This is a genomic window from Pseudomonas sp. B10(2017), assembly GCF_002113295.1.
Taxonomy (GTDB): domain Bacteria; phylum Pseudomonadota; class Gammaproteobacteria; order Pseudomonadales; family Pseudomonadaceae; genus Aquipseudomonas; species Aquipseudomonas pudica.
On the sequence record NZ_NEJU01000027.1, the window covers coordinates 1 to 57,671 of the forward strand.

At 60.2% G+C, this 57,671-nt stretch carries 38 protein-coding genes, 5 tRNA genes and 2 pseudogenes (1 of these 45 running past the window's edge); 30 read left to right on the top strand and 15 right to left on the bottom strand.

All coding sequences use genetic code 11. The annotated features are described in order from the left end of the window. The first annotated feature begins 440 nt into the window (after positions 1-440). Positions 441-2,154, top strand: a pseudogene (locus tag CAF92_RS24025) (DEAD/DEAH box helicase). A gap of 152 nt (positions 2,155-2,306) precedes the next feature. Here CAF92_RS24025 and CAF92_RS24035 read toward each other — a convergent pair. Beyond that, positions 2,307-3,074: a class III extradiol ring-cleavage dioxygenase gene (locus CAF92_RS24035; protein WP_085602126.1), complete on the bottom strand. Its 768-nt coding sequence runs from the start codon at positions 3,072-3,074 to the stop codon at positions 2,307-2,309. A gap of 101 nt (positions 3,075-3,175) precedes the next feature. On the opposite strand from CAF92_RS24035, the gene CAF92_RS24040 reads away from it, so the two are divergent. Then, positions 3,176-3,826 (top strand): thiopurine S-methyltransferase, encoded by a 651-nt coding sequence (locus tag CAF92_RS24040; protein ID WP_085602127.1) that lies wholly within the window; start codon positions 3,176-3,178, stop codon positions 3,824-3,826. A 169-nt stretch (positions 3,827-3,995) separates the two neighbouring features. Here CAF92_RS24040 and htpX read toward each other — a convergent pair whose 3' ends face one another. Together htpX and CAF92_RS24050 are read right to left on the bottom strand one after the other, a co-directional pair. After that, positions 3,996-4,883, bottom strand: a complete 888-nt coding sequence (gene htpX / locus CAF92_RS24045; RefSeq protein WP_003259721.1) for a protease HtpX — start codon at positions 4,881-4,883, stop codon at positions 3,996-3,998. Between the two features lie 277 nt (positions 4,884-5,160). Next, positions 5,161-6,372, bottom strand: coding sequence for a pyridoxal phosphate-dependent aminotransferase (locus CAF92_RS24050; protein ID WP_013971543.1), 1,212 nt, complete (start codon positions 6,370-6,372; stop codon positions 5,161-5,163). Between the two features lie 167 nt (positions 6,373-6,539). Here CAF92_RS24050 and msrB point away from each other — a divergent pair, with 167 nt between their 5' ends. Continuing rightward, positions 6,540-6,935, top strand: a complete 396-nt coding sequence (gene msrB / locus CAF92_RS24055) for a peptide-methionine (R)-S-oxide reductase MsrB (RefSeq protein ID WP_015269381.1) — start codon at positions 6,540-6,542, stop codon at positions 6,933-6,935. A 13-nt stretch (positions 6,936-6,948) separates the two neighbouring features. Then, a complete protein-coding gene (locus CAF92_RS24060; protein WP_015269382.1) occupies positions 6,949-7,437 on the top strand; it encodes a glutathione peroxidase in 489 nt (162 codons plus the stop codon). Here CAF92_RS24060 and CAF92_RS24065 read toward each other — a convergent pair. After that, a complete protein-coding gene (locus tag CAF92_RS24065) occupies positions 7,427-9,784 on the bottom strand; it encodes a response regulator (protein WP_046615475.1) in 2,358 nt (785 codons plus the stop codon). The genes CAF92_RS24060 and CAF92_RS24065 overlap by 11 nt on opposite strands. 195 nt (positions 9,785-9,979) lie before the next feature. Here CAF92_RS24065 and CAF92_RS24070 point away from each other — a divergent pair, with 195 nt between their 5' ends. Together CAF92_RS24070 and CAF92_RS24075 are read left to right on the top strand one after the other, a co-directional pair. Next, entirely contained in the window at positions 9,980-10,867 is an 888-nt protein-coding gene (locus CAF92_RS24070) for an ATP-binding protein (RefSeq protein ID WP_085602128.1), read from the top strand. Next, the gene (locus tag CAF92_RS24075) at positions 10,868-11,350 is read left to right on the top strand and encodes a GAF domain-containing protein (RefSeq protein ID WP_085602129.1); all 483 of its coding nucleotides are present in this window, start codon (positions 10,868-10,870) and stop codon (positions 11,348-11,350) included. Between the two features lie 127 nt (positions 11,351-11,477). On the opposite strand, the gene CAF92_RS24080 is transcribed toward CAF92_RS24075, so the two are convergent. Continuing rightward, complete coding sequence (locus CAF92_RS24080) at positions 11,478-12,245, bottom strand: hypothetical protein (RefSeq protein WP_085602130.1); 768 nt, start codon at positions 12,243-12,245, stop codon at positions 11,478-11,480. A gap of 377 nt (positions 12,246-12,622) precedes the next feature. Here CAF92_RS24080 and CAF92_RS24085 point away from each other — a divergent pair. The 5 genes from CAF92_RS24085 (at position 12,623) to CAF92_RS24105 (ending at position 13,184) form a co-directional block, all read left to right on the top strand. Continuing rightward, positions 12,623-12,698 (top strand) — tRNA-Glu (locus tag CAF92_RS24085). A gap of 4 nt (positions 12,699-12,702) precedes the next feature. Further along, positions 12,703-12,778, top strand: a tRNA-Gly gene (locus tag CAF92_RS24090). A 91-nt stretch (positions 12,779-12,869) separates the two neighbouring features. After that, a tRNA-Glu gene (locus CAF92_RS24095) sits at positions 12,870-12,945 on the top strand. Positions 12,946-12,948: 3 nt separating this feature from the next. After that, a tRNA-Gly gene (locus tag CAF92_RS24100) sits at positions 12,949-13,024 on the top strand. Between the two features lie 84 nt (positions 13,025-13,108). Further along, a tRNA-Gly gene (locus tag CAF92_RS24105) sits at positions 13,109-13,184 on the top strand. 101 nt (positions 13,185-13,285) lie between these two features. On the opposite strand, the gene CAF92_RS24110 is transcribed toward CAF92_RS24105, so the two are convergent. From CAF92_RS24110 to CAF92_RS24125, 4 genes are all read right to left on the bottom strand, one after another. Next, on the bottom strand, positions 13,286-14,347 hold the full coding sequence (locus CAF92_RS24110) for a fimbrial protein (protein WP_085602131.1): 1,062 nt from the start codon (positions 14,345-14,347) through the stop codon (positions 13,286-13,288). After that, on the bottom strand, positions 14,344-16,902 hold the full coding sequence (locus CAF92_RS24115) for a fimbria/pilus outer membrane usher protein (protein WP_085602132.1): 2,559 nt from the start codon (positions 16,900-16,902) through the stop codon (positions 14,344-14,346). Before CAF92_RS24115 ends, CAF92_RS24110 begins: the two co-directional genes overlap by 4 nt. Positions 16,903-17,152: 250 nt before the next feature. Continuing rightward, entirely contained in the window at positions 17,153-22,051 is a 4,899-nt protein-coding gene (locus CAF92_RS24120; protein ID WP_158090610.1) for an RHS repeat domain-containing protein, read from the bottom strand. Between the two features lie 125 nt (positions 22,052-22,176). After that, the gene (locus CAF92_RS24125) at positions 22,177-22,647 is read right to left on the bottom strand and encodes a hypothetical protein (RefSeq protein ID WP_085602134.1); all 471 of its coding nucleotides are present in this window, start codon (positions 22,645-22,647) and stop codon (positions 22,177-22,179) included. A 266-nt stretch (positions 22,648-22,913) separates the two neighbouring features. On the opposite strand from CAF92_RS24125, the gene CAF92_RS24130 reads away from it, so the two are divergent. From CAF92_RS24130 to CAF92_RS24155, 6 genes are all read left to right on the top strand, one after another. Beyond that, positions 22,914-24,695, top strand: a complete 1,782-nt coding sequence (locus tag CAF92_RS24130) for a hypothetical protein (protein WP_085602135.1) — start codon at positions 22,914-22,916, stop codon at positions 24,693-24,695. Between the two features lie 71 nt (positions 24,696-24,766). Further along, positions 24,767-27,190, top strand: a complete 2,424-nt coding sequence (locus tag CAF92_RS24135) for a hypothetical protein (protein WP_085602136.1) — start codon at positions 24,767-24,769, stop codon at positions 27,188-27,190. Positions 27,191-27,192: 2 nt separating this feature from the next. Then, positions 27,193-30,018 carry a hypothetical protein gene (locus CAF92_RS24140; RefSeq protein WP_085602137.1) on the top strand — a complete coding sequence of 942 codons (2,826 nt, stop codon included), beginning with the start codon at positions 27,193-27,195 and terminating at the stop codon, positions 30,016-30,018. Positions 30,019-30,304: 286 nt separating this feature from the next. Next, on the top strand, positions 30,305-32,326 hold the full coding sequence (locus CAF92_RS24145; RefSeq protein WP_085602138.1) for a hypothetical protein: 2,022 nt from the start codon (positions 30,305-30,307) through the stop codon (positions 32,324-32,326). Between the two features lie 171 nt (positions 32,327-32,497). Beyond that, complete coding sequence (locus tag CAF92_RS24150) at positions 32,498-34,687, top strand: autotransporter outer membrane beta-barrel domain-containing protein (protein ID WP_085602139.1); 2,190 nt, start codon at positions 32,498-32,500, stop codon at positions 34,685-34,687. A gap of 50 nt (positions 34,688-34,737) precedes the next feature. Next, the gene (locus CAF92_RS24155; protein WP_085602140.1) at positions 34,738-36,198 is read left to right on the top strand and encodes a hypothetical protein; all 1,461 of its coding nucleotides are present in this window, start codon (positions 34,738-34,740) and stop codon (positions 36,196-36,198) included. Positions 36,199-36,211: 13 nt separating this feature from the next. Here the strand turns inward: CAF92_RS24155 and CAF92_RS24160 are convergent, their stop codons facing one another. From CAF92_RS24160 to CAF92_RS24170, 3 genes are all read right to left on the bottom strand, one after another. Next, on the bottom strand, positions 36,212-36,940 hold the full coding sequence (locus tag CAF92_RS24160) for a molecular chaperone (RefSeq protein ID WP_085602141.1): 729 nt from the start codon (positions 36,938-36,940) through the stop codon (positions 36,212-36,214). A 63-nt stretch (positions 36,941-37,003) separates the two neighbouring features. Beyond that, positions 37,004-37,537, bottom strand: coding sequence for a fimbrial protein (locus CAF92_RS24165; RefSeq protein WP_085602142.1), 534 nt, complete (start codon positions 37,535-37,537; stop codon positions 37,004-37,006). A gap of 164 nt (positions 37,538-37,701) precedes the next feature. After that, positions 37,702-38,106 (bottom strand): PA2817 family protein, encoded by a 405-nt coding sequence (locus CAF92_RS24170; RefSeq protein WP_085602143.1) that lies wholly within the window; start codon positions 38,104-38,106, stop codon positions 37,702-37,704. A 168-nt stretch (positions 38,107-38,274) separates the two neighbouring features. Here CAF92_RS24170 and CAF92_RS24175 point away from each other — a divergent pair, with 168 nt between their 5' ends. After that, positions 38,275-39,783, top strand: coding sequence for a hypothetical protein (locus tag CAF92_RS24175; protein ID WP_085602144.1), 1,509 nt, complete (start codon positions 38,275-38,277; stop codon positions 39,781-39,783). A 77-nt stretch (positions 39,784-39,860) separates the two neighbouring features. On the opposite strand, the gene CAF92_RS24180 is transcribed toward CAF92_RS24175, so the two are convergent. Continuing rightward, positions 39,861-42,308 (bottom strand): acyl-CoA dehydrogenase, encoded by a 2,448-nt coding sequence (locus tag CAF92_RS24180; protein ID WP_085602145.1) that lies wholly within the window; start codon positions 42,306-42,308, stop codon positions 39,861-39,863. A 283-nt stretch (positions 42,309-42,591) separates the two neighbouring features. Between CAF92_RS24180 and CAF92_RS24185 the strand changes: the two genes are divergently transcribed. From CAF92_RS24185 to CAF92_RS24195, 3 genes are all read left to right on the top strand, one after another. Continuing rightward, a complete protein-coding gene (locus tag CAF92_RS24185) occupies positions 42,592-43,215 on the top strand; it encodes a glutathione S-transferase (protein ID WP_046617068.1) in 624 nt (207 codons plus the stop codon). A gap of 144 nt (positions 43,216-43,359) precedes the next feature. Beyond that, entirely contained in the window at positions 43,360-44,292 is a 933-nt protein-coding gene (locus CAF92_RS24190) for an ABC transporter ATP-binding protein (RefSeq protein WP_085602146.1), read from the top strand. Beyond that, positions 44,289-45,068 carry an ABC transporter permease gene (locus tag CAF92_RS24195; RefSeq protein ID WP_046617070.1) on the top strand — a complete coding sequence of 260 codons (780 nt, stop codon included), beginning with the start codon at positions 44,289-44,291 and terminating at the stop codon, positions 45,066-45,068. The genes CAF92_RS24190 and CAF92_RS24195 overlap by 4 nt, the downstream gene beginning before the upstream one ends. A gap of 9 nt (positions 45,069-45,077) precedes the next feature. Here CAF92_RS24195 and CAF92_RS24200 read toward each other — a convergent pair. Continuing rightward, positions 45,078-45,584 (bottom strand): annotated as a pseudogene (locus CAF92_RS24200) (DUF2062 domain-containing protein); the annotation flags it as partial. A gap of 143 nt (positions 45,585-45,727) precedes the next feature. Between CAF92_RS24200 and CAF92_RS24205 the strand changes: the two are divergent. The 8 genes from CAF92_RS24205 (at position 45,728) to murB (ending at position 52,700) form a co-directional block, all read left to right on the top strand. Then, complete coding sequence (locus tag CAF92_RS24205) at positions 45,728-47,944, top strand: DNA internalization-related competence protein ComEC/Rec2 (protein ID WP_085602147.1); 2,217 nt, start codon at positions 45,728-45,730, stop codon at positions 47,942-47,944. Positions 47,945-48,161: 217 nt separating this feature from the next. Continuing rightward, positions 48,162-48,797 (top strand): MotA/TolQ/ExbB proton channel family protein, encoded by a 636-nt coding sequence (locus tag CAF92_RS24210; RefSeq protein WP_003259970.1) that lies wholly within the window; start codon positions 48,162-48,164, stop codon positions 48,795-48,797. Next, the gene (locus CAF92_RS24215) at positions 48,794-49,228 is read left to right on the top strand and encodes a biopolymer transporter ExbD (protein WP_046617071.1); all 435 of its coding nucleotides are present in this window, start codon (positions 48,794-48,796) and stop codon (positions 49,226-49,228) included. The genes CAF92_RS24210 and CAF92_RS24215 overlap by 4 nt, the downstream gene beginning before the upstream one ends. Continuing rightward, positions 49,228-50,229 carry a tetraacyldisaccharide 4'-kinase gene (gene lpxK / locus CAF92_RS24220; RefSeq protein ID WP_085602148.1) on the top strand — a complete coding sequence of 334 codons (1,002 nt, stop codon included), beginning with the start codon at positions 49,228-49,230 and terminating at the stop codon, positions 50,227-50,229. Before CAF92_RS24215 ends, lpxK begins: the two co-directional genes overlap by 1 nt. 44 nt (positions 50,230-50,273) lie before the next feature. Continuing rightward, entirely contained in the window at positions 50,274-50,459 is a 186-nt protein-coding gene (locus CAF92_RS24225) for a Trm112 family protein (protein WP_003247142.1), read from the top strand. Continuing rightward, entirely contained in the window at positions 50,456-51,220 is a 765-nt protein-coding gene (kdsB, locus tag CAF92_RS24230; RefSeq protein ID WP_085602149.1) for a 3-deoxy-manno-octulosonate cytidylyltransferase, read from the top strand. Before CAF92_RS24225 ends, kdsB begins: the two co-directional genes overlap by 4 nt. After that, positions 51,220-51,684, top strand: a complete 465-nt coding sequence (locus CAF92_RS24235; RefSeq protein ID WP_085602150.1) for a low molecular weight protein-tyrosine-phosphatase — start codon at positions 51,220-51,222, stop codon at positions 51,682-51,684. Before kdsB ends, CAF92_RS24235 begins: the two co-directional genes overlap by 1 nt. Beyond that, positions 51,681-52,700, top strand: a complete 1,020-nt coding sequence (gene murB / locus CAF92_RS24240) for a UDP-N-acetylmuramate dehydrogenase (RefSeq protein WP_085602151.1) — start codon at positions 51,681-51,683, stop codon at positions 52,698-52,700. The genes CAF92_RS24235 and murB overlap by 4 nt, the downstream gene beginning before the upstream one ends. 186 nt (positions 52,701-52,886) lie before the next feature. On the opposite strand, the gene rne is transcribed toward murB, so the two are convergent. Then, positions 52,887-56,183, bottom strand: coding sequence for a ribonuclease E (gene rne / locus CAF92_RS24245; RefSeq protein WP_085602152.1), 3,297 nt, complete (start codon positions 56,181-56,183; stop codon positions 52,887-52,889). A gap of 799 nt (positions 56,184-56,982) precedes the next feature. Between rne and rluC the strand changes: the two genes are divergently transcribed. Then, positions 56,983-57,671 carry the 5' portion of a 23S rRNA pseudouridine(955/2504/2580) synthase RluC gene (gene rluC, locus CAF92_RS24255; protein WP_013971570.1) on the top strand. The gene runs 268 nt beyond the window's last position, so 689 of the gene's 957 nt are visible here — the first part of the coding sequence; the start codon lies at positions 56,983-56,985; its stop codon lies beyond the right edge, outside the window.

The window sequence follows — 57,671 nt, forward strand, 5'->3', positions numbered from 1 at the left end:
GCGATGGATGGCACGGGCTTCGCCCGTGTTCGCGGGCAAGCCCGCTCCCACAGGGATCACGCCAGCTTTTAGAAATTGAGCAAGACAGTTGCTCCCACACCGACCGCGTTGGCTGTCCCTGTGGGAGCTGGCTTGCCGGCGATGAGCCGATAAAGGCAATAAAGAATTATCGATTCAGCTCCTGGTGGTTGATGGCCCGACACTGGCCAGGCACCCTGAAAATATTCCTCACGTCTGCGCACGATTTCGGGTATAGTACGCGCCGGTCTTTTAGCGGACCGCAAAATCAGGTGGTGTAAACCCTCCGAGTCCAGCTTCGGCTGCACGTCCGCTAGGCGGACTTTCCCACGTTTATCTTTTTCAATCGTTTTCGCAAATCCCCGCCGCCAAAGCTGCCTGGGTGACCTGTCGGTCTTTCATGGCTTGTGCAGCTTTGGAGCATGGGTCTTTGCGGATGCACCTAGAGGCAGACCCATGACCCAGGAAACCGGCGGCTTCGCCGCTCTCGATCTCAATCCGAATATTGTTGCTGCCGTTCTGGCGACCGGCTACGAAGAGCCGTCCGCCATTCAGCAACAATCGATCCCGATCATCCTCGCCGGTCACGACATGATCGGCCAGGCGCAGACTGGCACCGGCAAGACCGCTGCCTTCGCCCTGCCGATCCTCAACAAGATCGATGTGAGCAAGCGCGAACCGCAAGCCCTGATCCTGGCGCCAACCCGCGAGTTGGCGCTGCAAGTTGCTACCGCTTTCGAAACCTACGCCAAGCAGATGCCGGGCGTGAACGTGGTCGCCGTCTACGGTGGTGCCCCGATGGGCCCACAGCTGCGTGCGATCCGCAACGGCGCGCAAATCGTCGTGGCCACCCCGGGCCGCCTGTGCGACCACCTGCGTCGTGACGAAAAAGTCCTGTCGACCGTGCAGTACCTGGTACTGGACGAAGCCGACGAGATGCTCAAGCTGGGCTTCATGGACGACCTCGAAGTGATCTTCGATGCCATCCCTGCCAGCCGCCAGACCGTGCTGTTCTCCGCCACTCTGCCATCGTCGATCCGCTCGATCGCCGAACGCCACCTGCGCGAGCCCAAGCACGTCAAGATCCAGAGCAAGACCCAGACCGTTACCGCGATCGAGCAGGCCCACCTGATGGTCCACGCTGACCAGAAGATCCCGGCTGTGCTGCGTCTGCTGGAAGTGGAAGAGTTCGATGCGCTGATCGCCTTCGTGCGTACCAAGCAAGCCACCCTGGACCTGGCCTCCGCGCTGGAAGCCAAGGGCTACAAGGCTGCCGCGCTGAATGGCGACATCGCCCAGAACCAGCGTGAGCGTGTGATCGACTCGCTCAAGGATGGCCGCCTGGACATCGTTGTCGCTACCGACGTCGCTGCCCGTGGTCTGGACGTACCGCGCATCACTCACGTGTTCAACGTCGACATGCCGTACGACCCGGAGTCCTACGTACACCGTATCGGCCGTACCGGCCGTGCCGGTCGCGATGGTCGTGCACTGCTGCTGGTCACCCCGCGAGAGCGCCGCATGCTGCAGGTGATCGAGCGCGTAACCGGGCAGAAAGTTGCCGAAGCCCGCCTGCCGAATGCCCAGGCCGTGCTGGACGCCCGCATCAAGAAGCTGACCTCGAGCCTGGCGCCGCTGGTTGCCGAAGCGGAAGCCACCCACGGCGAGCTGTTCGACCGCCTGACCGCCGACCTGGGTTGCAGCGCGCGTGCCCTGGCTGCTGCCCTGCTGCGCAAGGCCACCAATGGCCAGGCGCTGGACCTGGCTGCGGTAGAGCGTGAGCAGCCGCTGGTGCCGAGCTTCGCCCCGCGTGGCGAGCGTACCGAACGTGGTGAGCGTGGCGAGCGCCCGGAGCGTGGTGACCGCGAGCGCCGTGCACCGATGCCGCTGGCCGAAGGCCGTGTGCGTTGCCGCACTGCCCTGGGTGCCCGTGACGGCATCGCTGCCAAGAACCTGTTGGGCGCGATCCTCAACGAGGGTGGCCTGGCCCGTGACGCCATCGGCCGTATCCAGGTGCGCGACAGCTTCAGCCTGGTCGAGTTGCCGGAAGATGGCCTGGAGAAGCTGCTGTCCAAGCTCAAGGACACCCGCGTGGCTGGCAAGCAGCTGAAGCTGCGTCGCTACCGCGAGGATTGATCCTGGCGCAATGAAAAAATCCCCGGCTTTGGCTGGGGATTTTTTTTGCCTGTGCCGGCCCTTTCGCGGGTAAACCCGCTCCCACAGGTACAGCACAAGCCTTGAAATCTGTGGAGACCCTGTGGGAGCGGGTTCACCCGCGAAGAGGCCCTTCAGCCGAACCGATAAATGTCCATCCCCAACGCCCCCAGGGTAAACCCTTGGTGCACCACCCCGAACTTGCCCCCAGCCCCCAGGGCAAAGAACAGCGGCAGGAAATGCTCGTCACTGGGATGGTTGCGCACCGCAAACGGCGCCTGCTGCCGATAATTCAGCAACGCTTGCTGATCATCCGCCCGAAGCTTTTCCATCACCCAATCCCTGAACGCCAGTGCCCATGGCTCGATCACATCCGGCCCGGCATGCCAGTCCAGTTCGCCCAGGTTGTGGGTAATGCTGCCCGAGCCGATCAACAGCACGCCCTGACCGCGCAAACCCGCCAGCGCCTGGCCTACCTTGACCTGCAGCGCCGGCCCCATGTGGCTGGGCAGGGAAACTTGCACCACCGGAATATTCGCCTCCGGGTACATCAGCGACAGAGGTACCCAGGCGCCGTGGTCGAATGGCCGCTGCGCATCCAGCCGGGCTGGCAGCCCGGTAGCCTGCAGCAGTTCACTGACCTGCCCGGCAAGGGTGGGGTCACCCGGCGCCGGGTATTGCACCGCATATAGCGCTGGTGGGAAGCCGTAGAAGTCATGCCAGGTCTCGGGCTGTGCGCTGCCGGTAACCAGCAGTTCGCGGCTTTCCCAGTGCGCTGACACCACCACGATCGCTTTCGGACGGGGCAGGGCGTTGGCCAGCCCGGCCAGCGCCGGCCCGCTGGCGCCGGGTTGCAGGGCAAGCATGGGGGAGCCATGGGAAATGAACAGGCTGGGCAGCATGGCGGGTTCCTGACGGTTAAGATGCACACATCTTCGATCAACTACAGATCGAAATCCAAACCAACTTTTACCGACAAACCATCTAAAAATCGGGAGTGATCATGGAGCCAGCGTTCTGGCAGCAGCGGTGGGCCGACAACCAGATCGGCTTTCACCAGGCGCAGGTGAACCCCTATCTGCAGAAATATTGGCCAACTCTTGGCCTTGCGCCGGGCAGCCGCGTGCTGGTGCCGTTGTGCGGCAAGAGCCTGGACCTGGCCTGGTTGGCCGGGCAGGGGTATCGCGTGTTGGGCGTAGAGCTGTCGCGGCGGGCGGTGGAGGCATTCTTCCGCGAGCATGGGCTGCAGGCCGAGGTACAGCAGCGTGGGGCTTTCGAGGTTTGGCGCAGTGGTGACGTCGAGCTCTGGTGTGGGGATTTCTTTGCGTTGCAGGCAGAGGATGTCGGCGACTGCTCGGGGCTGTATGACCGGGCGGCGTTGATTGCCTTGCCCTCGCAGATGCGTGTGGCTTACATGCGGTTGTTGTCGCGCTTGCTGCCGACGGGTTGCCAAGGGTTGGTGGTTACTCTGGATTATGACCAATCCTTGCTGGGCGGGCCGCCGTTTTCGGTAGGAGATGAAGAGCTGCGACAAGGGTTTGCCGGGTGGCAGCTGGATGAGCTGGAGGCTGTGGAGGTGATTGAAGAAAGCCCGAAGTTTTTGCAGGCCGGGGTATCGAGCTTGTTGGAGCGGGTTTGCCGAGTCAGCCGCTGACAGGTGTGTAGCCTGTCTTGGCCCTTTCGTGGGTGAACCCGCTCCCACAGGTACTGCACAATCCTCAAGGTATGTGGTGAACCTGTGGGAGCGGGTTTATCCGCGAAGAGGCCGGCACAGGTGTACAAAAAAGGGCGACCGAAGTCGCCCTTTGTTTCTACCGGTTGGATCAACCGCGACGGCGCAGTGCCTCGATACGGTCTTCCAGCGGCGGGTGGCTCATCAGCAGCCCGGCCAGGCCGTGCTTCAGGCCACCATTGATGCCGAAGGCCTTCATGGTGTCGGGCATGTGCACCGGCAGGCCTTGCTCCACGCGCAGGCGCTGCAGGGCGCCGATCATCGCCGCGGTACCGGCCAGCTGAGCACCGGCTTCGTCGGCGCGGTATTCGCGGCGGCGCGAGAACCACATCACGATCATGCTGGCCAGAATGCCCAGGATCAGCTCGGCAACGATGGTCGCCACGTAGTAGGCAATGCCCTGGCCTTCTTCGTTCTTGAAGATCACCTTGTCGACGAAGTTGCCGATGATGCGCGCGAAGAACATCACGAAGGTGTTCACAACGCCTTGCACCAGCGCCAGGGTGACCATGTCGCCGTTGGCCACGTGGCCGATCTCGTGGGCCAGCACTGCGCGCACTTCATCGGGCGAGAAGCGCTCCAGCAGGCCCTGGGACACGGCGACCAGAGCGTCGTTGCGGTTCCAGCCGGTGGCGAAGGCGTTGGCCTCGTATGCCGGGAAGATACCCACCTCGGGCATCTTGATGCCCGCTTCACGAGACAGCTCTTCCACCGTTTGCAGCAGCCACTGCTCGTGGCGGGTGCGCGGCTGGCTGATGATCTGGGTGCCGGTGGTCATCTTCGCCATCCACTTGGAGATGAACAGCGAGACGAGGGAGCCAGCAAAGCCGAACACGGCGCAGAACACCAGCAGGCTGCTGAGATTCAGGTCGACCCCGTTGGCGGCCATGAACCCGTTGAAACCGAACAGGCTCAGGGTAATGCTTGCAACCAGCACCACCGCGAGGTTGGTGGCTACAAACAACAGAATGCGCATCATGGTTGTTACGTTCTCCTGACGGATGAGTTGTCGCTTACTGCGGGGTATATAAGGGGCCGGCCGTGCCGATTCAATCGGGCGACTATTTCAAACTGTGTACGGCGGAGTATGGCAGAGGATGGCGCGGGGGCTGTGGGATAGAGCGTTGCAGGATGTAAGAAACATCCTTAGGGGTTTTCGGGGGCTGCTTTGCAGCCCATTCGCAGCGCAAGGCTGCTCCTACAGGGGGCATGCGTTCTACTGTAGGAGCAGCCTTGCGCTGCGAAGATGCCATCACTTACTGCGAATAACCCTTCAGGAAATTGCCGATCCGGCCAATCGCCGCTTCCAGGTCATCCACTCGCGGCAGGGTGACCACGCGGAAGTGGTCCGGCCACGGCCAGTTGAACGCCGTACCCTGAACGATAAGCAGCTTCTCCGACAGCAGCAGGTCGAGCACGAACTTTTCGTCGTTGTGAATCGGGCAAACCTTCGGGTCAATCTTCGGGAATGCATACAGCGCACCCATCGGCTTCACGCAGCTCACCCCCGGGATGTCGTTCAGCAGCTCGTAGGTGCGGTTGCGCTGCTCCAGCAGGCGGCCCGGCGGCAACACCAGGTCATTGATGCTCTGGTAGCCGCCCAACGCGGTCTGGATGGCATGCTGGGCCGGCACGTTGGCGCACAGGCGCATGTTGGCCAGCATGTCGATGCCTTCGATGTAGCTTTGCGCGTGGTGCTTGGGCCCGGAGATGATCAGCCAGCCGGAACGGAAGCCCGCCACCCGGTACGACTTGGACAGGCCGTTGAAGGTCAGGCACAGCAGGTCGGGGGCCAGCGAGGCGGTGCTGATGTGCACGGCTTCGTCGTACAGGATCTTGTCGTAGATCTCGTCGGAGAACACCACCAGGTTGTGCTGGCGGGCCAGTTCCAGCATGCCCAGCAGCAGCTCTTTGGAGTACACCGCGCCGGTCGGGTTGTTCGGGTTGATGATCACCAGGGCCTTGGTGTTCGGGGTGATCTTGGCCTTGATGTCCTCAAGGTCGGGGAACCAGTCGGCCTGCTCGTCGCACAGGTAGTGCACCGGCTTGCCGCCGGCCAGGCTCACGGCGGCGGTCCACAGCGGGTAGTCGGGGGCCGGGATCAGCACTTCGTCGCCGTTGTTGAGCAGTGCCTGCATGGACATGACGATCAGCTCGGACACACCATTACCCAGGTAGATGTCTTCGATGCCAACGCCTTCGATCTGCTTCTGCTGGCAGTACTGCATCACCGCCTTGCGCGCGCTGAACAGGCCCTTGGAGTCGCTGTAGCCCTGCGCGGTGGGCAGGTTGCGGATCACATCCTGGAGAATTTCGTCAGGCGCCTCGAAGCCAAACGGCGCCGGGTTGCCGATGTTCAGCTTGAGGATGCGGTGGCCTTCCTCTTCCAGGCGCTTGGCGTGCTTGAGCACTGGGCCGCGAATGTCGTAGCAGACATTGGCGAGCTTGTTCGATTTGCTGAACTGCATGATGGGATCCCGATTGAGAAAACGCGCTACGCCCCGCCGAAAGGTTTGAAAGGGCAGGAAGCGGGTGCCAGACTGAACGCCTGGCACACGAAGCCAACTAATATACGTGCCACCCGCGCCCCGGAAAAGACGGTGCGCAGTGAAATTCAGCCTGCCGAGGTCCCTACATGCAAAAGATCGAGAAAACCCTGGAACAATGGCGGTCGATGCTCGACCCCGAGCAGTACCAGGTGTGCCGCCTGAAGGGCACCGAGCGGCCGTTCAGCGGCAAGTACAACAGCGAGCGCCGTGACGGCATCTACCACTGTATCTGCTGCGGCCTGCCACTGTTCGATGCGCAGACCAAGTTCGATTCCGGCTGCGGCTGGCCGAGCTTCTACGCTCCCATCGAAGAAAGCGCGATGATCGAGATCCGCGACACCTCCCACGGCATGATCCGCACCGAAGTCACCTGTGCCCGCTGCGATGCGCACCTGGGCCACGTGTTCCCCGACGGCCCGCCACCGACCGGCCTGCGCTACTGCATCAACTCGGTGTGCATCGACCTGCGCCCGCGCGACTGACCGGAGCCCGACCATGGCTGGATCGATACTGGACATCCCCTGCGTGACCCTGGGCGGCGAGCACAAGAAGCTCGGCGACTTCCCCGGCAAGGCGCTGCTGGTGGTCAATACCGCCAGCCAGTGCGGCTTTACCCCGCAGTACAAGGGCCTGGAGCAACTGTGGCAGGCCTATCGCGCGCGTGGTCTGGTGGTGCTGGGCTTTCCCTGCAACCAGTTCGGCAAGCAGGAGCCGGGCGATGCACGGGAAATCGCCCAGTTCTGCGAGCGCAATTTTGGTGTGAGCTTCCCGCTGTTCCGCAAGGTCGAGGTCAACGGGCCCGGCAGTCACCCGCTGTTCGTCGAACTCAAGCAGCGCGCCCCGGGCATTCTGGGTAGCCAGAAGATCAAGTGGAACTTCACCAAGTTCCTGGTCGACCCGGCCTCTGGCCAGGTAACGCGCTACGCCCCCACCACCAAGCCGCAGGCCCTGGAAGCGGATATCGAGCGACTGCTCAGCCGTTGACAGGCACCCAGTGGTCGACCAGCGCCAGCAGCTCTTCACGGCGGAACGGCTTGGCCAGGTAGTCGTTCATGCCCGCTGCGCGGCAGCGCTCGCGTTCTTCGGGCATGGCGTTGGCGGTGAGGGCAACGATCGGCAGATCGGGCCAGCGGCCGCTCTGGCGGATGCGCCGGCTGGCCTCGTAGCCGTCCATCACCGGCATGTTGCAGTCCATCAGCACCAGGTCGAACTCGTCCTGTTCCAGTAGCTCCAGGGCCTCGGCGCCCTGGGTGGCCAGCTGCACCTGGCAGCCGAGCTTGGCCAGCATGCCCTTGGCCACCAGCTGGTTCACCGGGTTGTCTTCCACCAGCAGGATGCGCGCACGGCCTTGTTCCAGGGTAATGGCCGGGGTGGCCAGTGGGTGTTCGGGCTCGTGGCCCTGCAAGGTGCGGCGCAAGGTCTGGTACAGGGCGTTGCGCGCCAGCGGCCGGGCCAGCTGGTGCAGGGGGGCGAGGGTGACCGACTGTTCGCTGGGCAGGAAGTTGCCGTAGGCGGTCACCAGCAAGATCGGTGTCTTCAGCGCCGGGCGCAGTTCGAACAGCTGGTCCAGGCTGTCGGTGATCAACAGGTCTATGGCCGTGGCGTCCAACTCCGCGCTGCTGTCATGGCGCTGATAATCAAGGCCCCAGGCGGGCAAAAGGTCCTGCAGCAGTTCATCGAGCCCGCTGCCGGCCGCGCTCAGCGCAGCCACGCGCCCGTGCAATGGGGATGGCGGGATGGCCTCGGTGTGCACGGCCAGCGGCAGCTCGGCGGTGAAGCGGCTGCCGAAGCCCGGGTCGGATTTGATATGCAGGTGGCCCTGCATGGCCTTGCACAGGTTGCGCGTCAGCGCCAGGCCCAGGCCGGTGCCGCCAAACTGGCGGGTGATGCCGGCGCCCGCCTGGGTGAACGGCTGGAAGATCCGCGCCTGGGCTTCTTCGGGGATGCCGATACCGGTGTCGCGCACTTCCAGGCGCACACCGCCGACAATGGTCGCCAGGCGCACATCCACGCGGCCGAAGCGGGTGAACTTGAGGGCGTTGGACAGCAGGTTGCTGACGATCTGCCTTACCCGCGTGGGGTCGCCAAGCACGCTGCTGGGGAAGTCCCGGGCGATCAGGCAGGTCAGCTCCACGCTTTGCGCGGTGTTCTGCGACAGCAGGTTGGCGGTGTCCTCGACCATCGAGCCCATGTCGAACGGAATGCGCTCCAGCTCCAGCTGGCCGGCATCGAACTTGGACAGGTCGAGAATATCGTTGAGCAATTCCACCAGCACCTTGCCGGAGTCATGGGCTATCGCCAGTTGCTGGCGTTGCTCGCTGGGTAGCGGGCTGTCCAGGGCAAGGGCGATCATGCCGAGCATGCCGTTGAGCGGGGTACGGATTTCGTGGCTCATGTTGGCGAGAAAGGCAGCGCGTGCCTGGGCCATGTCCAGCGCCCGGCGTCGGGCTTCTTCCAGCTCCTGGTTGGACAGGCTCAGGCTGTTGTTGCTGGCTTTCAGCTCGTTGGTGCGTGCCGAGACGATATCTTCCAGCTCGTTGAGGTACTGGGTAAGGCGGTTTTCCGCTGTGCGCCGCTGCTCGATCTCGGTGGCCATGCTGACGAACTGCTGGTTTGCGACTTTCACCAGTACGCCGATCTCGTCGTTTTCGTGGCCGTGCGGGCAGGCCAGGCGGGTTTGTCGGGGCTTGCGCGGGTCGCTGCCGCTGAGCGCGCCGATCACTGTCACCAGCGGTTTGGTCAGCATCATGTAGAACAGCGCCAGCAAGATGCCGGTCAACACCAGGCTGCGGGCGAAGCCGTTGAGCAGGGTTATGCCGGCGCGGTCGAGGAAGCGGCTGCCGAAGGCGTAGGTGTCCACCTCCAGGTACAGCGTGCCGAGGTCCTCGTCGGGCATATGGGTGAGGTACAGGCGCTCCTTGAACTGGCGCTGCTCGCCGAACAGGAAGTCGCTGAGCGGTCGGTAGCGGTCCTGCAGGCGCGGCCGCTCGACATCGGCCAGCACCGTTTCGTTGTTGTCGCTCAGCCGCGCGCGGATGATTGCCGGCGACTCCAGCAAGCCGCGAGTCAGCTCCAGCGCCAGTTCCGAATCGATGTTGTAGGCAATGCGCGAGGCCGGGTTGTGGCTGATTTGCAGCAAGGCGCGCACTTCGCGGTTGATGGACGCGTCTTCGCTGGCATAATCGATGCCTATCTGGATGAGACTGAGCAATGTTCCCAGGATGAAGCCGACCAGGACTGTCAACCGGGCTTGCTTGTATGACAGGCGATTGGTGAACTTGATATCCATGTGTCCCGAGCCGGTTTCACGTCCCTTGCGCTGCGCAAGCATAGCCGATCAACCCCGGCTGCTGGTGGGTCTGTCTGTTCATTTCAGTTGATCGCCAAGCGGGGGCCGCTTTGCGCCCCTTCGCGGGCGCGCCCGCTCCCACTGGTATACCACTGCCCTTGAGATTTGTGGTGTGCCTGTGGGAGCGGGCAAGCCCGCGAAGCGGCCCCAAAAAAACTGAAATTCGTAGGAGTCGTCATGGACGCTCGCTTGATTGCTTTCCTGGACCGCGCCGAATCGGTACTGGCCCGCCTCGAACCCCTGTTGCCGGCAACACGTCCGAACATCGACTGGGCCACCACCCTGGCCGCGCGCTGGCAGCGCGATGGCCGCAGCGGCTACCTGCTGCCGCTGGAAGTAAGCCTGGACATTCGCCTCAGCGACCTGATTGGCGTCGACCATCAGCGTGACCAGCTGGGCCGCAACACCCATCAGTTCATCAACGGCATGCCAGCCAACCATGCATTGCTGTGGGGCTCGCGCGGCACCGGCAAGTCGTCGCTGGTACGTGCCCTGCTGGCCGAGCACGCCGGTGCCGGCCTGCGCCTGATCGAAATCGAACGCGACCACCTGGCCGACCTGCCACGGGTGGTCGAGCAACTGCAGAAACTGCCGCAGCGCTTCATCCTGTTCTGCGACGACCTGTCGTTCGAAGCCGGGGAGGGCGACTACCGGGTGCTCAAGAGCGTGCTCGACGGCTCACTCGAGCAGGCTCCGGACAACGTGCTGCTGTACGCCACTTCCAATCGCCGCCACCTGGTGCCGGAGAAGGAAAGCGACAACGAGAACTGGAAGCGCGTGGACGGCGAGCTTCACCCCAGCGAAGCGGTGGAGGACAAGATTGCCCTGTCCGACCGTTTTGGCCTGTGGCTGTCGTTCTACCCCTTCACCCAGGAACACTTCCTGAACGTGGTCGAGCACTGGATCGGCCAGCTCGCACAAACTGCCGGCCTGGCCTGGCAGCGCAGCGAAGAACTCGACATCCTCGCCGTGCGCTGGGCCACCGGCCGCGGTAACCGTAATGGCCGTTGTGCCTATCAGTTCGCCCGCTACTGGGTCGGGCTGCAATTGCTGGAGCAAAAGTAAATGATCGACCTCAATGCCAGTGGCGCCGGCCTCGACGGCTACAACCTGCTGGCGGCGCAAGTGCAGGCGCTGTTTGCCGACGAGCGTGACTTCATCGCCAATGCCGCGCAGTTTTCGGCATTCCTCTATAACCAGGTGGACGACCTCAACTGGGCGGGCTTCTACCTCAACCGCAACGAAGAACTGGTGCTGGGCCCGTTCCAGGGCCAGGTGGCGTGCGTGCGCATCCCGTTCAGCAAGGGTGTGTGCGGAGCGGCAGCGGCCACTCGGCAGACCCAGCGGGTGGAGGACGTGCATGCGTTCCCGGGGCACATTGCCTGTGACAGCGCGTCCAACAGCGAGCTGGTGATCCCGCTGGTGAAGGAGGGCAGGTTGATTGGTGTGCTGGACCTGGACAGCCCGAAGCTTGGGCGCTTCAGTGAGGTGGATCAGGTGGGGCTGGAGCGGTTGGCGGCGATCTTCCTGGAGCTGACCGACTGCTGATGGTCGTTGCCTTTACCGGCCTCTTCGCGGCTAAAGCCGCTCCCACAAGGATGGCATCAAGCCTGAGGGCGAGGCGGTCCCCGTGGGAGCGGCTTTAGCCGCGAAGAGGCCGGTAAAGGTTAAAGCATCAGTCGTACATCACCTTCTTCTTCCAGGTCTCTTCCTCATCGGTCTTGAGCCCCTGGGTCAGTTCATTCTGCTCGTCCTCCGCCGGAGCCATGCGGTCCAGCACCTGGGCGTTGGCCCGGGCCAGCAGCTTCTCCAGGTACGTAAGCTGCTCCTCATAAACCTTTGGTTCCGGCTGCTTGCGCAGGTACTGCACGCCGCGCTCGAACGCAAGTCGCGCCTGGCCTGGCTGGTTCTGCTGGAGGGCCTGCTGGCCTAGGTTGTTGAAGAACTCGATATGCAACAGCACCAGGATATGGCGGATTTCCTTGACCCATTGCTTTGCCTCGGGCGTGGGCAGGAAGCCCTCCTGGGCGGCGCGGGTCACCTGGTTGTGCAACGCCTCCAGCAGGAAGCGCACATCCTTGGCCTTGATCTCGGTCTGGATCGGGTTGGGCGGGTTGTTCACCGGTATCTGCCCGCCCTGGGCAATCAGCCTCTCCAGTTCGGCGATGCGCGCCTTGATTTCGGCATTGTGCTTGTCCATCGCCAGTTGACGCTGGTTGAGGTTGAGCTCCAGGCGGGTCAGCAGCAACTTCAGCGCCGGTGTCATGAACTGGCCTGGGAAGGTCTCGGTGATTTCGCCACAGCGGCGCAGGCGGTCGGCCAGCTCGACCTTCAGCCTGGCGCGCTCTAGCTTGCCGTTCTCGACCACATTGTTTAGGTAGCCGATCACGATCAGCAACGCGATACCCGCCACGATGAGCAGGGTGATCAGAAGTGGTGTCACCGTTAATGCCTCATTGAAGAAGAATTACACCCTTGAGTGTAGTGAGTTCGTCTGGGGACGAACAGCGGCTATATACCTGTATCGGCCTCTTCGCGGCTAAAGCCGCTCCCACAGGGATCGCACCGCCCTCAGGCTTCGTGCGGTCCTTGTGGGAGCGGCTTTAGCCGCGAAGAGGGCGGTGCAGGTACCCCTCTCTCTATATCGACAACCCGGCCCGCAACTGCACCCCTACCTACCCGGAAGTCATTGATTTAAATAAATTTCTACAAAGGGGTTGACGCCTGTCCGAACCATCCATAGAATGCGCGCCACTTGCAGCGTAAAGCACACAGCGAAACGCGGCAGGGAGTGAAAGCAGGCAGTAATGCCAGCAGCGTGTCCCCTTCGTCTAGTGGCCTAGGACACCGCCCTTTCACGGCGGTAACAGGGGTTCGAGTCCCCTAGGGGACGCCAAATTGCGGGAATAGCTCAGTTGGTAGAGCACGACCTTGCCAAGGTCGGGGTCGCGAGTTCGAGTCTCGTTTCCCGCTCCAGTTTCTCCGGCAGCGCCTAATGGCGGGGCAGGAAAAGAAAATCCAGGCTGAATCGTGAGGTTCAAACCTGGTGCACTGAAAAGTGTCGTGTGTCCCCTTCGTCTAGTGGCCTAGGACACCGCCCTTTCACGGCGGTAACAGGGGTTCGAGTCCCCTAGGGGACGCCATTTGCGGGAATAGCTCAGTTGGTAGAGCACGACCTTGCCAAGGTCGGGGTCGCGAGTTCGAGTCTCGTTTCCCGCTCCAGTTCAATACTGTGGCGTCTATGCGGTGCAGTGGTGGTGAAGGTCTTCAAGGCGCTTCACGCCGATAGTGGTACAGCTTCACAATGCGGGAATAGCTCAGTTGGTAGAGCACGACCTTGCCAAGGTCGGGGTCGCGAGTTCGAGTCTCGTTTCCCGCTCCAAATCGAAGAACGAAGAAAGGGACGCAAGTCCCTTTCTTCGTTTTTGTCTGTCTGAAATTGGCATAATCAAGGCGCCTTGTTGCATGGCGCCTCTGGTCAGTTCAGCGGTAGCTGATGGTGAATTTCAATGCGGCCTTGGCCAGGCCATCCTTCACCTTGGGGTCGAGTTGATAGTAGCGTGCCTTGAAGTCCAGCTGGGTCTCGGGAAAATTCAGGCGCTTGACGGATACGGCTTCCTGCAGCGGCAGTTCCCGCCCGTCGTCATGCAGGATCTGGATACCGAAGCCTGCGGCCGTTGAGCCTGTGCCCAAGCTGAATATGCCTCGCTTTGCATCCACGACCGATGAGCCACTGGCGCCGTCCAGTTCGATATGGGCGAATGCCGTGGGCGCCGAACGGTCGTCGTCGCAGTTGCTGAGCTTAATGTTGAAACTGACTTCCGAACCTACCGGTCCCGGGCCAGTAAAGTCGGCTAACGTGTGGTCTGAAAACTTCACCGGGTCGGCGCTGACAGGGTTGCCCAAGAGTGTGCATTGCGCTTGTTTGACCCGGGCCTTCAAGGTGAAATTCATTACTGGACCCAGGTCGTCGGTGATCCCCTGGAACATTTCCTTGTCGATAATATAGTCGCCTGGGGCAAGCGGGCCGGTCTTGACCAGTTTTACCTTGCCGTACAAATGGCTCATTGGTATACCAAAACCAGTATTCGTTCGCGCGGTGCCGCTGTAAGGGATGGTCTGGGTGCCGTTGTCGGAAGTAAAGGTGTTTGGGGCGCTGCCATCGTAGGGAAACCCGACGGAGACGATGGCACCGATGCCGTCGATGTTGGTGCGCATTACGCTGTCGGCGTGACGGCTGCTACCACCCGATACACCCACGGCAATGGCTGTGGAGGCGGGTAAATGGATATTGGCCGGATAGAAGCAATTCAGCACGGCTCCGTCTCGGTTCCTGATGGAAACGTCGAGGTTGGCGATTTCGCGTCCTATTTCTGCATCACGAGGCACCCATACGGTACCTGCGTCGAACTCAAAGATCAGTTGCCTGCTGCTCCCGGATCCCCAATTGCATGTTGCTTCAGCCTCGCTGCAGAGCAGCCCTAATGCGAGGGCGCAGGCAACAGAAACGATAGGGCGCTGTGCTGTGCATCCGTTAATGCTCATGAGGAATGTTCCTGGTAGTTCATGTTCATTTCGAGTGAAGGCGGTTCTTGGTGGGGTTGGCACACCAAGGTTTGCACGCGGTAGCCGTTGACATTGGGTATTTCACCTGGGGTAAGCGTTACCTGGCATTCGCGGGTGGCTTGGTCTACCCATTGCGCGCGCAGTTGCTGGGTGCCCGGGATATCGCTGGCTATCAGTGTCTGGCCGGCTTGGCCGACCACGGTCACGGCATTGCCTTGGGCATCGGTTATCTGGGTGCCGAATGGCAGCGGGCGGCCATCTGCCAGCTGCAGGGTAAGGACCATGCGCATGACTTGCCGGCTGGGGAAGCTGGCTTTGACGATCGCGCCCCGGCGCGGCACTACCTGCTGCGTGGCATTGTCGATGATGATTTCTGGCGAGAGATCGTCAGTGTCCAACACCAACGAATTCAGCCGGTAGGGGCGCAGGCCCGATGCCAGCAGGTAGCCCTGCGAGTTGGCCTGGCTCGATGGCGCATGCTGCAGCGTGATGCCGGCAACATCAGGTACGTGCACCAAGGCGCTGGTCTCGCTCACGTAAGGGCCAAGTACAATGCCCGAACCATGGGCCAGCAGGGCGCCGCTGGCATTGAGCGAAACACTGCGGTAGTCCGCACCCTGGGTGTAACCGGCCCCGTAGTTGGCGTTGGTCCCGTGATAGGCCATGGACAGTGCGCCGCTGGTGTTGTTTTGCTGATCGTTGCTCACCGACACCTGGTAACCGACCCGGTTGTCCATCAGCCCGCCATTGACGCTGGCGCGTTCGCTGTAGCGACCGTTGTAGCGTTGCACATCGAAGGTAGTGTTGTGGCGGTGACCGAAATCCAGTGGCAGTGACAGGCTCAGGCCGAACAGGCGGTTTTCGCCGACGCTGTCGGCCAGCGCCTGGGAAGCGAACAGATTGACGCTCAGGTCACCCCAACGCGTGTTGTACTGCACTTGATACTGGCGGCGTTGGGCGGCGCTGCCCCAATAGTCCTCCTGCGAAAGCGTCAGGCTCACCGAGCTTTTGCCGAAATTCTGGTAGACCGAAGCTTCCAGGCGACTGCGTCGGTTGCCCAGGTAATGTGCCGACTGGTTGCGTTCCCTCACGGCTTCGTCGAAGTCCCGGTAACCCTCGGTGGAATAGCGGTAGCCGGCAAAACGCAGATTGGTGCCGGTCTGGAAGCTCTTGCCGTAGCGTGCGGCGAAGCTGTGCCCTTGTACCTGGCCCGTGAGGCTGCCAAGGTCGGTGCGTGCCTGGGTGATATCGAACGACAGCGCGCCCAGGCCAGCGAAGTCGCGAGCAATACCCAGCGCACCGGCGCGATAGTAATCGCTGGCCAGAACACCGCCATACAGCGTGCTGTCCCAGGCCCCGCCGCGGGCCAGCGTGCCCTCCCAGAACAGAGGGCGTTCCAGGTCCTCGGCGCCGTTGTAGCGGCCCACCGTTGCGCTGTAGCGCCATACCCCCTCGCGCAGCAGGTTGCTCAGTGATGAGTAAGGCTGGGTAAAGCGGCGCACCTGGCCATCGGCCTCGGTGAGGATCACCTCCAGCTCGCCGTGGCTGGCGCCGACACTGAGGTCGTCGATGGCGTAGGGCCCGGGTGCCACGTAGGTGGAGTAGATTGGGTAACCGTTGTGCAGCACCTCCAGCTTGGCGCGTGTCTGGGCCACACCACGGAGCACTGGGGCGTATTGCTGTTCGGTATCGGAGCGCATGTCTAGGTCCGAAGCCAGCTGCGCACCGACAAAAGGCACGCTGCGGAACACATCGCCGCCGGTAAAGGTTTCGCCCAGCGTGAAGTTGGCACGCAGCCCCGGCACGTCGCGTTGCGCGTAGGTGTTACTGTGGCTCCAGTCGAGCTTGTGCTCTGCGCTATCACGCAGTGCCTGTGTGCTGCGCAAGCGCCAGCCGGCGAAATTGATGCCGCTGTTCAGGTACAGGTCCTGGCTGTTGCGGTTGTCGCCGTTGTCGTTGTTGTAGTGCTGTGCAGACACCTGGTAGTTGACGAAAGCGGCATCGATACCGGAATCCCAACGCGATTCCGGCACCGAACCTGCAGCTTGCCGGCGCAGGGCGATCTGCGGGATCGACAGCGCCAGTTGCAAGCGTTGCGGGTTGAAGTCGGCACGGGCCTGGGGGACCAGTGTGGCCAGGTCCAGGCAGCTGTCATCATTGGGTAATGGCGCTTCGAGGGCTTCTTCGCGCAGGTCGAAGTCACGCAGCAGCTCGCCTGTCAGGCAGGCTTGCAGGCCTTGGCCGTTGTCGTTGTGTATGTCGATTTCGCGCGTGTAGGGCGTGGTGTTGTTGACCACGACCTGTACGCGATAGCGTCCGGCTGCCAAGGGGGCCTGCTCGGCCAGCGCTTGCAGGGCCAGGGCGCCTGCCTCGCTGGCCTGGCCAGCGGCCTGGTGCATGAACTCGGCCTGAAAGCGCGGCGTGGCGGCGAATGTCGGCGTGACCAGTAAAACCATTAGCGAGCTGCTCAGCAGCGCTGAGCGGGCGGGGTATGGGCGTGACGAGGCAGGCCTGCGGCAGTGAAGCTTGGGCATGGGAGGTCCTGAGGCACCGCGGCTCCAGGCCTGAGGCTGGAACTGGGGCTGGGTTGTATGCAGAGGGCGGCATGCGTCAGGAATGGTGGCTGACAGTGCCGGTGTTCGGGATGGGTAGGGTAGGGAGGGAGGGCGGAGCGGGATGTAGGAAGAGTCTTGCGCGTAGGTGAGAGATATAGACGGGAATTGGAGTAGTAGAGTCTCCCGACAGATGGGCTGCCGGGAGTACCGTTTGATTTAGGTATGGATATCAGGAATTTATTTGAGGTGTCGGGGCACCAACGTTTGTGTTGGTGACGGTCCCGGGTTGCATGGGCTCAGCCCCGCTCTGCATGGGCCTAGCCCCGCGCTGCATGGGCCCAGCCCCGCGCGGGTCAGGAGAAGCTAAATTTTTTAACTTGGAATTATCGTTAAAGCTTGTAGCTGATCGTGAATTGACGGGGGTATATTCAAGCAAATTATTTTGGTGATTTCTGGGGCGACTGGTCTTGGGAATCAATTTACCCAAGCCTTCTGGTTGTGCTGGCAGGATTCGGTGCTCATTTTTAAAATTGGCTACTAGCTTGTCATGCGCTTTTTGGTTATTGCTGGAAAAACCCGTCCTAGATTGAGAGCTTGTAAAGTTCTTACTTTGTTTAAATGTTTTAGTAATATAGGTGGCAGTCATTGCTGCGCCAATAAAGCTAACCACGGCACCACTAATGCTTAATGCCTTGGAAAGCTCAGGGTCTTTCTGTTCTAGACTCTTGCCTGCGACCTGCAAGCCCAAGCCAACAGTTTGGACACCGATACCCCCCCAGGCGAGGCCAGTCGAAGCCGTTAGAGGAGCGCCCCATGGCGCGGCGATGAGTGATATCAAGAGAATTGCGCTGAAGACACCTATTCCTATCCACCTCAATTTGCCTCCCAGATCGTCTTCTGAATCCTGGCGATCAGGCGCCCCATCGCCATTGACCGGGCTGGCTTTATGCCCGGTAGGGTCGCGCCACCTGACCGGGTTACCCAGGGCATACCGGTAGGGGTTCACCCCTGCTTCTTCTGGTGCCATCGAGTCGGGGCTTTGGAAGCACATCAATTCGTCGTTCTTGACGCGGTAGCTACCGAGCATGTAGCCACCCAGGGCCTGCTCGCGGACCTCGCCATTGAATGCCAGCAGGCAGTGCATGCCGTTGGTGTCGGGGCGTACGCCATAGGCGCTGTAACTGGCATTGCGGGTCTTTTCATGGTCGACCTCGGTGACGATGCTGCCGGCGTTGTCGGTCAGCAGCAGCAGCGGGTCGTCCGGCGCGTCCGAGCGTTGCACTGCCAGGGTGTGCGTGTCACCCAGCAGGTATTGAGTCAACAGGTCGCCTTCTTTTGTGGCGTCCAGGCGATGGCCCTCGTAACGGCGCTGCACCACGCGGGTGCCGCCGTGCACACTGGCCAGCAACTGGTCATGGCCGTCGTACAGGTACTTGAGCTGTTCGCTGCCCTTGTCGTCCAGCACGCGTTCCAGGCGCCCCCGCACGTCGTATTCCAGTGTGTGCCCCTGCTCGTTGTTGAGCATGTTGCCGCGCGTGTCGTAGGTGAAGGCTTGTTTGGTCGGGTAGTCCTTGTGGGTGTGGGTCACCTCGGTCAGCTGGAAGCTGTCGTCGGTGGCATAGCTGAAGCGTGCAATGTCTTTCGTGCCATCGGCAAACTCTGTCACGCAGTGATCGAGGTTGTCCAGGGCGTCGAAGGCAAAGGACTGCGAGCAGATCGAGCGGCCCTTGCGGTTGCGCGGCAGTTCTTTCCTGCGTTCGCCGTTCGGGTCTTCTTTGTCCCAGTCACCCTCGTATCGGTGAATCTCTAGCCGGTCGAGCTTGTCATACTCGAACAGTTCCCGGCTCAGGAACGCAGCCTCATCCTTGTCATCACCGTTGTAGAGGGTGCGTGATTGCAGGGTCGTGCCGTCCAGCCACTTCAGCACCAGCATCCGCTGCTGGTCAGGGGTCTGCAGCGTGCGCCGGTGTTCGCGGCCCAGGTCGTCGTAGGTCTGGGTGATGCGCACAAAGCGCGTTTCAGGCGCGCGGGTGTCGCAGGTGGTGGTGGTTTCCAGCTGGCCCAGGCTGTTGTAGGTGAGCACGGCCTGCAGGTGGCCCTGGGTGACGGTGGCAAGCCGCCCAAGCGCGTCATACCCATACCGGCAGGCGACGCCGTCGCTGTGCTTGCGGTAGCACAGGCGCCCTTGCAGGGAGTGCTGGTTGTGAATGTCATACTGCTGCGCATCGGTGCCGTGCCAGTACTCCCGGGCCAGGTACCCTTGGTCGGTGTAGGTGTAGGCGCGGCCACCGTTGGGGTTGTCGGCGCGGACCACTTCAGCACTGGTGGGGCGGAATGCGAATTCGGCTTCGTTGGCGGCGAGCGGCTTTGGCGCATCCTCGACTGTGACGGTGACCTTGGTGGGCTGCACGGTCAGGGCCGGCTTGTACTCGCAGCGTTCGACGTACTTGCTCTTGTCGTTGCGCGCCGGGTCGGTGTTGCTGATGGTGCGTGACTCCATCAGGTCGGTCGGGCCTTTGTACTGGTAGGTCTCCAGGCGCGGGCCGACCTTCAGGGTGGACAGGCGTTCGAGGCCGTCGAAAGTGCGAATGCACGCCGGCCGTGCCGGTGCGCCGCTGAGGTCGCGCACTTCCAGCCGGGTGGTCAGTTCGGCCGTGCTGCGTTCGTCGAAGATGCGCGTCAGCACGCTGCCATCGGGGCGTACGGTTTCGAACAGGCGCGCCCAGTGGTCGTATTTGAACTCGGTGATGCGCGGATCGAGGTTGAACTCGGGCGCGAAGCGGCGTGTTTCCTTCACGGCCTGGCCCAGGCCATCGTAGAGGTACTCGGTGCGGTCGACCTCGACCGGCCTGGCCCCTTCCTCGGCGTCGGCGGGCAGGTGCAGGTAGTATTCGTGGACCGGTTTGTCGAAGCGGTTGTATTCCACCACTTTGTGGTCCTGCTTGATGCCCGGCTGGTCAGGGCGCTCCTGCCACTGCTCGATGATGTTGCCGTCGGCACCGAAAGGCGAGAAGCGGGTGACGAGTTTGACCTTGTCCGGTAGCAGCACCTGGCAGCGTTGCCCCCAGGCATCGTAGCTGAAGTGGCTGGGCAGCTCGATGACCTGCTCGTCGTCGCTGTCGCTGTCGGGGGCTGCGGGCACGTACTCGAACTCGGTCTCGCTGGCGACACGGCCGAGGGTGTCGTAGGTTTTTTCCTTGACCTTGCGGGTGATCCAGGTCTCCGACTCAGGGTCGTCCAGCTTGCGCAGGGTGCGCTCTTCACGCACAGGGCGGTTGAGCCCGTCATGGTAGGTGCGGGTGATGACATCGTTGACGTCCACGGCCTCGGCGTACCACAGGGTGCGCTGGTTTTCCGTGACCCTGCCATAGCGATAGCTGCGTTCGGCGGGGTACTCGGGGTCCACCACGCTTTCGCCGAGTGGCCGGTTGACGGGGTCATAGGCATACCGGGTCTTCACACCATTGTTGTCTTGCACTTCGATGAACTGACCGCGCAAGGTGTCAAAAAGCGTGGTGGTGGTTCTCTCGAGCGTGCCGCCATGGGGCTTGAAGGTGGCCTTGGTGCGCAGGCAGGTCAGTCGGCCGCTGTCATCCTCCCTCTTCTTATAATGGAATTCGGTTCGCGACTGGGTCTTGCCCAGCTTGGTTATCTTGTAATCGAGACGCCCATGCAGGAACACATCATCGGGCCTGTTCAGGTAGGCGAACTCTTCGCGACGCAGCAGCATTTCGTGCTCATCGATGACCTCGAATTCTTCTACGCTGTCGGCCACCAGCCATACCTTCTCCTGCTGGCGTGCCCGTGACGTGTTCAGCACGGGCAAGGCGCGGTAGGTGTAGCGCGTACGCAGGATCTTGCCCGGCTCGGCGGCGCCCTCGGCGGGGTAGACGGTGACGCTCTTGAGGTTGCGCTTGAAGCCATTCGGGTCGGGCGGGCAGCCCTCGGCGCCAGCGGCAGGGTAAAACTCGCGTTCCATGCGCATGCCGTTGACGAGGCGTTCGGATACGAGGTTGCCGTCGGTGTCATATACGGTGTCAACAGAGATGTCACGGTAATTCGGGGTGCCCGTTTGCGTCCAGGTCGTGGTCATCTTGCTGGGCAATTGCACGCGCACATCCTGGTCGGCGAAGCTGCCCGGCCGGTCGTGGTACTTCATGGTGGTGGTCTGGATGCAACCGTCTTGGTCACGGACCTGCTCGGTCATCAGGTGGAAGCGGTTGAAGGTGTGTTTGACGGTGTACGATACCTCGCCGTCCAGGTAGTGGCTGACCGTGGTGTAGTAGTTGTATTGGTCGCCGGTGAACTTGTAGAGCTGGTCCTGGTTGTAGTTTTCGTCCCAGACCACGCCAGGGGCGTCGAAACCCAGGAAGTTTGTGTCGCTGTAGGCGTAAGTGGTCTTGATTGCGCTGGTTTCATCCCGTGGATCGGAAAGTTTCCGGTGCTCGATCACATAAGGCAGATAGTAATTCACGCCGGGGTAGCGATGGCCGGTGTCCTTGTACTTGATGTATTCCACCCCCCCGCAGGGTTGGCTGAGCCGCTCGAGAAAGCGCATGTCACCCACTGCCTTGTACTGGAATGACCAGTCGAACAGGTCGTTGACGGGCATGGACAGTGTGCGCAATTCATCGCCGTCGAGTCTCAGGGTGAATTGTTTGTGTTTTTCGGTGCCTTTATGGACATGCAGATGCACCTCGTGGTTGCCTTGGAAGTCAACGGTGAGCAGTTGCTGCTTTTGGTCATCCGTGATGGAGAGCAGCCGGCCTTGCTTGTCGTCATAGGCCAAGGTCATGCCAATGCCGCTAAGGGTTTCGAACCGCGTGGGCAGAAATATATTGCCATCGGCCTTGAGGGGTTCGAGGATTTCGACCAGGCCATTGGTGTGATCGATGCGAAACTGCGGCTTGTCGCGGGTACCCGTGTTCTTGAAGGTGAAGCCTGCGAACATCTGTTCATGCAGGATGGCCATTTCCCCCGGGCCTTGGTCGGCTACTTCGAAACTCTCGCCGGTGTGCACACTCAGCACGTGGTTGTTCAGGTCATAACGGCTCAGCTTGAAATCCCAGCTGATACCGAAGCCGATATTGGCTGTGCGCAGTCCGCTGGACCCAAGGTCCACCGGCACTTCGGGGCCTTGGCCGAGGTTGGGGTTGAGTTTTGGCAGTTGGAGGGTGAAACCGTAGAGGCCGGTGCGTGGGTCGACATCTCCATGGGTTGCACTTGCATAGTTGAATGCATTGGATTGCAGGGTCATGATGGTTCTCCATGAGCGGGCACCGAGGCTGTCGAGTGCGCAATTGACGTTTTCGAAGGCGCAGAAATTTTGACAACTACTTCACCTAGCGAATCAGGGTTTGCGGTCGTTTCAGACTTGTCGAGAACCAGAATGCCAAGGCCGGTGCGTATGAACGTATCCTTGGCATTGCGATTGACATATTGATCGATGTCGGCTTTGTCCAATTCTGCGGGTGCATGCGTGGTCTTCAAGGTTATCCACCACTTTGGTTTGCCATCCACATACTCTTTTGAGTTCCAGGTAATGGTGGCTGCGGATGGAATGTCGATCATATGTATCTTGCGTGCTTTTAAACCATCTGCCGCCAACCTGACCGTTACATCACTGCCTGCGGGCGGTACGCTCAGGGATCGGTAATCATCATCTTTGTCATAGATTGTGATAATACCGCCGGTCTTGTCCGTACTGGCCTGTATCGATTTCATAAGCACTCCTTCAGGGCGCTGAGGTGAATAAGCTTGCGGCTGCTGCCTTCGCAGACTAGAGAAACTGATCGAGTTCGGCACCTGGCAAAATTGATAGGTGGCATGAGCTCGCGGCGGTAGGCCGTCAAGCGCTACCGGCGCCTCAGGGACCTGGTATTTCTGCTAGTTGTTAGGCGTCTGGATTGAACTTATAACTGGCTTTCATCAATTCAGTTACGCGCTGGCAGCGATGTGATCCACGCGAGCGCTATGGCGAGGAAGCGGTTATGAATCAAAGCCTTGACGATCTCGAAGAGCCTTCTATTCCGTTACGTAATGACAGGAAAGAGATCGACCTTGAGTTGTTGGGTGAGGACCCCTTGGAAACCTATATCAAGTACACTGGTATGGCGAGTGGCGATAGAGTCGATACCACTTGGTGGGGCATCAATGATGAAGGCAGGGCTTTCGATGATGGGGGTAGTTTTATAGTTGCGGATACCGACCTCACGAACGGGTTAATGGTGCAGATTGGCAACGCTGCCGTTAAAGCGGCCGACGGTGGTGTGGCGTTTTATTCTTATCGAGTGAATGGCGGCCAGGAATCACTTCGTGCTTTTTCGTACATTGGATTAAGGGCTGCGGAGGGTGCGGAAGGGCTGCCAGTAGTTCTCGCCGTTGAATCGCACGGTTTGATTATAAAGCCTCGAGATCTGGCTGCTGCAGGCGTGGCCTTTATTGTTGCTCCTTACCAGGCCCTGAAAATAGGTGACACCATTACGTTCACCTTTAAGGGTTTTGATGGATCTGGCGTACCAGAAAAGCCTATTTACCAGAAGCTAACGGTGACCAAGGAACACCTGGCCAGCAAACCTTTGAAGTTTATGGTCGGCCGGGGCGGGTTTAATATTATCGACCCTGGCTATGCCGAAGTGGCTTATGAAGTCGATTTTGGTGATGGGAAGAAGGTCGAGTCCCCCGTGCAGACGCTTACTATCGACTCTAATGCAGCCTTGCCTGGATATTTGCCTGAACCCGTTATCGTCGGGCATGTGCCGGGTGAAAAGTTGAACCCTGGCAACTTTAGAAGTGGCTTGACGGTTACCGTAGAGGGTTATCCTGGCATGGCGATTTCGGATCGCGTCACTTTGCTTTGGCGGAGCTCTGTACGAGATTTCTTGCAGACCGTACGCGTGGATGCCAGCACTCAAATTGTAGGCGATGTTGAGTTTCATATCCCCTTTGATTACCTGCTCGAGAATCAGGGGTTGAACGTCAAACTCTCCTGCCTTTTTGGTCGCAAGGGTGCCGGGCAGCGCTCGAAGGAGTTGAACATAAGCGTAGATGCGCTACGCAAATTGTCTGCGCCGATGGTCAAGGATACTACCGCTGACGGACAGAGTAGCGGCACGTTGTCAGCCGAAGACGCAACAGGCGGAGCGTGGGTGGAGCTTCCGGATGTGTTATTGCCAGGTGAACGGGCGGAGGTCGAATGGCGCGGTTGGCCTGGATACGGCAGGTATATGGCCGAGAAGCCTGAAGGTAGTAATCCGCAGCGTTTCTACATTCCGGCTCAATATGTGCCAGCGAACATGGGGCGCGGCGCGGTGGATGAAAGCCGCCGTTTCGAGGTGGTGTACTGGATATTTGGCGAAGGTGAACCGGTTGAGTCCGAACCCTATCACTTGCGCATCAAACCTATTCCTCTCGGTCTGTATTCGCAAATTGACTGTGATCAAGTGGAGAAAGGGGAGTTGTCATTGAGGGCAGTACCCGCTGATGGCGCCGATCTTGTACTGCCTAAATGGCCTTATGCTCGCGAAGGCAATTTAATTGATCTGTCCATCACGGGTGTGACCTCAACCGGTCCCCTGAAAGAAGTTATTCGCGATGCATCAGAGCCTGTTACTGAGGTTGAAGCGAGAGACGGCGTCCAGGCGAAACTGGACAGGAAGATACTTGAGCGGTTGCAGTTGGCTGAAAAGTTTACGCTGCATGCCTATCTGAGCTTTGATGGTGGAGAACATTATATATACATTTCTTCCCTGGATCCTGCGCTAATGCCGTAATGGAGTGGTTGATGAGGCATGAACTGATGCCGAGTCGTGAATGCGAATATCCATGAACCGAGGAATATATCATGCCTAGACCGAGCATGGAGCAATTTAAAGCTTATCTGAAAGCCAAGCCGCGTACTTATGATTGGGGGGCTTTGTTGGTATATGACCGCTTTAAGGCCAATAGGCTGTTGGCTCATGAGCATATAGAGAATCTGGATCTCGGGAAATGGATTCCGCTGATCAACTTTGAAAAAGATATCGACGGGGTGATTACAAGGGTCAGCAATCTGCAATTGGACAGGCCGATACTGTCTTTTGTGAATTCCAATTTGGGTGTTTCTCGAGCCCGATTGAGCATGAAAGTAATTGATGGTCTTATTACACAAGTGCGCCGACAAGCGGGGAGTGCTGAGGATACGCTGGTCAGCTATGCGCGGGTTGACCTTCTGAGTGCGCCTTCGGTTTACATGGATATATACCTGCAGGAAACTGGTGGTGGTAACGTGAACGAAGAGGGACGCGTGACGTTTGATCTATCGTTGGGCAACAGCTACAAGTTTAATGTTACATCATGGGAAGACTTGAATGAAAAGCTGGGCGAGGCTATTCGCGACGAGTTTAAAAGTTGGGATGATAAAGACAAGGTGTGGGAGCTTAATGTTCTTAAGCCAGTGCAGGGTCAATTGAACCCAACCTCCTTCGAGGTGCGTACGCACTCGTTGGCCAGAGCGGAACAGATTACCAATGCAACGCTGGAAGAAAAAGAGGAAGGTGCCGTTATTGTAGGGGTGGCTTTTGATGGTGCGCAAGGAGGGGCGCTACCAATGAAGGATGAGGCGATGCCTTATTTGTTACCAAGCCCCGAAAATGAAGCCGATCCAGATTACTCAATGAATTTGATATATTCTCATGAGGTCTGGTTGAAAGATATTTTGTCCGAAATGGTTGAGGGGTTTACATCGCTGCAAAACCTTGAGGTCGTGCGTAACCCTGACGGTTTCTATGGGACTTTAACTGCAGATCTAAAGGTCGTGCTCCCTGCAGGTGTAGATGACAAACGTAGAGACTATGGAGATTCGTTCTCCGTTGATGAATTTAAGTGGCCGGAGTTGACTTTTTTTTCAACGTTTACAATTCAGCATAGAGATGAAATGCTAAGTGTCGGTTGGGAAGGCGGCGCTGGTCCGGGAAAATTCACCGTGACGTTCGTGGAGCACAACGGGATGAAGGTGATGCGCCCCAGTGGGCAGGTGACAGCAAGATTTAAAGGCGGTGTGCAGTTCAGGTTGGCTTCAGAACCCTCCAGGATTGGGGAAGTTGATATCAGCGCTTTGCCGACAACGATTTCTTCTGAAGCAAGTTTTTCAGGTTCTGAGTGGAGTTATTTTGATAAGTATTGTGACATTGCGGCTAAAGATTACCTCCTGCCGCGTGTCGAGGCAGAGGTTGAAAAATTTACTAAACAATTCCAGTCGTTTTCTGGTATGAGCATTCCATTCAACTTGCTGCGCCTCAATGGCTTGCTTTTCCGTGGCTCGGATGTCGCCACCCCACGTACCCTACTGCTCCCAAGTGAACTTTCACTGTTGGGTGATCTTGCACCGAGAGTGACGACTTTCTCCATCGAGCCGCTGGAAGCTGTTATTGTTGCAGGCGTCGGTAGTACTCAGACATTTAAGCTCGAACCCGCAATGGAAGGTACAGTAGTATGGGATGTTAAACCATTGAGTGGTGAATCAGGCGAGGTTGGAGGCATCGATAACGGTATCTATTCTCCTCCTCCTGTCGAATCGATCGACGGTGCCTACAAGCGTGTCATCGTTACAGCTACTGTCTCCGGCAGCACAAGTAGCGCACTGGTTACCGTTGTACCGAATAGTGTCTCAGTGCACCCCTATATCAAAATTGCAAATTATGCCACGGGGGAACCCGGTAGACCCGTACCACGCTATGTTTTCACGGGCGGTGATATTGACCACGCACTGACCTGGAGTATGGTCAATGGCAGTAAGGGCACGATACGCCTACCCGAGGAATCTGATAATGACTTGGCTCTTCCCGAGGGTCAGGATTTTCGAATTTATGTTTCGCCCTCCTATTTGCCAGGTAAGGAGGGCGAGATAGAGGAACTTATTCAACTGGATAGGGTGCAAGTCTCGGCTGGCGGAGTGAAGCAGTGGATCGATGTCATCATACCTTGGGCGATTGCCCCTGCGAATGTGAAGTCTACACCCGTTGAAGATGGTTTGAAGTTGGTGATCGCCGCTGGGTCGAAGGAACTTCCGACAAAAGATACCAAATGGGGAGTCCTTTTGGGTACAGGCGAAATAGATCCCGAAACCGGTATTTATAGCCCCGGTCCCTCCGAGGGCCCCTACATCATTGTTGCCGGGCGCGACAAGCTTGGGCACTTCTTCCCGACCTGGGGTTACGCAATCTTGCTTCTGCCCACTGCCGCAAAGCGTGCGGTTGATTCCGGCACTCAGGGCATAGAGGAGATGTGATCATGAGCGTCAATACCAAGCAAACGTTGCTCAAAGAACTCGCCCAAGGCTCAGTCGCTTATGAATGGGGTGCGATCCTGGCGCTCGGGCGGGATACGGTCAATGCCATGCTTCAGGAAAAATTCCTCGAACGTCTAGCCGGGTTGGAGTTCATACCTCCGATCAGCGGAGAGTATTACGTTGATGGAGATTGGACCGAGCAGGTGGCCTTTGATGGCTTGATGTTTGGTCCTCCGTCCCTGTCCTTTGAATACGCTTCAGGTAAGTCCAACACTGTTCGTGTGCAAATGGAATTGATTGCCGGGCGTTGCACGAGCAGGTCGATGTTCCCCGGTGAGCAAAAGTACTTGCGTAATAGCCATCAGCTTTCTCAAGGCCTCGGCTATTGGCTGGAGTTTACGACTGGTTTGGTAAGTGTCCCTATCGACGGGGCAGGGGGCAGGCAGGCGCAACTGGCACTTGATTTAAGCAAGGCAAAAGATCCAACCTGTAATCTTGCCCCGGGTGCGGCAGAGCGTATGGGACGGTTCATGCTGGAGCAGTTGCTGAAAACTGAGGCATTCAAACAACCCTTTGTGTTCTTGACTATTTCGCCAACTAGCAACGATGCTTTCACGGTTGTTGATATGATGCCTATTAGCCAAAAGGCCCCGGACGGCGCCGGCACTGGCAGTTTACCCCATACCGATGGTGCTGTAGTTCTGTACATGCAACTGAAAGGTACTGAGCGACCTGGTTTGATTCCGACGGCGATGCCCTACCTATTGCCACGCAAGGTTGACCATATCGCTGAAAATTCAGGCGCAGCCCTTTTGATCGGCAGGCTGAGAAGCCAGATAGGGACCAAGCCCATTAGCCGGCTACTGTCGCAGATTATTCTCCCTGGCGGCTCTGTTATTGATATTACCGAAGAGCATTATCCTCACGATATGATCGGCTTTGGTGAAAGCCGGCCAAGCACCAGCATGGCTTTGCTTTCCCCGGGCCTGAGTACCATCGCAGCGGGCCAACGCGTTGCGTTTACGAGCAACAATGTGCAGGTGTATGACTGGCAGGCGCGCGAGCTCAGATCACCCAGACTGGCAGGGGCGATTTCCGAGAGTGGAGTCTATGAAGCAAGGCCGATCGAGGAAGCAGGTAGCCCTCAGCGTGTGACTATCGTGACAGCGAAGGTGTCCCAGGCGGCTGATGCCGCAACGCGGGCAGCTTTGGTAATCGAATCTGCAGAACCGCTGACGATTTCGCCGCGCGTGATTACGTGGTATTCAAATTATGAGCCTGTCGTATTGCGCGCATCAGCAAGCAGCGGGCTCACGTGGACGCTGCTACCTACAAACGGTGAAACGTTCGGTGACATGCAGTATGACCCTGAACATCCGCAAGAAATGACGTTCACGCCCAGGAAGCAGGATACTCCGTTCGTGCGTTTACAGCGTATAGAAGTCAGCGACGGTACTAACACGGGCCATGCCACGGTGGTGCTGTTTGGGGAAGGGCACAGGTTGGATGTTGAGCCGTTCCCTGTTCCGCGTATATCACCAGGGGCTTCCCTTGCGTTCAAGCAAAAATATCCCACAGAGAAATGGGAGCTATTCGGCCCCGGCGAAATTGACAGTGAAAAGGGGATATACACGGCACCCGCAGCAACCAACCAAGAAGTGAGTGTCGTTGTGGGTTATGTTGGGGAGTTGGCCGGAGCGGCAGTGATCGAGCATCTGACACCTGCTCCGGCACAGGCCTTGTCGCTTGCAGATCGCTGGAAATCGCTTCTTGAATTCAAGCTGAGTCGCAATAATTTGTCTCGAAACCAGGTCTTTGCCAATGGTATCGGCCAAGTTGGCATAGACATTGTCATCACCACCCACAGCTTCACCAACGGGGATAGCGAGGTGGTCTACGACCCGATCAGTGATGAAGAATTGGCAACCCTGGTTCTCACGGACGGTATAGGCAGCAGGGTCCCCTATTTGACAGGGGACCAATTAGGTATCCCAGAAGATAGCCCCTATGCCTGGATGGCCTCCAAGCGGCGCCACAAGCAATTCGACTATTACCCGGTTGGCCAGGTCGATGAGATGGAGCGAGCGCCCGGTGATGATGCGGGCAGGCGCAAGGTTACGGTGTATGTGCATTCACGCGAAGTGGAAACGGCCAGGTTCAGGGCTACGTTCCAGGACTATCGAGGTTTCTGGCATAAATCGATAGATGAAGGGGAGGAGACGGGCGAAATTCAGTTAGAGGGCATGAAGCTGCCGGAGAGAAGCCTGGAGTATTTCCGTTGGCCAGAAATGGGTAAGCGCGTAGCCGAGCAGGGAGGCTCGGATTATGAAGGCGATCGCTTCAACTACTGGCACTCAACGACCGATTATTGGGAGTTGTCCGGTAACTCTATCAGTTTCGTGGATGTGGCGTTCGACTCCTGCTCGATGCTCAAGTGGGAGTCGGAGCAGCTTGATGAGACCTTCGCCAGCTATACCGGGGTAGCATTCAAGCCGCGCCGTCCGGAAGAGGCCACTGATTTACTACCAGGCGTGAATTACCAAGCTGAATTGCAATTGCTGACTCGGGAGCCTGAGGTTAATTTTACAAGTCTCGACTATGGTTTCAAAGGCCAGGAGGAGGTTACTTCGGGGGCAATACTGGTGACATTGGACCGCACCTCAAGCTTAACGTTTTGGGGCGACTGGAGAGAAACGAATTACCGTCAGGTACTGAAAGACGCGATAAAGTTCACCATAACAGATAACTACGGAAACAAGCACAAGCTAAGGTTGCTGTTTTCCGGTGAACAGGATGCGCGCAATTATCTTGAGCTTAAATTGCAATAATATAACCATGGTCACCGTCATGGAGCACGCCGAGAAGTGTAAAGGACTCGCCATTGTGCAATGCATCCGCTAGGTCAGCTGCGCTGCGGATGAGGCTGCGAAGCAGCGGTGCTGGGTTCAACGGGCCGCGGAGGAGGGGCTGCATTGCAGCCCCTTTTTATTGCGTAGACGAAAAGCGCAAATGCTTCGATACCTGGTAAAAATGCTAGTTGTCAGGGGTTGGTATTGCCGTTTAATTTTTGCCTGGACAGTTTTTGTTCCAGCCTTCCACAGAAGAGAGACCATCATGATTGGCTTCGATAAAGGTTACGCGTTATCTGAAATGGTGCGCCGTGAGTATCGACGTTTGATCGCGGCATGGCAAACCCGTCGTTCTCCAGAATTTCATTCAAGTTTGCAGGATCTGATCATCGACGATGACATGCTGGCTGATAAAGACCGCGGCCTGGTGTACAGCAAGTACTTGAAAGACGAGGATTTTGTCTTGAAGGTGCCAGGCTGGATTTTTTCCGATAGGGATACGCTGCGCATCGAGCATTCGCGTGACAATAAGGTCTGGACAGTGCTTCATGAAGAAGTTGTCGAATATTTCAGTAAACCCATTGATCTTCCTTATCCCGTCTCGCTCGATAAAAGCAAGGATCAGATGGGGTTGGAGGGGACTCATTATTTCAGGACCTGGATCAAAAACGATGCCGAGGATTTTTCATATTCTGATTCTCTGGAACTGATTTTTGATCGTATCCCGCCATACGATCATGCCCCTCCAGCCAAGTTTCCAGGTATTCCAGTGGTGACCGATGCGTCCTTGGCCACCGCGGGTGGCAAAGTCACACTTGCGTTGCCCAACTATACGGATTTTGAGCCGGGTGATTGCGTCATTGTGTACTGGATGAACCATATACCAGAAGATTTCGAAGACGTTGACCTACCAGTCGCGAAAGTGCCGATTGCTGGCGCCAATCAGTTGGTGGACATTCCAGAGGCTGCCGTTCGCGCCGTGGGTGATGGCGGCGTGTTCGTGCTATACGTATTGGTCGACCGGGCAGGTAACGTCAGTGAAATGTCCATCTACACCAGCGTGGCGGTGGCACTTGGCACGCTCCCCGCTGTTTTTGATGATCCCATTGTACCGCTTGCCACGGATCTGGATGATTACCTGATCGACCAGGCAGACGCCGCTTTGGGCATTGAGGTCTGGGTGCCGCTGTACGAAGGCCAGAAGGCTACCGACTTTGTCGTCATCACATGGGGAAAAACGGAATTGCCGCCTGAAACGGTTGGATCTGCACCTGGTGACTATATCCGGGTTCTTGTGCCCGCTGATGTGTTGTTGAAAGAGTATGGCTCGGGGCCAGGCGAAGTGCCTACCAAGGTCAGCTATACACTGCTGCGGGGTACCCACCCGTTGGGCGGTGCTGAAACGGATATCAAGGTCAATTTTGAAACCCTGGATCCGGGCGGTCCAGATCCGAGTTGGCCACTGCCTATTCATCCGGGCTTGAAAAAACCAGTTATCACCGGACAGGGCAGTGAAAAAGTCAATGAACTGGATACTGATGACACCGATCTGGACGCATATCTGAATTTTGAGCTCTACAGTTTTGCTATTGAAAATGATGAGCTGACATTCTATTGGGGAGGCGATCCCGCCGTAACTTACACGGTAAAAGATACCGATAAGCCTGGTGCTGATATCAGGGTAGAGGTACCTTGGGACAATATTCTCAAAGTCGGTAACGCCCCCGCTGTGCCTGTGGACTATGAGGCCAGGCGAGCCGGCGTGCATAACCCGGTACGTTCTGGGATCACCACGGTCAAGGTCGAGGCTATTATCATTGAGCCGGAAGCCGCAACGTTTGATCACCTGAACGGTGGACTGGTCAACTGCGCCAGTATTAAAGCAACGGCATCACATACTGAGGGGCCTGCGGTAGAAGTACTGATTCCCGATCTTAGCGAGTATTTGAAATATGGTGCTTTTTCGGAAGTGAGGGTCAGATGGTGGGTGTACCGTGGGCGCAGTGACGAGCAAGGCTTCGAAATTATCGATGAAGTAACGCTTGAAGAAGATATTTCGTTAGATGATTATCCCATCACTGGCTTTACCTACCGTATTCCCTTTGATACACATGTGCTTCCTACTTACGATGGTTCCAGTGACGTTAATTTCATCCGTTCAAGGGCAAATTTCACATATACGATTCTAAGGGATGACGGTGACTTCCTTTCCGCCGAGGCCAAGGTAACGCTTGCTTTCGTTACGCCTGCGGGCACCTGCGATCCTTACGGGCGTGTTGACCCGTAATCGGGCAGGTAGCGCGTTGTGCAACATCAGTTTTTTCTCAGATATTTGTAGGAATTTTCCTATGCCTTGGTGTCTTTCTTCCCTGTAGCTTGACTGCCATTGGTGCTGACCTTGGCGTTCCCTGTGTTCGCCAAGGTTGTACCTGAACTTGAGTCGCATGAGAGCTTTAATATGAAGAGCACAATTTTCCAGCTGAGGTTTTACCGAAGCGTGGCCTGTTGCGTAGCTGCGCTGCCCCTCGGTTTATCTAGTGGAAGTCTTCTGGCAGCCCAGCAGATCATCGAGCGCGATACGATCATTGATGGTTCCAATCCGCTGGTTGGCTATCAGGTGTTGGGTGGTGTGAAGTTGACCGGTAATGGCGCGACCACTCAGCAGATCTTCTTGCGTGAGGGTGGTGCGCTGGAACTCAACGGCAGTTCAATCGTGGCTGCGGACGATGGCGTGCTGATGGAGGGAGGGGCGCAGGCCATCATCAATGGCAGCACCATTGCCAGCGAAGATCGTGGCGTCGTCGTGGGCCGCAGCAGCGCGGGCGGCTCGGCGGCCTGGCTGAGTGGCAGTTCCGTAACCGGCAAGAATGGCGGAGCAGCCATCGCCAGCACATCAGCGTTGCATCTCAATGGCAGCACCCTGCAGGGCACAGGCCCAGGCAGTGCCGGTGTACGTATGTTCAATGGTTGGCTCGAAGCACAGGGTAGCCAGGTCATTGGTGCGCAGGAAGGCATTCTGGTCAACGCCGATGGCACCACGGGGCAGGCACGGATTGACCTGGACGGATCGCAGGTCGTCGGGCAGGACGGGGCCGCCATCGTGGTGGCGGGCGGCAGACAAGGAGCGGCAGCGGCGAAGATCACGGTCAGCAACGGGTCGCAACTAAGTGGCAGCAATGGAAAGCTGCTTGAGGTGCGTAACCAGTCAGAGGCCGAACTGATCGTCGAAAACAGCCACTTGCAGGGCAACGTCTGGGCTGAGGAAGGTTCCAGCGCCGCCGTTATGCTCGACAAGCAGGCCACGCTCACCGGGCAGCTGGAAAATGTCGGCAAATTGACCATTGGCAATCAATCGCGCTGGAACATGGTCGGTGATGCCTCTGTGGGTGATCTGACGCTTGATGGCGGTACGGTGCAGTTTGGCCAGCCTGCTGCCTATTACCGCCTGACACTGAACAGCTTGCAGGGTAGCGGTTTCTTCGAAATGGATGCCGACTTCTCTAGCGGGCAAACGGATTTTCTGGACATCACAGGCAATGCCAGTGGCAACCATGGTTTGCTGATTGGCAGCAGCGGGGCAGAACCACAGCAGGCAGGCGAGCTTCAGGTGGTGCATACGGGCGGTGGGGACGCCTCGTTTTCGCTGGTCAACGGGCCGGTAGACCTGGGGGCGTTTTCCTACGAGCTGATCCAGCGTGGCAACGACTGGTACCTGGATGGCTCGCGCAAAATCATCAGCCCCGGCACCCGCTCCGTACTGGCGTTGTTCAACACTGCGCCCACTGTCTGGTATGGCGAGCTGACATCTCTGCGCAGCCGGATGGGGGAGTTGCGCCTGGATGACGGCAAGGCCGGTGGCTGGATGCGTACCTACGGCAACAAGTACGACGTGGCCGCCAGTTCGGGCGTCGCCTACAAGCAAACCCAGCAGGGGTTTTCCCTGGGGGTGGACGCCCCGTTGCCGGTGGGGGACGGCCAGTGGCTGCTCGGTGTGCTCGCCGGCCATAGTCGCTCGGACCTGGACCTCAGTGGTGGCACCAGTGGGGAGATCGACAGCTATTACCTGGGGCTCTACAGCACATGGCTTGACCGCAGTAGCGGCTACTACTTCGACGGCGTCGCGAAACTCAACCGTTTCGACAACGATTCGAAAATCGCGCTGAGCGATGGTACCCGGGCCAAGGGGCACTACAGCAATAATGGCGTTGGCTTGTCGGCTGAATTTGGCCGGCATGTCGAATTGGCCCAAGGCTATTTCATCGAGCCATTCACCCAGTGGTCTGCGGCGTACATACAAGGCAAAGACTATCACCTGGATAATGGCCTGCAGGCCCAGGGCGATGATGTGCGCTCGGTGCTGGGCAAGGCCGGGGCAACATTCGGCCGTAACTTCCAGGTGCAGGACGGGCGTGTCATCCAGCCCTATCTGCGCGCAGCCTACGTGCACGAGTTCATCAACAACAACGATGTGAAGGTGAACCAGAATCGTTTTTCCAACGACCTTTCGGGGTCGCGCCTGGAGCTTGGTGCTGGCCTGTCGGTAGCGGTGGCCGAGCGGCTGCAAATGCACGTTGACCTCGATCACAGTCGTGGCGAGCACGTCGACCAACCGTGGGGCGTGAACCTGGGAGTGCGTTACAGCTGGTAAACATCAACCGAGGGGGCCGACAAGGCCCCCGCTCCAGGAGAGTGAAGCCAATGCGGTCCCTGCCAATCGACCATCGGGCGTTGTTGAAGCCGGTAGAAGTCCCCGCGCTACTTGAGGATATCGACGGCGGCGAGAAAAACCTGCTGCCGGTCACTGCAACGCAGCAGCCCTTGTGCGTGCTTGTCCCCATGTGGCCTGTTAGCGATCCCCGCCCTGGTGAGCCGGAACGCCTCAAGCTGTTCTGGGATGATGACGAGGTTGAATGCAAGCAATGGGAAACTGAAGTGCCGCCCGAGGATCGACTGCTGAGCGTTCCGGTAGAAAGACTCATCGCTGGGCCACATGTGCTGCGCTACGAAGTGACCAACTCCGCCCAGGATACTAGTCCCTCGGAAAAGTTGACCGTGTTGATCGACCTTAGCCCGCCTGCTCTGGGGGGCAACCAGGGCATGCTGACGGTGGTGGAAGACCCGGAAGAAATCGAGCGTGACGGCCTCACGGAGCGCTACCTGAGAAACCATGGCCAGCGCTTGCGTACCCAGGTGCCTGGCTACACGACGCCTGTTGCCGGAGACTGCATCATCTACTACTGGGATGCCGAGCCCTTCGCCGAGTGGTGGGCAGGTGAGCATGTGGTGGCAGCAAAAGACATTGGTGGCCCGTTTTACATCGATTTCAAAAGCGAATTGATTCTCCAGCGCGGTGATGGCTATCGCTATGTGTACTATGCGATCAAGGACCGGGCCGGTAATCTCACAGCGCAATCCAGACAGTTGAAGTTGTCTGTATCGGCAGGTGCGCGGAGCTTTCCGCTGCCGAGCATTCCCCAGACCACGGGGGCCGGAGATCAGTTGCGCCTTGCGCTCAATGATCTCATCCCTCCGTTGCTCATCAGGGTACCCATGGACGCTGTGGTCTATCCGGACGAAGACTTGCGTGTGGAGTGGGGGAAGCCCGGGGATCCGGGTTATTTCTCCGCGACGACCGAGTACCCGGGGGGGAACCGTGAATTCGAGATCCCGGTGCAGAAAATCGCGGCTCAGGGCGCCACCACCATCGAGGTCAGATTCGTGGTGTCTGGTGACAAGCGTCATGATTACCCGTCGCCACCGGTCAAACTGACCATCTTGCCCTTAAGCAGGAATTTGCCCACGGTTCAGTTGGAAGGGGTCACCAGCGCAACCTTCAGACTTTCCCTGGCGCCAGACCGTATTCCTGTAACCCTGGGAACCTGGGCTTTGATGGCTGAAGGGCAGTTGGTTGACATATGGGTAACCGGGAAGTTGCAGAATGGCCAGCAGGCAGAGCCATTTCAGGTGCTGAAAGACTACGTGGTCCAGCCTGCTGATCTATCGAAAGGCATAGGTGCGGGTAATGATGTCGTTGTGCTGAAGTCCTTCCTGCAGACGCTTCTGCTCCTCAATCCGTTCACCTTGCACGTGCAGGTCAGATTTGCCGCACAAGGTGTTCCTGTGGAGTTCCCGAGCTTGAGCCCGAAATTGGAGCCTTGAGCCGAAACGCTCATCAAAGGCCGGAAACAGGCGCCGTCATCTCTTTTGTCGTGCCGCCGTAGTCACTGATGGTTGTAAAGAATACCTGCATACCTGGGGCTATAGCCCGTGTGGGCAAGGCATAGGCCACTGTGCTTTCAGGGGCGATCATCTCTCGGGCTTCGATGTTTTTTCGTTCGGTGGGGTGGCCCACCTCGACGCGCCTGAATGTGTAATGGTAGGGCGAGGGGTTGTGCACGATCAGCTGTGCTTCGCCGTCGGTGTGTTGCACGGACCATTGCAGGGTTTTCAAGCCTTCTGCTGGGGAGCCTGGCAACTCGGCAGGGCGGTAGAACAGCTTGATCCGGGTTCGCATTGCAATGGTCAAGGTGTTCGCTTGCTCGTCCTGGGCTTGAGGAATTTCCTGCACATTGAAGTAGAACAATGATTCCCTGTCCTTCGGCAGGTCATTGGGGATGCGATTGATTTGTACGGTTTGTTCACTGCCAGGGTCCAGTCGGAACAAGGCAGGTGCAGCAATCAGCGGGACAGCGGTAGTGCCGTCGTCCGCTTCGGTGTTGACCCAGCTTTGGACAGCAAACGCTTGAGTGCTGGGGTTGGCAACGATGACCGAACTGCTTTGCTTGTCGCTACCATGGATGATGCGGGTAGCGCTGATGGTGAGTGCAGCCTGGGCCGCCGACATTTGGGCGATTGTGATGGCGAGAACCATAAACAGGTTACGCAGTAGTGAGGTTGGCATGATTCGGAGTTCTGTAAATGGCCGAAAACAAGCGCAGCGAACTGCGCTTGCAGAGTGTCGGTTTTATGGAATGGCGACCAGGAAACCTACGCTGGTTGCGATATGCCCTTCAGTTACGGCGGCTGTAGTGTGCAGTTGTGTGCTGAAGTTCATGTCGGTGGGGACGGAGTCGCTCAGTTCGTATTCAACAGATTCTGCATCCGGGGCGAGCTGAGTGTTGCTCTTGTCGAAGATGGCCAGCCCGAAGCCCGTGCTGTATCCGCCGCCACTCCTCATGCCAAAAAGTTTGGCGGCTGCGTCACCGCCAAAGTGGGCCTGGAACTTGACAGTTGCCTTGTCGCCGGGATCGATGGAGCAGGTGGCAGGGTCAACCCGCAGTGCGAACCTCTCCAGCTGCGTTTTCAGGCCTGCATTTGCGTAGTCTTCGACTTTGAAGTCGCCGAGGTAGATTTTTGGCAGAGCAGGGCCGCCAGGTGTAACGACGCTGATCGGGCAGGTGCCGCCAGCAGTTACCGTGCCTTCAAAGTTGATGGTGTCAGAGGCCATGGCCGAACTGCAGCCGAGGCTCAAGGCGAACAGTGCAAGGATACGTTTCATTGTGCGATCCAGATAGAAAGTTGACTTGTCGATGTATTGTCGAGCCGGCGTCCAGAAGGGCGCCGGGCCGGCAGTGCGAAAGCCTATCGGTGATCGCTGGAGGTTATCTGTAAGGGAAGTCGTCTTACTGCTGGGAGAAGGCGATGCTGGTGAGGGGATGGGCGTCAGTGGGCCTGTCCTGAGGCAGTCAGTAACTGCTTCTGTCTGTTCCAGTCGAAGGGTTCGCCTTTTTGCTCGGCCTCGTAGCGGCACTCTTCCAGCTGTTGGTAGAGGTTCAGTTCCTCATCGGGCATGAAATGCAGGCAATCACCGCCGAAGAACCAGAGTAGGTCGCGTGGCACCAGGTGGGCAATTTGTGGATAGCGCTGGATCACTTGGCAAATCAGGTCCTGCCCCAGGTACTGGCTGTGCAGTGGATCCTGCGGCAGCAGGTTCAGCAGTTCGTCGAAGCGCTCAAGGAATAATGCGTGGCTTTCCTCAGGTACCTGCTCGGCCTCGGCAAGCGCCAGCAGAATGGTCCGCAGATGCTGCAGCAGTTGCAGGTGATAGTCCAGGTGGGGCGTGGCCATGATGCGGTCCTCGGCTAACTCAAAAACGCGAGTATACCGCACTGCGCTTCACCCACCTGCCGATTGGGCGAGCTGCCCCGACAGGCACCTGTCATTTTTGACAATTGTATAAAAAGCCCAAGGGGTTTTACAGGGTGCCAGGCATTTACCAACGCCATGGAGAACGTCATGACTCACACGAAGAATCCTGCCCCGAACACTAACTTTGGCATTGTTTATAGTCTGGTGTGGTACGGCCTGTTGAATGATTGCTGGAAGGCTTATCATGCAAAAAATGAATTTGTTCCGGGTGAAGCACTATTACTCGACAGGCAGACTGATGCAGAGACGTGGAAAGTCGCATCTGCCGTATTCGGGCAGCCGTTGGTGAAGTGGTCTGATGGGGGGCTGGAACTGCATAAACGACTGTTGAGTGAGCGGGAGGTAGTCCTTAAGTTGGAGCCGGGTAGCAGAGAAGCCTGGTTAAGAGAAATCAGGGATGTCGGCTATGACGGAAGTCAGGTTCTTACAATCAAAGCCTCTATTGTCAGCTCTCTCGCTTACCGAGGTGAGGGTGTTGTTCGCCTGGAGTGGTCAGCTGAACCAGAGTTTTCATTTACAGGGCAAGATACACTGCTGCTGAAACTGACACGTGGTTATCAGGCCAAGAAAGGCATTGATCTTTATTCCGTCGGCACTCCCACAAACAGCCAGTTGCGTGAGTTGATAGTTTCCTTTCAGCCATTCAATCAAGGAACGGCGATGGGTATTAACTATAATGGTACGAATCTGGCGGTTGTTGAGGTTCAGTCGCCGGCTTTTGGCAGCCTGCCTGATCGCGCAGGTACAGCAGCTATGGACCAGATCATTTTCCTGTTTGCGCAACGGGCATTCCCTGAGGTAAGTCTGGGCAAGGCCCCTTATGATGAAGCATGGGTCCCTTCGCTGGTGTTCCCACCGCCTCATCTCAAGCGCAAATCTGGCTCCTATGATGAAAGCCTGGAGGTCTATGGAACGGAATACAACTCACCCAAAGAAGCGTTTCTAGCGGCAGAAGGCGCTCAGTTGCAGAAAACCCCATTGTCGCTAGACCCCTTGGTCCGTCTGATTGCGAACGGCACTGGCAAACAGGAAGTTATACTGCAGCCTGGCCCTGATTCAGCGACCTGGGTGCTCGAAGGCGAACGCCTGGGGCGTGTGGAGCAAGAACACGATACCAGGTATTACTATCCTCCAGGCAGACTTCAACCCGATGTGGTTTTGGAGTCGGATAACAAGACCGATCGCCCGGCAGCCGTTATTTCGAGCGTTCCTGAAAAGTTCACGGTTGATGTGGTCAAAGCCACCCAAGGTGGCGAAAGTGCATACAGTACATTTGCGATGTACTACGCACCGATGACTCATTATTTCAAGATGTCCCTAGAGGGGGGTAAGCTCAAACTTACACTGTGGTACTACTCGTCGAAAATTAGGCAGGAAGTTCAAATCGAGGGCGCTGATATCAAATGGGCCATTGCTGCGGGTAACGGTAAGGTGTCCAGCACCGGTGTTTTCAGCCCGGCTGACAGCGATCCTTCGCCCTTCACAGTCGTGTGGGCGCAAGATACAACCAACGATTTTCTGCTGTACTGGGCGTTTACCATCATTCCGATACCTCTCTACTCGCCTGCGGAGGCAGTAGCGCTATTTCAGAACTGAGTATTTGCTTCAGCGCTCGCCAGGCCGACAGAGCCTGAAATGGACTCTGTCGGCATCCTGCCTCGGTCACCCTATGTTCAGCGAATGCGCCCAGGCATGGGGGCCAGCTGGTCCTTGTCGAACGCGTCCACGTCGATGACGTTCCGGCTTGCCTGCTCGGCTTCTTGCAGCAGTTGGCCCTCTGATGGCTGTAACAAGCCTGCTTCAATGGCTGCTTCCACGGGCGACTTTCCGTGGGTTGGTTTTACCTTGCCAGCCTTTATGGCCTGGTGCAGCGCATTTTGCAGAGGCTTGGTCTCATTCAGCAAATCACTGGCTCGTTGTAGCGCTGCAACCGGGTCGCCTTCGGCCTGTGGCCTGAAGCATCCCGCTAACAGCTCCTCCAGTGCCGGGTCGCCTTTGCTGCGGCCGATCAGTGCGGCGACTTCGGCATCCAGTTCATCGCTCGGCCCGGTATGGCGGCGGCCGAAGGGGAATACCAGCACGCGCAGGGCACAGCCGACGAAACGGTTGGGGAAGTTGTCCAGCAGGCGGTCCAGGGCGTTTTCCGCCTGACCCAGGCTTTCTTCCATGGCCCAGCGCAACAGTGGCTGCATGTGCTCCGGTGAACCCAGGTCGTGATAGCGCTTGAGGGCGGCGCTGGACAGGTACAAGTAGCTGAGCACGTCACCCAGCCGTGCGCTCAGGCGTTCGCGGCGCTTGAGCGCACCGCCCAGCAGCATCATCGACAGGTCGGCCAGCAGAGCGAAGGCCGCGGCCTGGCGGTTGAGCGCCCGGAAGTAACCTTGGCTCAAGGCGTCACCCGGTACGCTCTCCAGGCGGCCCAGGCCGAGGTTCAACACCAGCGTGCTGGCCGCGTTGCTCGCGGCGAACATGATGTGTTTTATCAACAGGTCATCGAATTCCCTCAATGCCTGATCGCGGTCCTCGCGCCCGGCCAGGGCCATTTCCTTGAGCACGAACGGGTGACAGCGGATGGCACCCTGGCCGAAGATCATCAGGTTGCGCGAAAGAATGTTGGCGCCTTCGACGGTGATGAAGATCGGCGCCCCTTGCCAGTTGCGCCCCAGATAGTTGTTTGGCCCCATGATGATGGCCTTGCCGCCGTGCACGTCCATGGCGTGCTTGATGCACTCGCGGCCACGCTCGGTGAGGTGGTACTTGAGGATCGCCGACAGCACCGAAGGCTTCTCGCCCAGGTCCACGGCCTTGGCGGTCAGCAGCCGTGCGCTGTCCATCAGCCAGGCGTTGCCGCCGATGCGTGCCAGCGACTCCTGGATACCTTCGAAGGCAGCCAGGGGAACATTGAACTGTTCGCGTATGTTGGCGTACTGGCCAGTGACCAGGCTGGTGTACTTGGCAGCGCCGGTACCCACTGCGGGCAGGGAGATGGAGCGGCCGACCGACAGGCAGTTCATCAGCATCATCCAGCCCTTGCCGAGCATGGCCTGGCCACCGATGAGGAAATCCAGCGGCACGAATACGTCCTTGCCGCTGTTGGGGCCGTTCATGAACGCGGCGCCCAGTGGCAGGTGGCGTTTGCCGATTTCGACGCCAGGCGTGTCGGTAGGGATCAGCGCCAGGCTGATACCCAGTTCTTCCTGCTCGCCCAACAGGTGGTCCGGGTCGTAGGCCTTGAACGCCAGGCCCAGCAGGGTGGCGACGGGCCCGAGGGTGATATAGCGCTTTTCCCAGTTCAGGCGCAGGCCGATGACCTCTTCGCCGTTCCATTGCCCCTTGCAGACCACCCCGGTGTCAGGCATGGCGCCAGCATCGGAGCCGGCCAGCGGGCCAGTGAGGGCGAAGCAGGGGATTTCATCTCCACGCGCCAGGCGTGGCAGGTAGTGGTTGCGTTGTTCGTCAGTGCCGTAATGCAACAGCAGTTCGGCCGGGCCGAGCGAGTTCGGCACCATCACGGTGGAGGCCAGGTCGCCGCTGCGGGTGGCCAGTTTCATCGCCACCTGGGAGTGTGCGTAGGCTGAAAAGCCCTTGCCGCCGTATTCCTTGGGGATGATCAGGGCGAAGAAGCCATGCTGCTTGATATGTGCCCAGGCTTCGGCCGGCAGGTCCATGTCCTGGCCGATCTGCCAGTCGCTGACCATGGCGCACAGCTGTTCGGTCGGGCCATCGATGAAGGCCTGTTCTTCTTCGGTCAGCTTCGGCGCCGGGTATTCGAGCAAGGTGCGCCAATCGGGGCGGCCGCTGAACAGTTCGCCGTCCCACCATACGGTGCCGGCGTCGATCGCCTCGCGCTCGGTTTGCGACATCGGCGGCAGGGTGCGCTGGAACCACTTGAACACGGGGCCGGTGAATACCTTGCGGCGCCATTCCGGCAGCGCCACCAGGGCGACCTTCAGTGCCAGCACTATCCAGAGCAGGGTCAGCAGCCAGCCAGGAGCGCTGCTGAAAATGCCCATCAGCAGTATATAGCCCGTCATGATGCCGAGAATCTGCAAGGGCGCCAGGCGCCGGTGCGTGAGGTACGCCGCGCCGATCACCAGCACTACCAACCACAACAGCAACATAATCGGTCCTCCTTGGAACCAGGGGGGTAAGCCGTCCCAGACAGCTTAGACGCAACGCTGCGAACGGCCGGGTCAGAACAGTGACAGGGTGTAGCGGTGGGAGTTTCAGTCCGATGTTTGCCTGTACCGGCCTCTTCGCGGGTAAACCCGCTCCCACAGGTACTGCACCGCTCTGAGATCGGGTGCGATCCTTGTGGGAGCGGGTTTACCCGCGAAGAGGCCGGTACAGGCGATAAAGCTCTGGAGTAGACTGTGCCTCCTCCGCATTCATAAGGACGTTGCCATGCTGAAGATCTGGGGCCGCAAGAATTCGAGCAATGTACGCAAGGCGCTGTGGATCGCCCACGAACTGGGCCTGGACTTCGAATCCATCGACGCCGGCGGCGCCTTCGGCGTGGTCAACGAGCCACACTACCGTGCCCGCAACCCCAACGGCCTGGTGCCGATGCTCGAAGACGGCGACCTGACCCTGTGGGAGTCCAATACCATCGTCCGCTACCTGTGCGCCGAGTACGGTGCGGAGCAGGGCTGGTACCTGGACGACCCGCGTCAGCGCGCCCTGGCGGACAAGTGGATGGACTGGACAACGTCGTCCTTCGCCACGCCGTTCCGCCCTCTGTTCTGGGGCCTGTTGCGCACCCCGGAAGACCAGCGCGACTGGGTGGCGATCAACGCTGCGCACAAGCAATGCGCCCAGCTGCTGGCCATTGCCGACGAAGCCTTGGCCAAACAACCGTACCTTTCCGGTGACCAGATCGGCATGGGCGACATCCCACTGGGCAGCTTCATCTATGCCTGGTTCGAAATGCCCATCGAGCGCCCGGCGATGCATAACCTGGAGGCCTGGTACGAGCGCCTGAAAGCCCGCCCTGCATACCAGGCAGCGGTAATGACTGCGCTGACCTGATCGAACACCACGGCTACTTCGATAGTCATTATCAATACACATGACTGTACTTGTGCGGCCAGGCCAAGCACCATTGGCCGCACTCACTGCGCCAGTGCCTTTACCTGGCGTGTCCTGCACCTTTTTCTCGGTAAGTGACCCGCTATGAGTTCCGCCCTGTCCATTCGACAGCTGACCAAGACCTACGGCAACGGTTTCCAGGCCCTCAAGGGCATCGATCTGGATGTTGCCGAAGGCGACTTCTTCGCCTTGCTCGGCCCCAACGGCGCGGGCAAGTCCACCACCATCGGCATCCTCTCCACCCTGGTCAACAAGACCAGCGGCACGGTCAACGTGTTCGGCCACGACCTGGACCGCGAGCCGTCGGCGCTAAAACGCTGCCTGGGCGTGGTGCCGCAGGAGTTCAACTTCAACCAGTTCGAGAAAACCTTCGACATCGTCGTGACCCAGGCCGGTTACTACGGCATCCCGCCCAAGGTGGCCAAGGAGCGTGCCGAGCAGTACCTGACCCAGCTCGGCCTTTGGGACAAGCGTGACGTGCAGTCGCGTTCGCTGTCCGGGGGCATGAAGCGCCGCCTGATGATTGCCCGCGCGCTGATCCACGAACCGCGCCTGCTGATTCTCGACGAGCCCACTGCCGGTGTGGACATCGAACTGCGCCGTTCGATGTGGAGCTTCCTCACCGAGCTGAACCAGAAGGGCATCACCATCATCCTCACCACCCACTACCTGGAAGAGGCAGAGCAGCTGTGCCGTAACATCGGCATCATCGACCACGGCACCATCGTCGAGAACACCAGCATGCGCCAGCTGCTGGGCAAGCTGCATGTCGAAACCTTCGTCCTTGACCTCAAGCAGGACCTGGCCACTGCACCGACCTTGCAGGGCTACCCGTGCCGGCTGCTTACCCCGCACACCCTGGAAGTGCAGGTGGACAAGGACATCGGCATCACTGCGCTGTTCGGCCAGCTGGCACTGCAGAACATCGAGGTGCAGAGCCTGCGTAACAAGACCAACCGACTCGAGGAGCTGTTCGTGTCCCTGGTGGAAAAAAACCTGTCGAAGGTGGCCGTATGAGTGTGGAACTGCGCACCAACTGGGTCGCCCTGAACACCATCGTCTACCGCGAAGTGCGGCGCTTCCTGCGTATCTGGCCGCAGACCCTGCTGCCGCCGGCGATCACCATGGTTCTGTACTTCGTCATCTTCGGTAACCTGATCGGCCGGCAGATCGGCGACATGGGTGGCTTCACCTACATGGAGTACATCGTGCCGGGGCTGATCATGATGTCGGTGATCACCAACTCCTACGGCAACGTGGTGTCGAGCTTCTTCGGCAGCAAGTTCCAGCGCTCCATCGAAGAGCTGATGGTGTCGCCGGTTTCGCCACACACCATCCTCGTCGGTTACGTGCTGGGTGGCGTGCTGCGTGGCCTGGCGGTGGGCGTGATCGTGACCTTCCTGTCGCTGTTCTTTACCCACCTACAGGTGCACCACCTGGGCGTGACCGTGGTCGTGGTGCTGCTGACCGCCACCATCTTCTCGCTGCTGGGCTTCGTCAATGCGGTGTTCGCGCGCAACTTCGACGACATTTCGATCATCCCTACCTTCGTGCTGACGCCGCTGACCTATCTGGGCGGGGTGTTCTACTCGATCAACCTGCTGCCGCCGTTCTGGCAGACCGTGTCGCTGGCCAACCCTGTGCTGCACATGGTCAACTCGTTCCGCTACGGCATCCTAGGGGTGTCGGATATCAGCATTGGCACGGCGATTACCTTCATGCTGGTCGCTACCGCTGTGCTCTACGTGGTGTGCGTTCGCCTGCTGGTCAGCGGCCGCGGCATGCGTGCCTGAAGCCTTGCACCGGCATTGGCGCAGACGCCACTGCCGGCCCACCCACCAGCGCCAGTAGAGCATGGTGGTGAAGTAGCCAAGGATACCCAGCACCACGCCGCACACCACCGAGCCGAGCAGGAAGGGTTGCCACAGCGTCGACAGCTGGTCGGTGATCCACTGGAAAGTCAGTTCGTCGGGCAGGGTGCGCGGCGGCACCTGCATCAGCCAGGCGCCGGTCATGTAGGTGACGAAGAACACCGGCGGCATGGTCAGCGGGTTGGTCAGCCAAACCAGGCTGACCGCGATCGGCAGGTTGCCGCGCAGCGGAATGGCCAGTGCGGCGGCCAGCAGCATCTGCGCTGGCATCGGGATCAGCGCCGCGAACAGGCCAACGCCCATGGCCCTCGCCACCGAATGGCGGTTCAGGTGCCAGAGGTTCGGGTCATGCAGCAACTTGCCGAAAAAGCGTAAGGACTTGTGTTCCCGAATACTGGTCGGGTCCGGCATGTAGCGTTTGAAAAGTCGGCGCGGCATGTAGGCTCCCGGAGCGTTGACCTGGGCAGTATGCCCTGATTCCCGTTCAGCCTCGTTTAGAGTTTGTGACAATTGTTGAGCAAGCGCTGCCGGCAATTGGGCTATGCCTCAGAAGGTGATTTCGCTTCTGGAGCTCTACTTCTATGCGCACAGGGATGCTTGCGCTCGCGCTCGGGCTGTTGTGCCTGGGCTTTCTCCCCGCATTGCCATCGGTCGGATGGCTGGTGCTGCTGGCTATAGCCGGTGGCGTCGGCCTGTTCACCCGGCTGTGGCCGTTGGGCTGTTTTCTGTTGGGTTTGTGTTGGGCCTGCTGGTCCGCGCAGCAGGCGCTGGATGACCGCCTGGCCGCCGGGCTGGATGGCCGCACCCTGTGGCTTGAAGGCCAGGTGGTCGGCCTGCCGACCCGGACTGCGCAAGGTGTGCGCTTCGAGCTGGATGCGCCCCGCTCGCGGCGGGCAGAACTGCCGCAGCGCCTGCAACTGAGCTGGTTCGACGGGCCGTCGCTGCGGGCGGGCGAGCAGTGGCGGCTGGCGGTGACCTTGCAGCGCCCGGACGGGCTGCTCAATCCGTATGGGCCAGACCGGGAGGCGCAACTGCTGGCGCGCCGGGTTGGGGCCACCGGCACGGTCAAAGCCGGGCAGTTGCTGGCGCCTGCAACCGGCGGTTGGCGCGATGCGCTGCGCCAGCGCCTGCTGGCAGTCGAGGCCCATGGCCAGCAGGCAGCGTTGGTAGCGCTGGTTATTGGCGACGGGGCGGGTCTGGCCCGGGAGGACTGGCAAACGTTGCAGGCCACCGGCACGGTGCACCTGCTAGTGATTTCGGGCCAGCACATCGGCCTGGTTGCCGGCTTGCTGTATGGCCTGGTTGCCGGGCTGGCGCGTTGGGGGCTGTGGCCCGCTCGGCTGCCCTGGCTGCCCTGGGCGTGCGGCCTGGCCATGGCTGCGGCACTGGCCTACGGTTGGTTGGCTGGTGGCGGTGTACCGGTGCAGCGTGCCTGCCTGATGCTGGCCGTGGTGTTGCTCTGGCGCCTGCGTTTTCGCCACCTTGGTGCGGCCTTGCCGTTGCTGCTGGCGCTGGTTGCCGTGCTACTGGTGGAGCCGTTGGCCGCGCTGCTGCCCGGGTTCTGGCTGTCGTTCGCGGCCGTGGCCACGCTTGGTTATTGCTTCAGTGCACGCCTGGGCGGCTGGCGGCCCTGGCAGGCCTGGACGCGGGCGCAATGGGGGATTGCCATCGGTTTGCTGCCGGTGCTGCTGGCTACGGGCTTACCGGTGAGCCTGAGTGCGCCGCTGGCCAACCTTGTTGCGGTGCCGTGGGTCAGCCTGGCGGTGCTGCCGTTGGCATTGCTGGGGGCCTTGCTGCTGCCGCTGGGCGAGGTAGGGGAGGTGCTGTTGTGGCTGGCGGGTGGTTTGCTCGACGTGCTTTTCCGGCTGCTGGAGTTGGTGGCCCAACAGCAGTCGACGTGGCTGCCAGCCGTTCTGCCATTGTGGGCCTGGCTGCTGGTGTGCCTGGGTACGCTGCTGGTTTTGATGCCCCGTGGCGTGCCACTGCGCGGGTTGGGGGGCGTGATGCTGCTGGCGCTATGGGTACCCCGGGAGACGCTGCCGTTCGGCCAGGTCGAGGTCTGGCATCTGGATGTCGGCCAGGGGCTGGCGGTACTGTTGCGCACCCGGCATCACAACATGCTGTACGACGCAGGGCCGGCCAGGGGAGAGAGCGACCTGGGCGAGCGGGTGGTGTTGCCGACCTTGCGCAAGCTGGGGGTGGGTAGCCTGGACCTGATGCTGGTCAGCCACGCCCATGCCGACCACGCCGGTGGTGCTGGCGCAATCCTGCGTGGCTTGCCGGTCAAACGGGTGATCGGCGGCGAAGTGCTGGATGACATGCAACTGCAACCTTGTGCCAGTGGCGAGCAATGGATGTGGGATGGCGTGCGCTTTTCACTATGGCGCTGGGCTGATGGGCAGAGCAGCAATGACCGCTCCTGTGTGTTGCTGGTCGAGGCGCAAGGTGAGCGATTGTTGCTGGCGGGTGATATGGAAGCCGGTGCCGAACGGGCCTGGCTGGCGGCCACAGAAGCGCCGTGGATCGACTGGTTGCAGTCGCCGCACCATGGCAGCCGCAGTTCATCCAGCGAGGCCTTCATCCGCGCCACGGCACCGCGCGGGGTACTGATTTCGCGCGGGCGCAACAACAGCTTCGGGCACCCGCACGCGCAGGTGGTCGAACGTTATCGGCGGCATGGGGTGGTGATGCATGACACAGCGGAGCAGGGGGCGTTGCGGTTGGTGCTGGGGAGGCTGGGGGAGGTCGAGAGTGTGCGCCGACAGAGGCGTTTCTGGAGGGATGCGGTCGGTGGCTGAGCTGGCCCTTTCGCGGGTAAACCCGCTCCCACAGGTACTGCACCGAACCGGAGGGTGGTACAAAACCTGTGGGAGCGGGTTTACCCGCGAAAGGGCCAGTTCAGCCACCCGACAGCTCAAGGTAGAAACCGGGTAGGGGAATTCCCTGACCTCCGGCAGATGAGCCCCCGACGTGCCTATGGTAGAGTGTCGGCCTTTTTCCGAAGGGGCGTTTACTGTGTGGGAATTGGTCAAGTCCGGTGGTTGGATGATGCTGCCGATCATTCTGAGCTCCATCGCTGCCATGGCTATCGTCGTCGAGCGCCTGTGGACCCTGCGCGTCAGTCGCGTCACCCCGCCGCACCTGCTCGGCCAGGTGTGGATATGGATCAAGGACAAGCAACTGACCAGTGACAAGCTCAAGGCCCTGCGCGCCGATTCGCCACTGGGCGAAATCCTTGCCGCCGGCCTGGCCAACTCGCGCCATGGCCGTGAAATCATGAAGGAATGCATCGAGGAGGCCGCTTCGCGCGTCATCCACGAACTGGAACGCTACATCAGCACCCTCGGCACTATCGCCGCCATGGCCCCGCTGCTGGGCCTGCTGGGTACCGTGCTGGGCATGATCGACATCTTCAGCGCCTTCATGGGCTCGCAGATGACCGCCAACGCCGCAGTGCTGGCCGGTGGTATCTCCAAGGCCCTGGTCACCACCGCGGCCGGCCTGATGGTCGGTATTCCGGCGGTGTTCTTCCACCGCTTCCTGCTCCGCCGCATCGATGAGCTGGTGGTGGGCATGGAGCAGGAGGCGATCAAGCTGGTAGAAGTGATCCAGGGCGACCGTGAAGTGGAAGTGGCCGGAGGCAAGGCGTGAAGTTCCGGCGCAATCGCCAGCGGGAGAACGTCGATATCAACCTGGCGTCGCTGATCGACGTGGTGTTCGTCCTGCTGTTGTTCTTCGTGGTCACCACCACCTTCACCCGCGAGACCCAGCTGCGTGTCGAGCTGCCCGAAGCAGCCAGCGCCGAACAGGCGCCGCCCGACCAGGGCAAGCTGGTGGAAATCACCATCAGCGCAGAAGGCGTGTACTCGGTGAACAACCACCTGCTGCCCAAGAGCGACCTGGCCACCCTGAGCGAAGCGATCGAGCGTGAATCGGGCGGCGACAACAAGCTGCCGCTGGCCATCAGCGCCGACGGCAAGACTCCGCACCAGGCTGTGGTCACCGCGATGGATGCCGCCGGCAAGCTCGGTTTCAGCCAGTTGCGCATGACCACCGTCGAGGCGGCCCAGGGCACGCCTTGATGGCCTTCGCCGACCGTCTGCTCGCCGCCTGGTACGCCGGGCACCCGGCCCTGGCGCTGCTGCGCCCGCTGGAGGCGCTGTATCGCCGCGTGGTCACGCGCAAGCGGGCGCGTTTTCTCAGTGGCGAAAGTGCCAGCTACCGGGCCCCGGTGCCGGTCATCGTGGTGGGTAACATCACTGTGGGCGGTACCGGCAAGACGCCGATGATCCTCTGGCTGATCGAGCACTGCCGTCAGCAGGGGCTGAAGGTGGGCGTGGTCAGCCGTGGCTATGGCGCCAAGCCGCCGCAATTACCCTGGCGCGTGCAGGCCGACCAGGCTGCCGGTCAGGCCGGCGATGAACCACTGCTGATCGTGCAGCGCACCGGTGTGCCGCTGATGATCGACCCCGACCGCTCCCGCGCCGTGCAGGCGCTGCTGGCCAGCGAACCCCTCGACCTGATCCTGTGTGACGACGGCATGCAGCACTATCGCCTGGCCCGCGACCTGGAGCTGGTGCTGATCGATGCCGCCCGCGGCCTGGGCAATGGCCGCTGCCTGCCGGCGGGGCCGTTGCGTGAGCCGGCCGAGCGCCTGAACGAGGCTGACGCGGTACTGTTCAATGGTGCCAGCGCAGACCGTACCGATGGCTTCGGCTTCCGCCTGCAGCCGTCCGCCCTTGTCAACCTGCGCAGTGGCGAGCGCCGCGGGCTTGACCATTTCCCCGCAGGCCAACGCCTGCACGCGGTGGCCGGTATCGGCAACCCGCAACGTTTCTTCAATACCCTGCTGGGGCTAAACTGGCAGCCGGTGCCGCATCCCTTTGCCGACCATGCGCAGTTCAGCGCCCAGAGCCTGGCCTTCAGCCCGCCGCTGCCGCTGGTCATGACCGAGAAGGATGCGGTGAAATGCCGGGCCTTCGCCGCTGACGACTGGTGGTACCTGGCCGTCGAGGCGCAGCCCACGCCGGCTTTCAGCGCCTGGTTCGACAACCAGTTGCAACACTTGCTGCGCAAGCCCTGAGCCCTTTTTCAATTCCCGGCCACCTGGCCTAAAGGAAGCCTCCAATGGACACCAAACTGCTCGATATCCTGGCCTGCCCGATCACCAAGGGCCCGCTCAAGCTCAGTGCCGACAAGACCGAGCTGATCAGCAAGGGCGCCGGCCTGGCCTACCCGATCCGCGACGGCATCCCGGTCATGCTGGAAAGCGAGGCGCGTACCCTGACTGACGACGAGCGTCTGGACAAATGAGCCTGGATTTCACCGTGGTGATCCCCGCCCGCCTGCGCTCCACGCGCCTGCCGGGCAAGCCATTGCTGCCGATCGCCGGCAAGCCGATGGTGCAGCATGTGTGGGAGCAGGCCCGCAAGAGCGGCGCCAGCCGCGTGGTCATAGCCACCGACGACACCAGCATTCTAGAGGCCTGCCAGGCCTTCGGCGCCGAAGTGCTGATGACTCGTGCCGACCATGAGTCCGGCACCGATCGCCTGGCCGAAGTGGCCACGCACCTCGGCCTGCCCGCTGATGCCATCGTGGTCAACGTACAGGGCGACGAACCGCTGATTCCGCCGGTGATCATCGACCAGGTGGCAGCAAACCTGGCAGCGCATCCGGAAGCCGGCATCGCCACGCTGGCCGAACCGATCCATGAGCCGGAAACCGTGTTCAACCCCAACGCGGTCAAGGTAGTCAGCGACAAGAACGGCCTGGCCCTGACCTTCAGCCGTGCCCCGCTGCCCTGGGCTCGCGATGCATTCGCCAAGGACCGCAACCTGCTGCCAGAGGGCGTGCCTTATCGCCGCCACATCGGCATGTACGCCTACCGCGTCGGCTTCCTGCAGGGCTTCGTCAGCTGGGGCCCGTGCTGGCTCGAGCAGACCGAAGCGCTGGAGCAGCTGCGGGCCCTGTGGCATGGCGTACGCATCCACGTCGAAGACGCCATCGAGGCGCCTGCCGTGGGCGTGGATACTCCTGAAGACCTGGAGCGCGTACGGCGCTTGCTGGAGGCCTGATGCGCGTCCTGTTCGTCTGCCTCGGCAATATCTGTCGCTCGCCCACCGCCGAAGGCGTGCTGCGCCATCAATTGCAGGCTGCCGGGCTTGCCGACCGCGTGCATGTCGCCTCGGCCGGCACTGGCGACTGGCATGTCGGCAAGGCGCCTGACAGCCGCACCTGCAAGGCAGCGCTGGCGCGTGGCTATGACCTGTCGCAGCAACGCGCCCAGCAGGTCACGGCGGCGCACTTTGCCGAATATGACCTCATCCTGGCGATGGACGAGAGCAATCTTGGCCATTTGCGTGCGATGCGCCCGCATACGGCAGTGGGGGAGCTCGACCTGTTCCTGCGCCGTTATGGCGCAGCGCTGGATGAAGTGCCAGACCCGTACTACGGCGGCGCCGATGGCTTCGAGCAGGTGCTCGACCTGGTCGAAGCGGCGTGCCAGGCACTGGTCCTGGAAATCAAGGGGCGGTTATGACAGTGCAGTGGCAGGAGCAGGTATCGCTCAAGCCGTACAACACCTTTGGTATCGACGTGAAGGCGCGGTATTTCAGCCAGGCACATGATGATCAGGAGGTGCGCCAGGCGCTGGCCCAGGCCCAGCAAGGCGGCTTGCCGGTGCTGGTGATTGGCGGAGGCAGCAACCTGCTGCTGACCCGCGATATCGATGCGCTGGTGCTGCACATGGCCAGCCGTGGCCGGCGCGTGCTCAGCGACGATGGCGAACGTATCGTGGTCGAGGCCGAGGCCGGTGAGCCATGGCACCCGTTCGTGCAGTGGACATTGGCGCAGGGGTATTGCGGGCTGGAGAACCTCAGCCTGATCCCCGGCACCGTGGGCGCCGCGCCGATGCAGAACGTGGGCGCCTATGGCGTGGAGATCAAGGACGTGTTCGTAGGCCTTACCGCCCTGGACCGCGAGACAGGCGAGCTGCGTGACTTCGGCCTGGCGGAATGTGCGTTCGGGTATCGCGACAGCCTGTTCAAACGCAACCCCGGACATTGGTTGATCCTGCGGGTGCGCTTTGCCTTGAGCCGTACGCTGCGGGCTCACCTGGATTACGGTCCGGTGCGCCAGCGCCTGGCAGAGCAGGGGGTGACCGAGCCGACCGCGCAGGCGATCAGCGAGGCGATCTGCAGCATTCGCCGCGAGAAGCTGCCAGACCCGGCAGAGCTGGGTAATGCCGGGAGCTTCTTCAAGAACCCGGTGGTCTCGGCGGAACAGGTCGAGCGAATCCGTGCGCAGTACCCGGGGGTGGTGGCTTATCCGCAAGCCGATGGCCAGGTGAAGCTGGCGGCAGGCTGGTTGATCGAGCAGGCAGGCTGGAAGGGCCATCGCGAAGGTGATGCCGGGGTGCATCGTTTGCAGTCGCTGGTGCTGGTCAACTACGGCCAGGCGAGCGGGGCGCAGATGCATGCGCTGGCGCGACGGATCCAGGCCGATATCCTCGAGCGGTTCGGGGTCGAGCTGGAGATGGAGCCTAACCTCTACTGATTCAGTGCCTGGGCTGGCCCTTTCGCGGGTAAACCCGCTCCCACAGGGACCTCGCAGGGCCTGAGGGTAGTGGGGCCCCTGTGGGAGCGGGTTTACCCGCGAAGAGGCCGGTACAGAAAAAACGCCCAGCCAAGAAAAAGCCCCGCCAGTTCGCACTGGCGGGGCTTTTTCATTCAGCCTTGGCTATCAACCGTGATGAGGCTTTTGCTCATCGGTGGCTTCCAGGGCTGGCTCCTCGGTGGCTGCAGCAGCTTCCTGTGCGGCTTTGGCGGCAGCCTCGGCCTCACGCTTGCGGCGACGCACTTCACGCGGGTCGTTCGGCGCACGGCCGTTGGCCAGGATAACAGTGGCAGGTTCCACCGCCGCAGGGGCTTCGACCGGTGCAGGTTCGACGGCCACTGGTGCAGGCTCGGCCACCACTTCTGGCTGGGCTTCGACAACCGGGGCAGGTTGCTCGGCAACCGGAGCGGCTTCGGCCACGGCTGGGGCCTGCTCGATTTCACCGGCCTCGACGGCAGGTGCTTCTACCGGTGCTTCGGCAACCACTACCGGTTCGGCAGCAGGTGCTTGCTCGACCACTGGCTGCGGAGTGACTTCGACCACTGGCTCGGCAGTTGCCTCGACCACGGCCACAGGCTCGCTGACCGGCAGCTCGACCACGGGGGCCACGGCCACTTCTTCAGCTTTGGCTGCAGCTTCGATCTTCTCGACCTGCTCGACCGGCTGGGCGACTTCGCTGTTGTCGGTTTCCGCTACGGCGGCGACCTCGGCAGTGGCAAGCTCGGCCTGCTGGTTGGCCTGTGCTTCAGCGTCGGCACTGATGTTGCTGCTGGCGACAGCGGCAGTCACGGCCAGGCCGGCGGCCAGTTCGGCACCCAGCTCGGTGGCCTGATGCGGTTGAGGCTGCTCTTCGCTGCCTTCTTCCTCGCTGCCATCGATCAGCTCGCCGTTGGCGTTGCGCTGACGCTCACGACGGTTGCTGCGACGACGCTGGCCACGGGAACGGCGGCGTGGGCGCTCGCCATCGTTGCCTTCCTGTTCGTCCTGCAGCAGCTCTTCGTTCGGCAGTTGCTCTTCGGCTAGCTCGGCAGCCTGCTCGGCGGCTTCTTCGGCTGCGCGTGGCTGACGCTCTTCACGTGGTGGGCGAGGGGCACGTTCTTCGCGTGGAGCACGTTCTTCACGAGGTGCGCGCTCTTCACGTGGGGCACGTTCTTCGCGAGGTGCGCGTTCCTCGCGCGGTGCACGTTCTTCACGCGGTGCGCGTTCTTCACGTGGAGCACGCTCTTCACGCGGGGCGCGTTCTTCGCGAGGTGCGCGCTCTTCACGTGGGGCGCGTTCTTCGCGTGGAGCACGTTCTTCACGGGCCACACGTTCCTCGCGCGGCTGACGTTCCTCGCGCTCGGCAGGGGTAGCGTCCAGTGGCTCACGCAGTTCGCGCACGCGCTCTTCGCCACGGTTGCCACGGCGGTCTTCGCGTGGCTGGCGTGGTGCGCGTTCTTCACGCGGTGCACGCTCTTCGCGTGGGGCGCGTTCTTCACGTGGTGCACGCTCTTCACGTGGGGCTCGTTCTTCGCGTGGCGCTCGTTCTTCACGAGGTGCGCGCTCGGCACGCTCTTCACGTGGTTTGCGCTCTTCGTCGCGGCGGCCGTTGCGGTTGCGGCTCTGCTGGCGGCCGTTGCGGCGTTCTTCGTTGCGTGGGCTACGCTCGGCGGCTGGCTTCTCGGCGGCGGTGACAACCGGCGCGGCGGCAGGCTCTTCCTTGCCGGCGAACAGGCTTACCAGCGACTTCACCAGGCCCTTGAACAGGCTTGGCTCCGGGGCGACCGGGGCAGGGGCGACCGGTGCGGCAGGCTGCTGCTCTTCGACAGTGGCCGGCACCGGCGCGTTGGCGCGGGCCGGGGCGGTCTTGACTGCGGCTTCCTGGCGAACCAGGGTGCGGGTGGCGGTCGGCTGCGGCGCTTCTTCGGCTTCGGCGGCGGCGATCTCGTAGCTGGACTGGTTGTTCAGCACTTCCGGGTTGTCGTCGCGCAGGCGCTGGACTTCGAAGTGCGGGGTTTCCAGGTGATCGTTCGGCAGGATGATGATGCGCGCACGGGTGCGCAGTTCGATCTTGGTGATCGAGTTGCGCTTCTCGTTGAGCAGGAAGGCAGCCACCGGGATCGGCACCTGGGCACGAACTTCGGCGGTGCGGTCCTTCAGGGCCTCTTCTTCGATCAGGCGCAGGATGGCCAGCGACAGCGATTCGACGTCACGGATGATGCCGGTGCCGGAGCAGCGTGGGCAGACGATGCCGCTGCTTTCGCCCAGCGACGGGCGCAGGCGCTGACGGGACATTTCCAGCAGGCCGAAGCGAGAAATGCGGCCGACCTGGACGCGGGCACGGTCGGCTTCCAGGCACTCGCGAACACGTTCTTCGACGGCGCGCTGGTTTTTCGCCGGGGTCATGTCGATGAAGTCGATGACGATCAGGCCGCCGATGTCACGCAGGCGCAGCTGGCGGGCGATTTCCTCGGCCGCTTCCAGGTTGGTCTGCAGGGCGGTTTCTTCGATGTCGCTGCCTTTTGTGGCGCGCGCCGAGTTGATGTCGATGGACACCAGGGCTTCGGTCGGGTCGATCACGATCGAACCGCCGGACGGCAGGTCGACCACGCGCTGGAAGGCGGTCTCGATCTGGCTTTCGATCTGGAAACGGTTGAACAGCGGCACGCTGTCTTCGTACAGCTTGACCTTGCTGGCGTACTGCGGCATCACCTGGCGGATGAAGGTCAGGGCTTCTTCCTGGGCATCGATGCTGTCGATCAGCACTTCACCGATGTCCTGGCGCAGGTAGTCGCGGATGGCGCGGATGATGACGTTGCTTTCCTGGTAGATCAGGAATGGCGCGGCGCGGTCCTGGGACGCTTCCTTGATGGCGGTCCACAGTTGCAGCAGGTAGTCGAGGTCCCACTGCATTTCTTCACTGCTGCGGCCAAGGCCGGCAGTACGCACGATCAGGCCCATGTCGCCCGGCACGGTCAGGCCGTTCAGGGCTTCACGCAGTTCGTTGCGCTCTTCGCCTTCGATGCGGCGGGAAATGCCGCCAGCGCGCGGGTTGTTCGGCATCAGCACCAGGTAGCGGCCGGCCAGGCTGATGAAGGTGGTGAGGGCGGCGCCTTTGTTGCCACGCTCTTCCTTCTCGACCTGGACGATGACTTCCTGGCCTTCGCTCAGCACTTCCTTGATGTTGACCCGCCCTTCGGGGGTTTTCTTGAAGTATTCGCGGGAGATTTCTTTCAGCGGCAGGAAGCCGTGACGTTCGGAACCGAAGTCGACGAAGGCGGCTTCGAGGCTGGGTTCGATGCGGGTGATCTTGCCTTTGTAGATGTTGGCCTTTTTCTGCTCGCGCGCGCCGGACTCGATGTCCAGGTCGTAGAGACGTTGGCCGTCCACCAGGGCTACACGCAACTCTTCGGGTTGAGTTGCGTTAATCAGCATTCTTTTCATGTTGTACCGTCGGTTTCCGGGCTGCCGGAAACGGCGTTCGGCACACACGACGTCTCATGGTCGGTGCCAAGGTGCGCAAAGGGTGGCCGGGCCACCCCCGTGTCGAGCGACGTTCGGCACCAGCCGGTTGCCCAGCCTGCCGTTGTCGCGACGACGCGTCCTGTTTGCTGCGGTGCCAACAAGGCCCCGGTGGCTTCGAATTGGAATCCGAATCAACCAAGCGGGCCTTGTGCACTCAGTCAGGAGGAGGAATCAACCGTCAGCCGTGGACGCCCGGGGGCATCTGTTCAGGACCTTATCCGCTCGCCAGCCGTTCAGTGGGCTGGTGGGCCGGACGCGGTGCTACACGGTCCGAGGGCTGTGCATCTCCACCCTGCACGTATCCCTGATAATTCGGGTGCTGCCGCGCGCTGAATCCGCAACGGGTTGCATTTTTCGCCAGCGCAGGTTCTGCGCTGGCGCCATTCATGTCCAAGGCAGGTATTTCCGAAGCATTCGCCGGGCGTTGCGTGGAAGCGACGGGGCGGGCAGAGGTGCAGCGAAAAGAATCGGGTAAGCAGGTGAAACACCGCACTTGTCGTTTTTTTTCGGTCTTCTCTACACAGCGCTGGTGGCGATTCCAGGCAATTCGGTAAACTGGCGAAAACCCCGTAGGACGGCCTCGCGTCCTGCAGAATTGCGTTGGTCAGGGGCCGGCTAGGAGCCTGGTGCCGCTGGCCTGCCGCTTTTGGCGGCGTTCGCGACTATAGCAGCAATGATTAAGTGCTTCAATTCCATAAAAAATTGTTATGATCCCGCCATGACGACCAATACCCCTCCGACTTCCGGCGTTCAGCTGATCGAAGTCGCGCCGGAGCTTGCCGGCCAACGCATCGACAATTTTCTCATCACGGCCCTCAAGGGCGTGCCCAAGACCCTGGTGTACCGCATCCTGCGCAAGGGTGAAGTGCGGGTCAACAAGGGCCGCGTCAAGCCGGAGTACAAGATCCAGGCCGGTGACATAGTGCGGGTACCGCCCGTCCGCCTGCCGGAACGTGACGAACCGGCGCCGGTGGCCCAAGGCCTGCTGCAGCGCCTGGAAGCGGCCATCGTCTACGAAGACAAGGCGCTGATCGTGATGAACAAACCGGCGGGCATCGCCGTGCATGGCGGCAGTGGTCTGAGCTTCGGCGTGATCGAGGCGCTGCGCCAACTGCGCCCGGATGCCAAGGAACTGGAACTGGTGCACCGACTGGACCGTGACACCTCCGGCCTGCTGATGATCGCCAAGAAGCGCAGCATGCTGCGTCACCTGCATGCCGCGCTGCGTGGCGACGGTGTCGACAAGCGCTACATGGCGCTGGTGCGCGGCCATTGGCCGACCTCGAAGAAGCAGGTCAGTGCGCCGTTGCTCAAGAGCAACCTGCGTTCCGGTGAGCGCATGGTCGAGGTGAACGACGAGGGCAAGGAGGCACTGACCCTGTTCCGCGTGCTGCGCCGCTTCGGCGA

Excerpts from the sequence above, each read along its gene's own strand:
- CAF92_RS24035 (WP_085602126.1), bottom strand. The coding sequence starts at position 3,074 with ATGCTGCCCAGCCTGTTCATTTCCCATGGCTCCCCCATGCTTGCCCTG.
- CAF92_RS24040 (WP_085602127.1), top strand. The coding sequence starts at position 3,176 with ATGGAGCCAGCGTTCTGGCAGCAGCGGTGGGCCGACAACCAGATCGGC.
- htpX (WP_003259721.1), bottom strand. The coding sequence starts at position 4,883 with ATGATGCGCATTCTGTTGTTTGTAGCCACCAACCTCGCGGTGGTGCTG.
- CAF92_RS24050 (WP_013971543.1), bottom strand. The coding sequence starts at position 6,372 with ATGCAGTTCAGCAAATCGAACAAGCTCGCCAATGTCTGCTACGACATT.
- msrB (WP_015269381.1), top strand. The coding sequence starts at position 6,540 with ATGCAAAAGATCGAGAAAACCCTGGAACAATGGCGGTCGATGCTCGAC.
- CAF92_RS24060 (WP_015269382.1), top strand. The coding sequence starts at position 6,949 with ATGGCTGGATCGATACTGGACATCCCCTGCGTGACCCTGGGCGGCGAG.
- CAF92_RS24065 (WP_046615475.1), bottom strand. The coding sequence starts at position 9,784 with ATGCTTGCGCAGCGCAAGGGACGTGAAACCGGCTCGGGACACATGGAT.
- CAF92_RS24070 (WP_085602128.1), top strand. The coding sequence starts at position 9,980 with ATGGACGCTCGCTTGATTGCTTTCCTGGACCGCGCCGAATCGGTACTG.
- CAF92_RS24075 (WP_085602129.1), top strand. The coding sequence starts at position 10,868 with ATGATCGACCTCAATGCCAGTGGCGCCGGCCTCGACGGCTACAACCTG.
- CAF92_RS24110 (WP_085602131.1), bottom strand. The coding sequence starts at position 14,347 with ATGAGCATTAACGGATGCACAGCACAGCGCCCTATCGTTTCTGTTGCC.
- CAF92_RS24115 (WP_085602132.1), bottom strand. The coding sequence starts at position 16,902 with ATGCCCAAGCTTCACTGCCGCAGGCCTGCCTCGTCACGCCCATACCCC.
- CAF92_RS24125 (WP_085602134.1), bottom strand. The coding sequence starts at position 22,647 with ATGAAATCGATACAGGCCAGTACGGACAAGACCGGCGGTATTATCACA.
- CAF92_RS24130 (WP_085602135.1), top strand. The coding sequence starts at position 22,914 with ATGAATCAAAGCCTTGACGATCTCGAAGAGCCTTCTATTCCGTTACGT.
- CAF92_RS24135 (WP_085602136.1), top strand. The coding sequence starts at position 24,767 with ATGCCTAGACCGAGCATGGAGCAATTTAAAGCTTATCTGAAAGCCAAG.
- CAF92_RS24140 (WP_085602137.1), top strand. The coding sequence starts at position 27,193 with ATGAGCGTCAATACCAAGCAAACGTTGCTCAAAGAACTCGCCCAAGGC.
- CAF92_RS24145 (WP_085602138.1), top strand. The coding sequence starts at position 30,305 with ATGATTGGCTTCGATAAAGGTTACGCGTTATCTGAAATGGTGCGCCGT.
- CAF92_RS24150 (WP_085602139.1), top strand. The coding sequence starts at position 32,498 with ATGAAGAGCACAATTTTCCAGCTGAGGTTTTACCGAAGCGTGGCCTGT.
- CAF92_RS24155 (WP_085602140.1), top strand. The coding sequence starts at position 34,738 with ATGCGGTCCCTGCCAATCGACCATCGGGCGTTGTTGAAGCCGGTAGAA.
- CAF92_RS24160 (WP_085602141.1), bottom strand. The coding sequence starts at position 36,940 with ATGCCAACCTCACTACTGCGTAACCTGTTTATGGTTCTCGCCATCACA.
- CAF92_RS24165 (WP_085602142.1), bottom strand. The coding sequence starts at position 37,537 with ATGAAACGTATCCTTGCACTGTTCGCCTTGAGCCTCGGCTGCAGTTCG.
- CAF92_RS24170 (WP_085602143.1), bottom strand. The coding sequence starts at position 38,106 with ATGGCCACGCCCCACCTGGACTATCACCTGCAACTGCTGCAGCATCTG.
- CAF92_RS24175 (WP_085602144.1), top strand. The coding sequence starts at position 38,275 with ATGACTCACACGAAGAATCCTGCCCCGAACACTAACTTTGGCATTGTT.
- CAF92_RS24180 (WP_085602145.1), bottom strand. The coding sequence starts at position 42,308 with ATGTTGCTGTTGTGGTTGGTAGTGCTGGTGATCGGCGCGGCGTACCTC.
- CAF92_RS24185 (WP_046617068.1), top strand. The coding sequence starts at position 42,592 with ATGCTGAAGATCTGGGGCCGCAAGAATTCGAGCAATGTACGCAAGGCG.
- CAF92_RS24190 (WP_085602146.1), top strand. The coding sequence starts at position 43,360 with ATGAGTTCCGCCCTGTCCATTCGACAGCTGACCAAGACCTACGGCAAC.
- CAF92_RS24195 (WP_046617070.1), top strand. The coding sequence starts at position 44,289 with ATGAGTGTGGAACTGCGCACCAACTGGGTCGCCCTGAACACCATCGTC.
- CAF92_RS24205 (WP_085602147.1), top strand. The coding sequence starts at position 45,728 with ATGCGCACAGGGATGCTTGCGCTCGCGCTCGGGCTGTTGTGCCTGGGC.
- lpxK (WP_085602148.1), top strand. The coding sequence starts at position 49,228 with ATGGCCTTCGCCGACCGTCTGCTCGCCGCCTGGTACGCCGGGCACCCG.
- CAF92_RS24225 (WP_003247142.1), top strand. The coding sequence starts at position 50,274 with ATGGACACCAAACTGCTCGATATCCTGGCCTGCCCGATCACCAAGGGC.
- kdsB (WP_085602149.1), top strand. The coding sequence starts at position 50,456 with ATGAGCCTGGATTTCACCGTGGTGATCCCCGCCCGCCTGCGCTCCACG.
- CAF92_RS24235 (WP_085602150.1), top strand. The coding sequence starts at position 51,220 with ATGCGCGTCCTGTTCGTCTGCCTCGGCAATATCTGTCGCTCGCCCACC.
- murB (WP_085602151.1), top strand. The coding sequence starts at position 51,681 with ATGACAGTGCAGTGGCAGGAGCAGGTATCGCTCAAGCCGTACAACACC.
- rne (WP_085602152.1), bottom strand. The coding sequence starts at position 56,183 with ATGAAAAGAATGCTGATTAACGCAACTCAACCCGAAGAGTTGCGTGTA.